Here is a 55,108-nt window from a genome sequence, read left to right as displayed (position 1 = left end):
GTACTGGAGACCAGGGCCTGGAGGCAGTGGCGTTCGGCGGCCTCGTCGGGGAGGGTGAGGAGCTGGAGGCTGAGGCCGTCGAAGGCGCCGAGGAAGTAGTGGGCGACGACCGGTGCGGGGACGGCCAGGCGGTGGCCGGTCCGCTCGGCGACCTCCTCGATCAGGCGGGACGTCACCACCTCCACCTGGTGGTGGTGGCTGTGCAGGACGTCGTGCAGCTTCGGGGTGCGCAGGGCGAACAGGGTGAGTTCGTTGAGGAGTTGGTGGGTGGCGGGCTGCTCGCGGACCGTGTGCCACAGGGCGGTGGCCATGGCGGCCAGGCTCTCGGCGAAGCCGCCGTCCGTCGGTGCGGTCCGTTCGACGTGGTCGACGAGGTTCTGGGTGAGCTGCTCCATGACGGCCCGGTACAGGTCTTCCTTCGTGCCGAAGGTGTAGTGCACCGTGGCCTGTGCGACGCCGAGCTCGGCGGCGATCGCACGGGTACTGCCGGCGGCGACGCCCTCGCGGGTCATGAGGGCGATGGCCGCCTTGACGAGTTGGGGGCGGCGCTCGGCCGCGGTCACGTGAGCCATGACCGCACTCTATCGACATGGTCGTTCGAACGAGTCACCCGCTCGCCCCGAGGGACCTCCGTCCGCCCCCACGGATTCTTACGTTGCTTTGTCATTGCTCTGCCGTCGCTGTGAAACGGGCCCGGCAATGTCGTTCTCGCACCGGAGAGCAAGATCGAGAATGAGGAGCGGACGATGACGTACAAGCCCACGAAGACCGTGAAGCAGGCAGGACTGGCACTCGCGGTCACCACCCTGCTGGCCACCGGCGCGACCATGCTGCCGGTGAACACCCCGGCGATGGCCCCCGTCGCCGCGTCCGCCCCGGCCTGGTGCCCCGCCGTCCCCGGCCACCGGGTCGACTGCGGCTCCCTCGACCGTCCGCTGGTCGCCGACAAGACCGCCCTCGGCAAGGTCAAGGTGAGCTACGCGGTCGTACGGCACAGCGGCAGCGGCCCCGCCAAGGGCACCGTGGCCGTGAACACCGGCGGCCCCGGCGAGGTCGTCATCGACCGGGCCCCCCTCTTCCAGCACGCACTGGGCGACCTCGTGAAGGACCACGACCTCCTCCTCGTCGACCCGCGCGGCACCGGCCGCTCCGAGCGCATCCCCTGCGGGGTCACCGACGCCGAGTACCGCTTCGGCACCCGCGCCCAGCAGCGCGCCGCCGTCGAAAGATGCGCCAAAAACCTCGGGCCCAAGGCCGCCGCCTACACCAGCGCGGCCACCGCCGACGACATCGACGCCGTCCGCGCCCGGCTCGGGGTGCGCCAGCTCTCCCTCTACGGGCTCTCGTACGGCACGTACCTGATGCCCGTGTACGCCTCCCGGCACCCGGAGCACGTCCGCTCGATCGTCCAGTCCGGCGCCTACCCCCTGAACTTCGACCCCCTCGCCCGGCCCCAGGCTCAGGCCGTCTCCAAGTCCCTGCACCGCGTCTGCGACCGCAGCCTCCGCAAGGCCTGTGACGGCAAGCAGGCCGTGAACGACCTGAAGACCGTCGCCGCCCGGCTGCGGGCCCGGCCGATGACCGTGCCGGTGACCACCGAGCACGGCACGTACTCCGTACGGTTCACCGAGGGCAAGCTCGCCAATCTGCTGTACGAGGCGGCCAGCCGCGAGGTCGGGTCCGCACCCGGCGAGCCCTCGCTGCTCGGCCAACTGCCCGCCGCGCTCAACAAGTTCACGCGCGGCGACACCACCCCCCTGCGGACTCTGATCCAGGAGGACGGGGCGTCCGGCAGCCTGGAGGACCAGGCCCCGTACATCGGCGTGGTGTGCAACGACTACCGCCAGGCCTGGTCGGCGAAGGCCCCGGTGGCCGAGCGGTGGCGGCAGTACCGGGCGGCCCTCGCGGGCGCGGGGCGCGGCGAGCACGGCGCGTTCAGCGCGCAGGGGTTCAACGAGGGGCCCACGGACGGCGGTGACGTCTGCATCGGCTGGCCGCGCGAGAACACCGCACCGCACCCGCAGCCCACGCACCCCAAGCTGCCCGACGTCCCGGTCCTGGTCCTCTCCGGCGACCTCGACGCCAACACCCCGGACGCCAACGGCATCAAGGCGGCGAAGCAGTTCCGCGACAGCCGCTTCCTGTCGGTGCGCAACACCGGGCACGTCCCGGAGTGGGAGCAGACCGGCTGCGTGACCGGCGTCTCGACCCGCTTCCTGCGCACCGGCGGCACGGGCGACACGTCCTGCACGCGCGGCCTGGAGCCGATCACCGTCGCGCCCGTGGGCAAGTGACCCCGATGGACGGCCAGTACGGGCAGCCCGGTGCCGTGACCAGGCACGACACCGGCGAAGATGATCACATGAGAGACGCAATCGAGCGCCCCCGCACGGTGCTCGTCGCCGAGGACGACCCCGGAGTGCGCAGCACCCTGGACCAACTGCTGCGCTTCGAGGGCTACAAGGTCCTGCTGGCCGCCGACGGCCTGGAGGCCCTCGGCCTCCTGGAGCGGGAGCGCCCCGACGTGGCGGTGCTGGACGTGGTGATGCCGAACCTGGACGGGCTCGGCCTGTGCCGGATGCTGCGCAGGCGCGGGGACCGGCTGCCCGTACTGGTCCTGACGGCACGTCACGAGGTCGGCGACCGGGTGGCCGGGCTGGACGCGGGCGCCGACGACTACCTGGCGAAGCCCTTCGCCACGGAGGAACTCTTCGCACGGATACGGGCGTTGCTCCGCCGCACCGAGCCCGCCGATGTGGGCGGCACGCTCGGCGTCGGGGACCTGACCCTGGACCCCGAGACCCGGCTCGCCTTCCGGGGAGAGCGCCAACTCGACCTCACCAAAACCGAGTTCGACGTGCTGGAGCTGCTGCTGTGCCACCCGGGCACGGTGCTCACCCGCTCGCAGATGTACGAGAGCATCTGGGGGTACGACTTCGACACCACCTCGCGCTCCCTGGACGTCTACATCGGCTATCTCCGCCAGAAGACCGAGCAGGGCGGCGAACCCCGGCTGATCCACACCGTCCGCAGCGTCGGCTACACCGTGCGGGCCGCCTGATGGCCCGACGGCCGCACCTCATGCTCCGTACGAAGATCACCGCCGTCGTCGTCGCGGCCGCCGCCCTCGCCATGACCCTGGCGGCCGTCATGTCGTACCGGGGTGTCAGCGATCTCGTGGGCGAGGAGATGGAGCGCGGCCTGGAGGACCGTACGCACACCGTCCACACGCTGGTCTCGGCGGGGCTGGCCCCGCCGCCCCGGCGGGGCATCGCCGACCAGGTGGTGTCCGAGCGGGGCACCGTGCGCCGCCTCACCCCCTCGGGCCCGGAGATCCCCGTCTCGGCCGCCGCCCTGGAGGTGGCCCGGACGGGGAAGGGCGGGCACCTGGAGGACCTGGTGGTCGACGGCACCGAGTACGGGGTCCTGACCCGGCCGCTGCCGCGCGGGGGCGCGGTGATGGTGGCCCAGTCCTACGAGGGCGCGGCCCGGGTGGACGACGCGTTCCTGTGGCGCGTCACCGGCACGACGGCCGCCGCCCTGGCCGTGTCCGCGCTGCTGAGCTGGTTCGTCGTGGGCCGGGTGCTGCGCCCGGTGCGCCGGCTAGCGCGGACCACCGCGCACATCACCGCCACCCGGGACCTGACCACCGAACTCCCGCCCGCCGGACCCGACGAGGTGGGCCAGCTCACCCGGAGCTTCGCCTCCATGCTGAACGCGCTGCGCCGCTCCCGCGACCAGCAGCAGCGCCTGGTCCAGGACGCCAGCCACGAGCTGCGCACCCCGCTCACCTCGGTGCGCGGCAGCGCCGAACTCCTGCAACGGGGGCGCGGCAGACTGGCCGCCGAGGACGAGGAGCAGATCCTGAGCACGCTGGTCACCGAGACGGCCGCCCTGGACGACCTGGTGCGCGAGCTGGTCGAGCTGGCCACCGACCGGTACACCGACGAGCCCCCCGCCACCGTCGACCTGGCGGTCCTCGCCGAGGACACCGCGCTGCGCCACCGCACCCGTACCGGCCGCACGATCACCGTCACCACGGACGATCCCCTTCCGGTACGGGCCAGGCCCCGCGCCCTGCAACGCTGCGTCGACAACCTCCTGAACAACGCGGTGAAGTTCAGCCCGGCGGACACCCCGGTCGTCCTGCATGTCGAGGGGTGCCGACTGTCCGTACGGGACCGGGGTCCGGGCATCGACCCGGCGGACCGCGAGGCCGTGTTCGACCGCTTCTACCGGGGTGCGCGCACCCAGTCCACGCCGGGTTCCGGTCTCGGGCTGGCGATCGTGCACGACAGCGTCACGGCCGACGGCGGCACGGTGTTCGCGGGGGCGGCCGAAGGGGGCGGCGCGGAGGTCGGCCTCACCCTGCCAGCGGCCGGGCCCGCTCCGTACGCACCCGTCGTCGGACGGCGGCTCCGCAAACACGTGCCGCAGGCCCGTAGGATCCGCGAATGAGCGGAACCTTCGGCGGATGGCCGGAACAAGCCTTCGACGTACTGCTGCAGTTGGAGGGAGATCCCCCGCACGACGCGCGCGAGAAGCTCCGCAAGGAGAGGGAGCGGCACGTCCGGCAGCCCATGATCGCGCTGCTGAACGACGTGGCCGACGCCAACCCCGACCTGGAGGACTTCTCCGTGTGGGGCTTCCGCAAGGAGGTCTGGTGGTGGCAGCACCAGGGCGCGGTGATCAGGTTCGCGCCCCGGGTCGAGATCGGGCTCCGCTTCGACCTCGACGGCCTGCACCTCAAGGCGGGCTGGCACTACGCGCTCCCCGGCCAGGTCCAGCGCTACCGGGCGGCGGTCGCCGCCGTCGGCAGCGGCACGGAACTCGCCGAACTGCTCGACGTGCTGCGTCCGCGCGGCTACGAGATCACCGGCGACCTCATGACCCGCATGCCGCGCGGTCTGCCCGCCGACCACCCCCGCGCGACCCTGCTGCGGCACCGCTCCCTGCTGGCCGTCCGCCCCCTGGCCGGGGACGCCGACGCGCTCACGTCGGCTCCCGTGGGCCAGGTGGTCGAGGCGGCCCGGGAGCTGACCCCCTTGCTCACGTGGCTGGCTCGCGCCACGTCCCCGTGACCTGCCCCGGCCTCAGGCCAACCCCGCCGCAATCGCCCGGCGCACCGCCTCGGCGCGGTCGCGGATGTCCGCCTTGGCGAACAGGTTGTTGATGTGGGTCTTCACCGTGGCCTCGCTGATGAAGAGCGACTCCGCGATGCCCCTGTTGGGCAGCCCCTGCCCGATCAGCGCGAGCACTTCGCGTTCGCGCGGCGTGAGGTCGTCCGGCAGGTCCTGCGCCGGCGGCCGGGCCTGGGTCCTGACCGTGGCGAGCAGCCGGTCCTGGACCTCGCGGTCAAGCACGGACTGACCTGCCGCAGCGGCCCGGATCGCCCGGGTGATGTCCTGGCGCCCCGCGTTCTTGGTGAGGTAGCCGCGCGCACCCGCACCGAGCGCGCCCAGGATCGACGCGTCGTCGGCGAAGGTGGTCAGCACGACCACCGCCACCTGCGGGTGCTCCTCGGCGAGGCGTCGCGTGGCCTCGATGCCGTCCATGACCGGCATCCGCAGGTCCATCAGCACCACGTCGACCGGCCCGGCGGCCACGGCCTCCAGCACTTCGCCGCCGTGGGCGGCCGCCGCGACCACGTCGATGTCCTCGGCCAGGCCCAGCACCGCGGCAAGCGGTTCCCGTACGGCCGCCTGGTCGTCGGCGACGACCACCCGCAACGGGCCGCTCTGTTCACTCGTCATGTACGCATCCTCCTCGCCCCCAGGGCCACTCACCCCGGAATCACCGCCTCCACCTGCCAGCCGCCCGCGTACGGCCCCTCGACGACCGGGCCCGCCGTGACCGTTCCTGCCAGCAGCGCCACCCGCTCGCGCATGCCGATCAGCCCCATCCCGCTGCCGCCCGGCCGGGGTGCCTCACGGGCGGCGGGACCGTTCCGTACCACCAGCGTGGTCGACGCGTCGGCGAACGCCAGCTCCACAGCGACCACTCCCCCGGGAGCGTGCCGGGCGGCGTTGGTCAGGGCCTCCTGGGCGATCCGCAGCAGGTTCTGCGCCGTCTTCGCCGGTACGTCGCGCACGGCACCCGTGACGCGCAGGACGTCGTGGTGACCGGAGGACTCGACCATCGCCGTGAGGCTCTCCACCAGCGGCAATGCGTCCTCGCGCAGGGCGTGCACGGTCCACTGCGCCTGCTTCAGGCTCTCCTTGACCAGGCTGTGGGCCTTGCCGTTGGCCTCGCGGATGCGCTCCAGGTCGCCGGTGTCGATCAGGGCGTCGACCAGTTCCAGCTGCATGTTGATCCCGGCGAGCGAATGCGCCAGTACGTCGTGCACGTCCCGGGCGATCCGGCCGCGCTCGGTGAGGACGGCGGTCCTGGCCTCGGCGCGTGCGGCGCGTTCCGCCGCCTCGGCGGCCGCCAGCGCCGACCGTACGCTCTGCTTCTGGCTGCGGTTGACGATACCGACCAGCACCGGGGCGGCGGTGACGAGCCCGAACATCCAGGTCTGCCCGTCGTACCCGGGCCGCAGCCACAGCACGGCCGCGCACAGCAGGCCGCAGGCCCCCGCGAGGGCGAGGGCCTGCCTGGTGGGGAGCCGGTAGCCGATGTGGCCGGCGACGAAGAAGGCGAAGAGGTAGCTCGTACCCCGGTCGCTGACCGCGATCAGCGCGGCGGCCGCGACGACGGCGAGCGAGAGCCAGCCGAGTGCGAGGCGCGGCGGCACTTTGTGCTCGGGCAGCCGCCGGGCCAGCAGCGAGGCCGCGTTGACCACGAAGAGGGCGGTGACGGCGAGCCCCTGCCCGGTGACGCCCATCGGCCGGATGGTGAGGGCGCCCACGACGATCACCGCGAGGGTCGCCACCCACTGCACGCGCGGGTCCTGCCCCGGGACGGGCCGCTCGGCGCTCTCCCGGCTCTCCCGGCTCTCCCGGCTCTCCCGGCTCTTCTGGCTCTCCTGCTCGGACACGAGCCCAACGTACGACATGATCAGGCCGCACGGTCCAGGACGGGCACCGGCCGGACCGCCGCCCGCGCCCGACGGCCGCGCAGGTAGATGGTGCCGACCCGGGTGACGACCTCGGTGAGCGCCATCAGGACGAACGCCGTGACCCAGGCCTGCCCGCTGGTGATCTGATGCGCGGCGCTGAACCGGGCGACGCTGTCGGCGCCCCCGCCGTGCTCGACCCAGACCTGGAAGCCCATCCGGGCCCCCATGCCGACGATCCACAGCACGGCGGACACCGCGCCCGCCTTGATCAGCAGGTGGCCGTCGAGGGCCCGGATGCGGGTGTAGATGCCGCCCGCGACGCCGAGCACGGCGCCCGCGCCCATCAGGGCGGCGATCAGGACGAGGTCGTTGCCCGCCGTGGGGATCTCGTCGAGGTACGAGTACGCCACGTACGACACGATCGCGAGCGGCAGCAGGAAGGTCTTGGCGTCGAGCCGACCTTCCCGCAGCTGCCGGAAGACGATGAGGACGAGGGCGATGTCGGTGATCCACTCCGTTGTTGTCATGCCCTCAAGACTGCTGAGAAACGGCCTCCGGCACCTGGACCCACGGGTGGAACCGGGGGTGGAGATCCGGGAGGAGCCGGGGGTGGACGGCCCGCTTTCCGGGGGTGGACGGCCCTCTCTCCGGGGGTGGACGGCCCTCCGTCACAGCCAGCGCTGCACCACCCCCGCCCAGCTCATCCCCGCGCCGACCGCCGCGTGCAGGACGGTCGTGCGCGGGGCGAGGCGTCCGTCGGCGCGGGCCGTGTGCAGGGCCATCGGGATCGACGCCGCGCCCGTGTTGCCGTAGGTGTCGGCGGTGATGACGAGCTGCTCCGGGGAGATGCCGAGTTCGGTGCCCAGGGTACGGAGCATGCGGGGGTTGGCCTGGTGGGGGACGACCAGGTCGATCCGGTCCAGGGGGAGGCCGCAGGTGCGGGTCAGGTCCTGGACGATGCGCGGGAAGACGTCGTGGAAGTAGGCGGCGACCGCTTTCCCGTTCATGTGGAGGTAGTGGCCGCCCTCGGCGAGACTGCGCGCGTCGGCGGGCCGCGCGCTGCCGCCCGCGCGGATGCCGACGATGTCCGCGAGCGCGCCGTCGCTCCCCTGCACGCTGCACAACAGGCCCTCGCCCTCCCCGGCGGGCCCCACGACGACCGCCCCGGCGCCGTCGGCGAAGAGCACACCGGTCGACCGGTCCCGGGGGTTCTGGAACTTCGAGAACGTCTCGGCCCCGATGACCAGCGCACGCCCCTGCGGATACGAGGCCGTCAGGACGTCGCGGGCCAGCTTCAGGGCGTTGAGGAACCCCGCGCAGGCGCCACCGATGTCGGTCGCCCAGGCCCGGTGCGCACCGAGGCGGTGCTGCACCCGGCAGGCGGTGGCGACGGCGAGCTGGTCGGGGGTGCTGGTCGCCAGGAGGACGACGTCGATGTCCCCGGCGGCGAGCCCCGCGTCGGCCAGGGCGTCGGCGGCGGCCGCCAGCGCGAGGTCGGAGGTGGCCTCGGCCGGGTCCGCGTAGTGGCGGTGGGTGATGCCGGTCATGCGCTCGATCCAGGCGGGCTCCACTCCGTACTGTTCGGCGATGTCGGCGTTGCTGACCCGGCGCTCGGGCACGTGCACACCGAGCCCGAGGATTCCCCACGCGGTGTGCGGGGCGGTCATGTGCGGGGCGCTCATGTGCGGGCCTGCTCGGCCGATGCCTCGTGCACCACGCGGGCGCATCGGGCGACGGTGGTCTCCGGCTCGGCCAGCAGGGCGTCGTCGACGGGCGCACCGAGTTCCTCCTCGGCCCGTACCGCGATCTCGACGACTTGCAGCGAGTCCAGGTCGAGGTCCTCGACGAGCCGGCTGTCGGGGGTGATCTCCTCCACCGGCAGCTGGGCGACGGCGGCGACGATGGCCGTCACGCGGTGCAGGGTGTCAGCGGGAAGGGTCATGAGATCTCCTGTACTGAGAGGGAAGGGGCGACGGTGCTCCGGTCGCCCGAGGTGAGGACTTCCAGGTCGGTGTAGAAGCGCCCCGAGGGGCGGGGCAGGCCCAGCAGGATGCGCCGGGCGGCCTCGGCGGTGAGCGCGCCGCCGAGTGCGACGCCCGAGGCGAGCTGGGGCCAGCTGCTGAGGGTGGTGCCGATCTGCCCGACGGCGGCGGTGAGTTCGGGGCTGAGGCGTTCGCGGTCGACCATCGTGAGGATGACGTCGACGGCCTGCTGCGGGGTGAGGTCGGTCAGGTCGCGGGAGGTGGTGTCGCCCAACAGGCCGTGCAGGAGCGGTCGTTGGGGTTCGAGGTCGAACCGTTCGACGTCCAGCAGGCCCCGGTCGTTCGCGTCCATGACGACGGGGATGCCGAGCACGCGGGCGTGTTCGCGGGCGGCGACCTTCACGTACGGGGTGTCGCACTCCTCGACGAGGAGGTCCAGGGGGCCGGTGCCGCCGCTGAAGAACTCCTCCATGGTCTCGTCGGTGAGTCCGCCGGGGTGGATCTCGATGTCGAGCCAGGGGTCGAGCTCCAGCATCTGCCGGGCCGCCAGCACGCACTTGTTCAGGCCCAGGTGGTGCACGCCCGCCCGCAGCCGGTTGAGGTTCGAGACGCTGAGGGTGTCGAAGTCGGCCAGCCGAAACGATCCGCCGATCCCCTCCATGGCGAAGGTCAGCGCGGCACTGCTGCCCACGGACAGCCCGATGACGCCCACCCGGCACCCCAGCAGCCGCCGTTGCTGTGCGCGGTCGATCCGCCCCCGGTTGCGGTCGGTGCGCACGAGCCGGAACTCCTCGCGGGGCAGCAGATGCACCAGCCTCCCCGACCACGGGTACCAGACCCAGGTGCCGTACTCCTGCCTGCCCGCCCCGCCCAACTGCTCGGCCACGGCCCGCTCCACCGCCTCGGGCGAGGAGCGCAGTCGGGGTTCGCGGCTGGTGACCAGTTCCGCAAGCTGGTCCTCGATCGTGTCCCGCACCTCGCGGACCGCACCCGAGTCGAGCAGCTCCCGCAGTCGCGCCCGGTCCTCGGCACGCCCGAGCTCGAAGTGCACGGGCCGCCAGCAGGGCTCGGCGCCGTCGTCGGCGCGCGCGCTCGCAGCGGCCAGCCGCTCCCCGCACGCACGGATTTCGCGTACGTCCGAGGCCCGATCGGCTACGTCCGGGGCCTGACCGCATACGTCCGAGGCCCGACCGAACTCGCCGCCGAGCCCCGCCTCCCGCGCCGGGACGGTGGCGGCCGGGAAGAGGTCCTCCAACTGCTCGACGAGCCCGGCGTGTTCGCCCGCCGGGAGCGCGGACCGGTACAGCATGATCACGACGTCCTCGGTGTACCGCTCGACGTAGCGCCTCGTCCCGGGAATCGCGTGGAAGCCGAACCGCTCGTGGAACCGGTCCTGCCCGTCCGCCGTGCCCGAGGTCCCGATCATGGCCTTGGCTCCCAGGCAGCGGGCGGCAGCCATGGCGAAGGCGTTCAGGTACACCCCCAGGCCCAGCTTGCGGGCCTGGTGTTCGACCACCAGCCGACTGTGCTCGAACGTTTCAGCAGTGCCGAATCCGCACTCCCGGAGCAACTCCTCGTACACCTGTGACCCCAGGTAGGCGCGGGTCTGGAACAGCTCGCCCGTCTCGGGCGTAGACAGCCGCACGTAGCCGAGCGGCGGGCCGTCCGGCTCCCGCCTGCCGACGAAGTGCCAGGCGCCGAAGTCCAGGTCCTGGTCGTCGGCGTACCCGCCGTCCGTCGTACGGAAGTCGGGCCTGCGGCCGTGGTCGAAGAGGATCCGGGCCCGCAGCTCCCTGATCCGCCGGACGGCCTCCGCCTGCTCCTGCCCCCCGGCGTCGAGCCGGAAGGCCGAGACGTGCCATGGTGCGCCGTCGGGCGCGGAAAAAACGTTCATGTCACGCACTCCTCGCGAGCTTCAAGGCGCGCGCTCCCCGCGCGTCGACGATCACAACGAGCGCTCCACCGAACGGTTGCGCCTCATCTGATATCGGACAGACGTATGACGCAAAACCTGAACTGGCGACAGGGGAGGCCGGGTTCGAGGCGAACACCTCACACGATCGAATGACCCCTCGCACGTCAATGGGCCACATGGGTGACATCGCGGCCCGGTCGCACGGCTGCGCTCTGTCATGGTTCTCCCCGTCCGCCAGGACAACTCCGCCCCGCCCGCCGTCACTCCGCGGCCGGGCCCATCCGCAAAGGACCACCCCATGCCAGACGTCATCCAGGACAAGTGCGACCGCCTGTTCGCCCTGTACGACACCGACGGCAACGGCCACCTCGACCACGAGGACGTCACGCTCATGGTCGACCGGATCCTGGCCGGCAGTAACGTTCCGGCCGACTCCCCGAAGGCGGCCGCCCTGGCGGCGGAGTACGACGCCTGGTGGCAGTCCCTCCTCGCGCACGCCGACGTGAACGGCGACGGCGTCATCACCCGCGAGGAGTTCCGGGCCACCATGGGCGGGCGCGCCCTCGACGACCCGGCCCTCCAGGGCACGGTCCGCAAGGCCGTGGACGCGGTCTTCAGCGCCCTGGACTCCGACGACGACCACGAGATCCCGGCCTCCGTGCTGGTCGCGATGTTCACCCGGGGCGGCCTGAGCCAGGACGACGCGACGGAGGCCGCGAGCGTCTTCGACCTCGACGGCGACGGCACCATCACCCGCGAGGAATACGCCACGCGCTGGCTGGACTTCTTCACCACCGACGACCCGGACTCCCCCGCCAACCGCATCCTCGGCAACCTCGCCTGACGGCGGAAGCCACCCCGGGCACGGGGGTCGACGGCGGGCCGGGGTGCCGCAGGAATTCATTGCCCGCCGTCGGACCCCCGTGAGACCATCGAGGTCCAACGGTCCGGCTCCTTCCGTGCGTCTCGCCACGCATGGCGAAGGGGTGCGGACCATTGCCTTGTCCACGGGGAACGGCAGGTGCCGCACGATGAACACAGCAGGGTCGCGGGAGGCGTACGTCGAGGATGCGAGCAACATCCTGGTCGCGCCCCCGACGCTTCACGGCCACCCATCGGTCCGGGACTTCTTCGGTTCCGTCGTGGCGCCGGAGGATCTCGCGCCGGGGGCCCTGGGCACCCCGGACCTCGCGGGGAAGACCGTCTACCTGTGCGGTGACGTCTCCGGGCTGGAGGCTTCCCAACTCGGCGCGGCGGAAAGGGTGTTCGTCGTACGGGAGTTGTCTCGCAAGGACGGGGAGGACGGCGAGGCCCCCGGGAGCCCCTGGCCCGTCGTGGACCTCGGCCGGGTTCCCGCCCGTGTGCACGGCGCCGGTGTCTACTACCCCCGCTTCTTCGCGCCCGGCGACGACCACTTCGGGCGGATCGGCGCGGAACACGCGTTCCAGCCGCTGACGGAGTCCACCAAGCCCGGAACGGCCCACCGCAGCGGCATCTATCTGACCCCCGTCACCCGCGAGGGCGACGCGCTGCACTTCCGCCTGCTCCGGTGCTCCACCAACCTCGCGGGACCGACGGAGACCTTCCGCCCGACCGACACGAGCATCGTCGAGGCCCTCAACCGCGAGGCCGCCGTCGTCTTCCGCAACCACGCCCCGCTCAATCACGTCCTGGCGCAGATCTACCACAACACCGTTGCCGCGGAAGGCCGCAAGCAGTCCAAGGCGAAGATCTCGGCCCACGCCGACAAGACCAAGGACATGCCCGCCAACGGCATCATGGCCTTCTGCACCTTCTACCAGGGGCTCGAAAAGCTGCACCCCATGGCCGACGACCCCTTCGACCACGGGGTGAAGAAGGCGAGCGGGCTGACCCGGCTCGTCTTCCGCCTGAAGGACCCGGCCGGGGAACGCGACGAGGCCACGCTCCCCCAGCAGTTCACCGTGACCCTGCACCCCGGGTCCGTCTTCTTCATGCCGCTGTCCACCAACCGCCTCTACACGCACGAGATCCGGCCCTCGGGACTGGACGCCGGTCTGCTGCCCACCCGTCTGGGCTACGTGGTGCGCTGCTCGGACACCGAGGCCGTGCACAAGGACGGCGAGACGTTCCTGAAAACTGCCGACGATCTGGTGAAGCTGGGACCGCCCACCACCGAGGGAATGGACGAACTGCGCCGCCTGTACGCCGAAGAGAACAGGACCACGTCTTTCATCGACTACGGCGACAGATTCCTCTTCAGCATGAACACGGGAGACTACCTTGCCCCCCGAATCTAGGATCGCGGATCAATTCCGCTCCTACGCTCTGCCGCTCCCGGGGAACCTCTTCCCGGAACTCTCCGTGTCGGCCCTGCTGGAAGACGCGGGAAAGGGGCGGCGCGGCGGCGTACTCACCCGGGTCGACGCAGGCAGTGGCGTTCCTCTCGTACGCACGACCACTCAATACGACAACCCCGCACAGGAATTCCGGCCGGTGCACGAACAACTGGCCCAGCAAATCCAGGAGCACGCCCACATCCCGATCGGCTTCAACAACGCCCTCATCGAGAACTACACAAACACCTACCGCACCATGGGCAGCCATTCCGACCAGGCTCTCGACCTGGCCGATGATTCCTTCGTCGCCGTCTTCTCCTGCTACGAGAATCCCGAATCCGGCCCGCCGCGCACGCTGATCGTCGAATCGAAGGAACCCGGCGACGACGAAAGAGCTGAAATCCCTCTCACCCACCACGGATTCGTCACATTCTCCGTCGCATCGAATCGACGGTTCAAGCACAGAATCGTCCTGGATACGTCGGGCCGTGCGGCGGAGAACCAATGGCTGGGCCTCACCTTCCGTACGTCCAAAACCCTGGTCCAGTACCGAGACGGACACGCATACCTCCCCCAGGGCGTGCGCCTCACCTCCGCCGACGAAGCGCAGCGACGCGAGTTCTACCGCCTGCGCCGCCGCGAGAACACCGAGTCCGACTTCGTCTACCCCCACCTGACCTACACGGTCAGCGACAGCGACCTGTTGCCGCCCGCCCGCCCCTGACCGGCATCGGTCAACTGCCCGTCCCTGCGCAGCCGGTGGGCTCGGCCCGTGCGGTACCATCTCGCAACCCGACCGGCCGGCGACGCTCACGTCCGCCCGCGCAAGCCCCGCCGATCCACCCTCAATCGGTGCGGGCTCCTCCCTGGAGAACACTTGAAAATCCTCCCCGAGATCTCTCGTACCCTCAGTGAATACCTGCTCATTCCGGGCCTCACCACAGAAGACTGCACACCGGACACAGTGGACCTGGGGACGGCTCTGGTACGTCACCGGATCGGCGAGGAGTCGGGGGTACGGATCGCCACTCCCCTGGTGAGCGCCATCATGCAGGCGGTGTCGTCGCCCGAGCTGGCCGTGGCGCTGGCCCAGGTCGGCGGCCTGGCGTTCATCCACCAGAACCAGCCGGTCGAGGAACAGGCCGCGGACGTACGGGCGGTGAAGCGGCACAAGGCCGGTTTCCGGACCATAGAGGTCACCGTCGGTCCGGACACCCCCCTCGGCGAGGTCGCCCGGCAGCTCTCCGCCACCGAGCAGGGCGTGGCCGTGGTCACCCGGAGCGGGGACACGGAGGGCGCGTTCCTCGGGATCATCAGCCTCGACGACTTCCACCTGGAGCGCCACGGGGCGCACGAGAGCGCCGGCAGCCGGATGCGGGGGCGGGCGGGCCTGGTCACCGCCCCGGTCACGGCCTCCCTCTCCGAGGCGAACGAGCTGATCTGGGAGCACCACCTGGACGTACTCCCGGTCCTGGACGGCGACCGGGTCGCCTCGCTCGTGCTGAAGCGGGACTACCAGGCGCACAAGACGTACCACCGCGCCTCCGTGGACGGCGAGAAGCGGCTGCGGGTGGGGGCGGGCATCAACTCCCGCGACTTCAAGGACCGCGTCCCCGCGCTGGTGGAGGCCGGGGCGGACGTCCTGTGCCTGGACTCCTCCGACGGCTACTCCGTCTACCAGGCGAAGACCCTCGAATTCGTCCGGGAGACGTACGGAGACGCCGTGTCCGTCGGTGCGGGCAATGTCGTCGACGGGCGCGCCTTCCGCTATCTGGCGGATGCGGGCGCCGCGTTCGTAAAGGTCGGGATCGGCGGCGGCGCCATCTGCACGACGCGGGCACAGAAGGGCATCGGCCGGGGCCAGGCCTCCGCACTGCTCGACGTGGTCGAGGCGCGCGACGCGTACGCCCGGGAGACCGGTGTGCACGTCCCCCTGTGCTGCGACGGAGGTCTTCTCAACGACTCGCACATGGCCATGGCGCTCGCGATGGGCGCGGACTTCATCATGCTGGGCCGCTACTTCGCCCGGCTGGACGAGAGCCCGTCGCCGAAGGTGCAGATCGACGGCCAGTGGTACAAGGAGTACTGGGGCGAGGGCTCGCAGCGCGCTCAGAACGCGGCCCGTTACGGCCAGGGCGGCCGGATGGTCTTCGAGGAGGGCGTCGACGGTTTCGTACCGTACGCGGGCAGTCTGTACGACAACGTGGAGCGCACCCGCGCCAAACTCACCTCCACGATGATCAGTTGCGGCTCGACGAACCTGCGGGACTTCCACCGCGACGCGGTGCTGGTGCCGGTGTCGGCGGAGTCCTTCAAGCAGACCGGGGCCGAGGTGCAACTGCGGCGGCCCACCGCTGATCATTAGGTCTCCGGTCAGGGATCGCCGGGCTTCCGGCCGCCGTGGCGATCGTGGTGCAGGCTGCCGCCAACAGCTGCTGGTGGCAGCCACGTTGGACCGGGAGAAGGCCGCGGTCCGCTTTCTCCGCAGCTTTCTCCGGGTCACGCGCTACGCCGCGGCTTTCTCCGGGTCACGCGCTACGCCGCGGCTTTCTGCCGGTCACGCGCTACGTCGTCCCGTGGGAGTCGGTGCGCTTCGCCCGCTCCCGGCCGGCCATGACCGGCGGTCTGCCTGGGGGTGTACGGCTCACGGGCGGTCCGCCTGGGGGTGCCCGGCAGCGGTCCGGGCCTGGTCGGCCGGTTCGTCGAGGCCGCGCACGGCAGCCGCCGGGCGGTCGTCCGCCCCCTCGGAGGGCCGGGTCGTCGCGGTGCGGGCTCCGTCTTCGGAAGGCGGGGCCTTGCGCATACGGTCCATCTCGCGCCATTCGGGCCGCAGTCCGGCCAGGTTGGTGGTGAGGAAGTACGCGACCGCGCAGGCGATCAGGACGGGCATCAGTCCCACTCCGGTCACCGCCGCCCCGACGAGCAGTCCGCCCAGCGGGATACCGGCCCAGGCCAACGAGTCGCCGAGCGCGTTGACCCGGCCCAGCATCCCGCGCGGCACCCGCTCGACGAGGACGGCTCCCAGCACCGGATTGACGAACCCCGAGCCGAACCCGCCGACCGCGAACACTGCCAGCACCGCCCACAGCGGGACGTCGAAGGCAAGAATCAGGAACCTCGGCGCCCCGACCAGCAGGAATCCGCCGATCACCACCAGCCGCCGCCGCAGCCGGTGTGCGAACATCGCGGCGATCAGGCTCCCGGCGATCGCACCGGCCCCCATCACGCTGCCCGCCAGCCCGATCGCGCTCGGCCCGTGGCCGGACTCCCTGGCCCAGACGGGCAGGAGCACCGAACTGAAGCCCGCGTCCAGCAGGTTGGTGATCGCGAGCATGACGATCACGGTGAGGAGCAGCGGCTCGCGGCGCAGGAAGGCGAAGCCCTCGCCGAACCGCCGCCAGTAGCCGGGCTCGGCCTCCCCGGGGGGCAGGGTCGGGCTCTCGGCCGGGCGCCCGGCGCCCCGGGGCAGCGCGAGCCCGATGATCACCGAGCCGAGGGCGAAGCAGACCGCGTTCACGGCGAGCCCGTTCAACGGGCCGAGCAGCGCCACCAGGGCCCCGCCGACGGCCACGCCCACGGTGCTGGCGAGCCGCTCGATCACGCCGGACAGTCCGGTGGCCCGCTCCAGCGGTACACGGCTGAGCTCGGCTGCCTCCGGGACCATCACCTCCTTCGCGAGATCGCCGGGGCCGCGAGCGGCGCCGACCACGGCGACCAGTACCAGCAGGAGGGGGAAGGACAGCAGGTCCAGTGCGTGCAGCAGCGGAACCGCGGCGACGGCCACCGCGCTGGCCAGGTCGGTGGTCCAGGAGATGGCCCGGGGCCCGACCCGGTCGATCACGGGCCCGCTGAGCGCCTTGACCGCGACGTACGGTGCCATTTCGCAGAAGGCGACCAGGCCGGTCAGGGTCGGGCTGCCGGTGGTGACAAGAACGAACCAGGGCAGGGCCACGGCGGAGATCCGGGTGCCGGTGAGCGACACGACCATGGCCGCGAGGACGCCGGCCAGGGGCCGTAAGGAACGCTTGGCGGGGATGGTGCCGCCGCTCTTCGAGGTGTCGTCGCCGTTCATCGCTGCGGACCGCCTTCACGCGAATCGGAGGCGGGTACATCAAGTTCGGGCAGGATCTGCGTGATCAGCCCGACCCGTTCGGCTCCCTCGGGGGCACTGGCGGCCGTCTCCGGCGAGTCCCGGCGGTAGCGTGCGACAACGGCGGCCAACTCCCCGTACAGGGACGTGGCTTCCTCGGGAGTGAGACGCAGTGACCAGTCACTCATGTCCCAGGCGTCGCGCCAGGCTCGGGGCATCGTCTGGACCTCGTTCAGGCTCTGCTGCGTGCGCAGACCGTAGACGGCGGCGACTGACTGCCAGTAGGCGAGGGCGGCCTCGGGCTCCTGCTCGTCCAGTTCAGGATCGTTGAACCAGGTCGTACGGTGCACCGAACGCCACCACCGCTCGCGGGCGTTGCCGCGTTCGGTGTCCTCCTCGACGAATCCGGCCGCGCCGAGCTGGCGGAGGTGGTAGCTGGCGGTGCCGGAGTTCACCCCCAGCCGCTCGGCGAGGCGGGTGGCCGTCGAGGGGCCGTGCTTGCGCAGCAGCCCGACCAACTGGACGCGTACGGGGTGCGCGAGGGCGCGCAGCCCCTTGGCGTCCAGGACGACCGAATCGTCCTCGCCAACACCGGTCGACGGTATGCCCTGCTCTCCATCTGCCATGCGCGACAAGGTAGTTGACAAAGACTCCTTCGCGAAGACTTCTTCGCGAACAAGTCTTGGCGAAGAAGTATGCTGCGCCACAAGCGACTTGGGCCCTGGTGCGGGCTGAGCACTCGTGGACGTACGACGACGGGAGAAGCATGTCGATATCCGGAACGGACTCCTACGCGGGCGCGACCGGTCTGCCCGAACTTGTGGTGGCGGCACTCGAAATCGCCCAGCGGCTGGGCTTTCCGTCCTCGTGCCGCATCGAACAGGGCCGTCTCCTGCACGCGTTGGCCGCAGGCGCCACGGAGAGCATCGGCGAAACCGGAACCGGCTGCGGCGTCGGCCTCGCCTGGATGATCGCGGCACGCCGGCCCGGCGTACGGGTCGTCAGCGTCGAACGGGACGAGCAGCGCGCCGAGGAGGCGGCCAAACTCTTCTCGGACGTCCCCGACGTGGAAATCCTCTGCGGCGACTGGACCCGCATCTACGAACGCGGCCCGTTCGACCTGCTCGTGACCGACGGCGGCGGCAACGGCAAGAAGACACCCCCGGCCGACCCGGAACGCCTGCTGCGCCCGACGGGCACGGTCGTCGTCGACGACTTCACACCCCTGACGCAGTGGCCCCCGCTGATCGACGGCGTACGGGACACCGCACGGCTGGCCTGGCTGGAGCACCCGGCACTGCTCAGCACGGAGGTACGGCTGGCTCCGGACCTGTCGACGATCATCGGCACAAGGCGTCCGGCGTCACGATGACTGTCCGGCCCGGTGCGGTGGGCCCGCGCGTCGGCCGGGGTCGATGAGCGCGGCGGCGTCCCGCCGGGGGCATTTACGCCCCAGCCCCGCCCCTTCACCTAAACCCTGCGGGGCTGTTGGTGGGTTGCTGTTCCCGATGGGGCTACGCCCCTTGCCCCTTGCCCCCCTCGACAGGCTGAATTGATGCCGCCCGAAGGGCAGGCATCCAGGGGCGCGGGGAACTGCGCGACCAGCCACCCACCCACCCGCACGGAACCGGTCCCATTGCCCCGCGGGTTTAGGTGAAGGGGCGGGGCTGGGGCGAGAACACCCCGACACCGGGTGCGACACGAACAAGGCCCGCCCCCAGCACGGGGCTCACCGGGCAACGGCCCGGTGAGCGGCCACGCGGCGCCGGCCGCAAATCGAACACAGCGGTGAAGGGGCGGGGATGAGGCGAAATCCGCCCGGCACCGGGTGCCGACGGCCCACCCCCCGCACCGCCCGGTCCGCCCGCACCAGGGAGACGGCCCCGAAGGCCACCACCCCCTTCGCCCGCCCCGAACGGGCACCCCGTCACCCCTTCTTCAGCTCCTCCGCGAGCATCACCAGGATCCCGCTGGGCCCCCGCAGATAAGTGAGCTTGTAGACGTCCTCGTACGTCGCCACCCCGCGCAGCGGACGGTAGCCGTGCTTCGCAGCGGTCTCCAGAGCCCGGTCGAGGTCGTCGACGGAGAAGGCGACCCGGTGCATCCCGATCTCGTTGGGAAGCGTGGGCTCCGTCTCGATGGCCTCGGGGTGGATGTACTCGAAGAGTTCCAGGCGGCCCTGCCCGTCCGGCGTCTGGAGCATCGCGATCTTGGCGTGGTTGCCGTCCAGGCCGACGGCGGTGTCGGTCCACTCGCCGCTGACCGTGTCCCGGCCCAGGACGGTGAGGCCGAGGTCGGTGAAGAAGGAGATCGTTGCTTCGAGGTCGCGGACGGCGATGCCGACGTTCTCAAGTTTGATGGCCATGCGTCGGATGCTACCGAGCGGGGTCCGGCCGGTCGGGCACTTCCGGGGAAGCGTGCGACGGCGGTCAGCGCCAGCGCGGGGGGATCCGGGCGAGCTGCGCGAAGAGGTCCCAGCCCTGCGGCGTCCGCCCCGGGTCGTGCCACACCGCACCCCGCCCCATCCAGGCGCCCCGCACCTCCCGAACCCCCAGCACGTCGTCGCCCGCGCCGGGCTCGTGGCGGCAGCAGGGGCATCGCGAGCCCTCCGCATCACGCTGCTCCTCGAATCCACAGACCCGGCACGCGCTCCCCTCGTTCATCGAGTTCACAGAGTTCACCGCCACTCCTCGGGAATCGCCGCGAGCTGCTCGAAGATGTTCCAGCCGGCGGGCCGCCGCCCGGGCGAGGACCACCGGGCGCCCTGGCCCGCCCAGTAGCCGCGCCAGTGCCGCAGGTGCTCCACGCTCACGTCGGAGATGTCCGTCTCATGGCCGCAGCAGTCGCAGATGTCGTGCGTCGGCCAGCCGCCCTCCCACCTGAGACTGCCGTCGTCGAGGCCGCAGACCCGGCAGAGGGTCTCCTCATCGGGGCCGGGTGGCGGGGGAACGTCGCTCGTGCTGCTCACACGTCGAGCATACGAGGCGTACCCCCAGGTCAGGAGTGTGCCGACCGCCGCACCCCGGTCAGAGCCCGTGCCGCTCCAGGAACTCAGTGATGCGGCCCAGCCACCCCTCCCGGTCCTCCGCGAACGGAAGGTGGCCGGTCGCGAGGTCGACGCGTTCGGCCCCGGGGATTCCCTCCGCCACCTCGCGGTGCAGGTCCGGGCTGACCAGGAGGTCCTCCAGCGTGGAGATCACGAGGGTCGGCACGGTGATACGGGCGAGGTCCTCCCGTACGTCGACACGCGTGGCGAGATCCGCGTGTTCGGCCGAGCCGGGCGGCAGGGTCTCGGCCGTGCCCCGCACCACCGCCTCGACCTCCTCCCCGGGAAGCGCCTCCAGCACCGTGGCCCCCAACGCCAACGACACCAGGAACCGCGCCAGTTCCGCGTGCGCACCGGCGGCGTACAGGTCCCGCCAGTGCTCGGCGTGCAGCCGCAGCCGTGCGGTGGGCCGGGCGAGCGGGGCGGTCAGCACGAGCCCGGTGATCCGCTCGGGGTGGCGGGCGGCGGCCCGGACCGCCACGGCGGTGCCGAGGGAGTAGCCGACGGCGGTGAAGGTGTCGAGCCCCTCCGCGTCGGCGGCGGACACGAGCTGGTCGGCGAGGTCGTCCAGGCGCAGGGGCTCCGCCGAGCGGGGCGTGCCGCCGGTGCCGGGGTAGTCGATGCCGACCACCCGGTGTGCGTCGGCGAGTGCGTCGAGGATCGGCCCGTAGTTGGCCTCGATGCCGCCCCCCGCCCCGTGGGCGAGCAGCAGCCCCGGTCCCGTACGGCCGCGAACGGTGCGGGCGAAGGTGGGTGCGGGCAGCGTGAGTTCAGGCATGGGAATCCCCCCGGGATTTCTGTATCGGTCACTACGGATATGACCGTAGCAGATTTACTTAGCGATCGATACAGAAGTCTCTGCGGCTACGGGACAAGCTCCAGCCCCAGCGCACGCTCCAACCCCCGCGCGCCCCGGTCCGTCAGGTGGACGACCCGGGGGACCGCGCCCCGGCGGATCCAGTCCAGGGTGAACAGGCGTGCGGTCAGGGCCGCTCCGAGGGCGCCGGCCAGGTGGTGCTGGCGCTCGCTCCAGTCCACGCAGTAGCGGACGGCCGGGCGGCGGGGCGGGAGTTGGGCGGTGTCGACGCCCAACTCGCCCAGGATCGCGCCCCCTTGGGGGGTGAGGGCGTAGCGGAGGTCGCGGCCGTACGAAGCGGGGCGGTCGAGCACCGCGTCGGACGGGCGGTGGATGCCGTCGTGGCCGGTCAGGGCGCCGCGCTCGATGAGGGTGTGCATCAGGGCGACGCCGAGGCGGCCGGCCAGGTGGTCGTAGCAAGTGCGCGAGCGGTACAGGGCGTTGGTGCGGTTGGACTGCTTCAGCGAGGTGACGGGCAGCGGCGGGGCGATCACCGCCAGCGCCTCCAGGGCGGTGCCGACGTCCGGGCCCGCGAGGCGGTAGTAGCGGTGGCGGCCCTGCCGGGTGGCCGTCACGAAGCCACCCTCGACCAGCTTGGCGAGGTGGACGCTCGCGGTCGCCGCGCTGACCCCCGCCTCCGCGGCGAGCGCCCCGGCGGGCACGGGGCGGCCGTCGGCCAGGCACTTGAGCATCAGCGCCCGCGAGGGGTCCGCGATCAGCGCGGCGGCGCGCGCGATGTCGGTCTGGTGCTTGAGGGGTGTGCCGTGGTGGTCGGTCCGGTCCTGCTCACGGGGTGCGCTTCGGCGGTCGTCAGGCATGGGGCCAGCGTAGGACGGCGACACTTTGACGGGCGACGAAGTGTCCGGCGCCAAGAATCTTCGCCATGACCTCCGTACTCCCCACCGCTTCGGCTCCGGCGCGCGCTTCGGCCGGGGACCGGCCCGCCCTGGCTCCCCTGGTGGCGCTCGCCCTCGGCTACTTCCTCGTCATGCTCGACGTCACCGCCGTCAACGTCGCCCTCCCCGACCTGCGCGGCTCGCTGGGTGCCGGGCACTCCGCCCTCCAGTGGATCGTGGACGGGTACAGCACCGTCTTCGCGGGCCTGCTGCTGGTCGGCGGCAACCTCGCCGACCGCGTCGGGTCCCGCCGCGTCTTCCTGGCCGGCCTCGGCGTCTTCACCGCGGCGTCGCTGGTGTGCGCAGGCGCGGGCGGTACGGGAGTGCTGGTCGCGGGGCGGCTCGCGCAGGGGGCCGGTGCCGCGCTGCTGGTGCCCGCCTCACTGGCGCTGCTCCAGTCCTCGTACCCGGGCCGGGCGGCACGGGCGCGGGCCGTGGCGGTCTGGGGTGCGGTGGCGTCGGTGGCCTTCGGTGCGGGACCGGTCGTCGGCGGGCTACTGGTCACGGGCCTGGGGTGGCGCTCGGTGTTCTGGCTGAACCTGCCCGTCGCCGCCCTCGCCGTCGTACTGACTCTGCGCTACGTTTCCCGGGGCGCCCGGCCCGCCGCCGTGCGCGGGGCGGACCCGCTCGGTCAGGTGCTCGGTGTCGTCGGCCTGGTCGCGCTCGCCTGCGGGCTCAACGAGGCGGGCACCCGGGGCTGGACCTCGCCCCTGGTCCTGGGCGGATTCGCCATAGGGCTGACGGCACTCGTCGCTTTCGTCGCCGTGGAGCGGGCCGTCGAGGCCGACAAAGCGCGGAGCCCTCTGTTCCCGCCGTCCCTTCTGCGGGCGCGCGCCTTCTCCGCGACAGCGGCCGTCGGGCTGCTGATGAGCCTCGGGTACTACGGGATGCTCTTCCTGAGCACCCTGTACTTCCAGCAGGAGCGCGGCTTCAGCGCCCTCACCACCGGGCTGGCCCTGCTGCCGTCGGTGTGCATGGGGCTCGTCGCGGCGCCGCTGTTCAGCCGCGTCGCGGCGCGCACGGGTCCGTACGTCCCGATGGTGTACGGGCTCGTCCTGGGCGGGACCGGCTTCCTCGGCTGGCTGCTCGCCGGGCCGGCCACCCCGTACCCCTTCCTGCTCTTCGCGCTGGTCGCGACCGGTCTCGGTCAGACGACGACGGCGCTGGCGGCGACCGCCGCGATCATCGACGCGGCTCCGGCGGGCGGAACGGGTGTCGCCACCGCCGCCTTCAACGTCTCCCGGCAGATCGGCAGTGCGGTGGGGGTGGCCCTGTTCGGCACCTTCGCGGCCGGGGGCGGGTTCGTGACCGGGCTGCACGCCTCGGCGGTGGTCGCCGCCGTCGCCTTCGGCGCGGGTGCGGTGCTGGCGGTGTCGGCGCGACGGGCGGCGCGGGAGAGGGGTGCCGAGGAAGACTGACCCGCTCCCGTACGTTCACCCCCTGACTCGATCACTCAGAGAGGCCCCACCCATGACGCAGCAGCCCACTCCCCCGCGACTCCCCTCCGACGTGCTCCACTACACCGCCTTCTCCTCCGACCCGGCGGGCGGCAACCGGGCCGGAGTCGTGCTCGACGCCTCCGCGCTCGACGACGGCGACATGGTGGCCGTGGCCGCCGAACTCGGCTACTCGGAGTCCGCCTTCGTCACCCCCGCACCGGACGCGGCCGACCCGCGCACCTTCCGGCTGCGCTTCTTCAGCCCCAAGGCCGAGGTCGACTTCTGCGGCCACGCCACCGTCGCCACGGCCGTGGCGCTCGGCGAGCAACTCGGCGCGGGCGACTACCACTTCGTGACGAACGCGGGACCAGTGCCGATCACGGTCACCGCGGCCGAGGGCGGGCTCAGGGCGACGCTCACCAGCGTGCCGCCCCAGGTGTACGACGTCGCGGCGGACGACGTGACCGAGGCCCTTGCCGCGCTCGGCTGGCAGCACGGCGAGCTGGACACCGCGCTGCCGCCGAGGATCGCCTACGCGGGCGTCCGCCACCTCGTCCTCGCGGCCGCCACCCGCGAGCGGCTGGCCGACCTGGACTACGACTTCGACCGGCTGCTGGCCCTGATGCGCAGGCTGGACCTGACGACGGTGCAGCTGGTGTGGCGCGAGGCGGAGACCGTCTTCCACGTCCGCGACCCGTTCCCCGTCGGGGGCGTGGTGGAGGACGCGGCGACGGGCGCGGCAGCGGCGGCCTTCGGTGCGTACGCCCGTGAGCTGGGCCTCGTACCGGCACGGGCGACGCTCACGCTGCACCAGGGCCACGACATGGGCAGCCCGTCCCTGCTGGAGGTCGAGCTGCGCGAGGACGAGCCGGGGGTGCGCGTGACGGGTGCGGCCGTACGGGTCTGAGGATCCGGGCGAGCGGGCCGGGCGGCGGGTCTCCACCCGGGGGTGGAGGGGGCCCGTCCGCCTGCTCGTACCTCTGGAGGATGGTCGGAGGGCCCGTCCCGGGACTACCGTGGAGACATGTTCACATCACGCAAAGTCCATGAAAAGGATGCCTGGAGCGGGGCCGTCGTCGACAAGTCGCGCGGCATGAGCGACGGGTCGAACATGTACCACTACGTCCAGGTCCGGCTGGAGGACGGCACGACGAAGAAGGTCCGCGTCGACGGAACCCTGTGGGAGTCTCTGACCACCGGCGACCGCCTCGTCAAGGAGGCGGGGACCGCCGCACCGGTCAAGGCCTGACCGCAGGCCACGGGCAGGAGGGGGAACGGGGTGAGGACCCGCCGCAAGGGCAGCGGCCTGCCCGAGCCGCACACGCCCTGGGAAGAGATCGTGCCGGGGCTGTGGATGGGCGGCCACTACTGGCTGGACGGGGCCGGCACGGTCCACCCGGTCGTCGCGGACGGCCGGTTCGACGTAGTCGTCAGCCTCTTCGTCCGCCCCGACCACGGCCCGCCGCCCGGCGTCGACCACCGCGTGGCCGAGATCCCGGACGGCCCCCTCACGGCTGAACAGCTCGTCACCGTAAGGAAGTTGGCACAGGGCGCCGCGCAGGACGTCGCCGAAGGGCGGCGCGTTCTGGTCCGGTGCTACGCCGGTTTCAACCGGTCCGGTCTGGTCGTGGGGCAGACCCTCGTCGACCTGGGCCACAGCCCGGCCGAGGCCGTCGACCTCATCCGCCGGCGACGCTCGCGCCACGCCCTCCACAACGGGCTCTTCGCGCAGTACCTGACCACCGGACTCGACGTCGCCGCTCTCCTCGCCGGGCTGGACGCACCGTCCTGATCCCGCTCAGCGCCCCGGCGCCGCGAGGATCGCCTCCAGGCGGGCGCGACACTCGGCGACGAAGGCGGGGAAGGTCTGGTCGTAGTAAGAGAGTCCGCTGACGCCCACCGCGATGGCCCAGGCGCGGGCCCGCGTCCACGTCGTGTCGTCCAGGGAGAGGGCATCCCAGTAGGCCTCGCGTGCCGCGGGCGGCAGGTCCCAGACGGTGGCGTGCTCGGCGTCGGGCAGGCCGACCGAAAGTGCCCCGAAGTCGATGACCGCGTGCAGCTTGCCGTCCCTGACCAGGAGGTTGGTCGGCTTGAGGTCGCCGTGGAGCCACACGTGCGGGCCGGAGGGCTCGGGGTGGGTGAGGGCGGAACGCCACAGCTCCTCCAGCCCGTCGACGTCCAGGCCCGCGCCCGAGGCGACGGTCCGGCAGTCCTCGAAGCACCGGACGACCCACTCGTCGCACTCCCGCAGGCTGCCGCCCCGGTACCAGCTCAGGTCGCCGGTGCGGGTGGCCCCCATGAGGTCGGTCCGGTGGAGGCTCCGTACGAATTCCGCCAGGTCGACCCCGAAGGCCGCCCAGTCGCGGACGGTGTCCGGACCGGGTTCCTCGCCGTCGATCCAGCGGAAGAGGGACCAAGGGAGGGGGAAGGCGTCGGTGGGGGTCCCGGCGTGGACGGGGGCGGGGACCGGGTACGGAAGGTGCGGGGCCAGGCGCGGGAGCCAGGTCTGCTCCTTCAGCACGGCGTCGCCCGAGGTGCGCGGGAGGCGTACGAGCAGGTCGTCGCCCAGCCGGAACATGGTGTTGTCGGTGCCTGCGCCTGCGGGCGACAGCGGCAGATCCGCCGAATCCGGGCATTGCTCCTTGAGCAGCGAGCGGACCAGCGTCTCGTCAACGGGGATTTCGTCTTCGTGAAGGGGCATCGTGGGGGTCAGCGTACGGAGACAGTGATCGTGACGGCCAACGCTTTTTGGGGCTACAGCTCGTAGTCCTGGGCCAGCTGCTCCCAGGGGATGCTGCGCAGCGCCGCATCCGCGTCCTCGCCCGAGGGGAGGTCCGCAGTGGCCTGGAACCAGCCGACGACCAGGGCGGACCGGTAGCCCACCGGGTGGTGGTCGGCCTCGACCGCGTCCGAGCGGAAGAGGCCGACGCAGGTCACGGCCGGCAGCACCTCGACCGGGCCGAACGCCCCGGCTGGCTCGTCCGGGAGGACGCGCACCGGCTCGACCACATGCGCCGGGGTGCCGGGAAGCTCGCGTGCGGCCCGCTCGCGGAGGTGATGGACCTTCCGGTCGTTGACGGGCTTGCACGGGTAGCCCTCCAGCATGCCGTCGTAGGTCGAGGACAGCCGCAGTTCGACGAGTCGGACCGATCGACCGGATGCGAGAACGATGCTGCTCAGTGACATGCGCACACCATAGGACAGGGGCGGATCACCGCACGTGCGGTGCGACGGCGGTGGCGATTGCCCGGGTGTAGCGGGTGATTCCCGGGGAGGGGGCCGGGCAGGGGCGGGGGGTTGTGCTGGTGGGGGCGAGGCAGAAGTGGAGGGGGTCGTCGGTGCGGTGGAGGGTGGTGAGGCCGTTGCGGCAGGCGCCCGGGGTGGTGGATTCGGCTTCGGTGCACGGGAGTTGGCGCTGCCAGGTGGAGCGGGCGCCGGGGGCGGTGACCGCGCGGCCCGCGTCGGCGAGCGCGTCGCCGGTGGCTGCCGCCTGGGCGCGGTAGAGATCGTTGACGCGGGTCAGGCGGTCGGAGCCGAGTGGGTCGGGGCCCTGGAGGACCCAGACGATCCGGGGGCGGGGGATGCCCGCGCGGCGGGCGGCGGTGGCGATCTGGGAGGTGAGGGTCGCGGCGTCCTCGGCATAGCGGGTGTAGTAACGGGCGCTGGACTGCTGGATGTCGTCCATGCAGGGGGTGTATCCCCAGGAGTTTCCCCAGAACTGGAGTACGACCACCCGGGGGCGGTGCCGGGCGACCAGGGCGGCCGCCTTGTCCTGGTCGGGAACGAGCAGCGAGCGCACCGGGCGGCCGGTGAGGTAGTCGCAGAGGGTCGTGCCGGAGTGCGGGGCGTTGTGAACGGTGGCGCGGCCGCCCGCCTCGATGGCCGCGGCGAGGGAGAGCTGGTTCTCCATGGCGAGGGAGTCGCCGAGGTAGAGGACGGTGGGGCGGTCGCCCGCAGGCAGCGGCGGGTCGGGGACGGTCTGGGGTGCGGGGGCGCCGGTCGGGCTCGCGGGGGCGGTGGACCGGGCCGCCGCCCTCGGGGCCGGGGGCGGCGGCTCCTCCTCCGGCGGCTCCGCGAAGAAGGCGCAGCCCGTGGCGCACCAGAGCAGGAGGAGGACCAGCGTCACGGCGTACGGGCGTCGGCTGCGCACCCCCTCACCCGCCCGTGCCGTCGCCGCGGTGCGGCGGCTCGGCGAGTTCGCCGCGCAACCGCTGGGCGCGCAGGACGAGTTCGAGTTCGAAGCGGCGGTCCGGGTCGTCGACCTCGTTGCCCCAGAGTTCCCGGATCTGCCGCATGCGGTAGCGGACCGTCTGCGGGTGCACGCCCAGGCGTGCGGCCACTTCCGGTGCGCCGCCCCGGACTTCCAGCCAGGCGAGCAGCGTCTCGGCCAGGCGGCGGCCCTGGGTGGGGCCGCAGTGCGCGAGGGGGGCCAGGCAGCGGGCGGAGAGATCGCCGATGAGCGCCTCGGGCGGGAGGAGGACGAGGGCCTGAGTGTGTTCCGTACAGGAGAGGAGGCCGTCGGAGGGGAGCAGGCCGCGTTCCATGAGGCCGACGGCGGCGGTGGCCCAGCGGAGGGACTTGGCGGCTTCGCCGAGGGAGACGGCGGGGCCGAGGGCACCGGTCCATCCTGCCGTTGCCCGTTTCAACTGTTCGGTGCGGCCGACCTGTTGGGGGTCGGGGACGACCATGAGGGGCTGTTCGCTCTCCATGTCGAGGAGGACCTCGGGGCCGACGGCGGGGGCGACGCTCTCCCGGGAGGGGCGGACCAGTACGCCGATGGCGAGGCGGTCGGGCAGGGTCCAGCCGATGCGGGCGGCGTGCGCGGACAGCTCCGCGAGGGACTTCGCGGCATCGGAAGCACCCGTCGAGGACTCGTGGAGCAGTGCTTGCGTCAACTTCCTCTGCAGGCGCAGTCGTTCACCGGCCTGGCGGGCCGCCGCCTCCGCGTACCCGCGCAGCGATTCGTCGACCAGTCCGTCCAGGAAGGCGAAGCCGGACTCGGCGAGTTCGTACATCGCGGGCGGCGGGATGGCGACCTGCTGGCCGATCTCGGCGAGGCGCCGCCAGGCGAGCCGCACGCCGAGGCGGTACACGGCCTGGAGGGAGTTGAGGGACCTGCCCTGGAGGCCCTCGCCGCGGCCGAACTCCTGGAAGACCTCCAGGTCGAGGTGCGGCCGGCGGCCGTCCTGGCGGGCCAGGTGCTGGACGAAGTCCTCCAGCGCGCGGCGGATGCCGACGAGCGCCATGAGGTCGCCGCGTTCGTCCCGGATGAGCGGCATCCGGGGGTGCTCGCGGCAGATCTCGTCCAGGATGTCGCGGGCCAGGGCGGGCACCTCGGCGAGTGCGAGGTCGGCGAACCGCCGGATCTGGAGCGCGGGCACGTCCGCCCAGGCGGAACCGGACGCAGGGGTGCGCGACGTCGGGACGTCGGCCGTCGTGCCGGGTGTCTTCATCGTCGCGGTGTCCCCGTCTCGTAGCTGACCAGAGGCACGTTGGGCTGCTCCGGGGTGGCGTCGAGCAGAGCGACGATGCCGAACGCGGCACCCACCGCGAGTGCGGCGGCGACGAGGGAGGTCAGGAGCGCATGGATCAGTCTGTGCATGGTGGGAAGCCTCTCCGACGCTGGTCCCCACCGGCGGCCTGACAGCAAGTCCACAGTCTCGACCCGACCTTGACGGGCCGTCAAGGCCGCATGCACACGGGAATTGACAGTCCGTCAGGGTCACGCTTACGGTTCCCGGCCCATACGCACCGTGCACGTGCCCCCCCCTCCGCCACGGCACCCCCTGGAGCGCCCCGCATGCGTCGCACCGCTTCCCCCCTGTCGCTGATCCTGCTCGGCACCGGCGTGTTCCTGCTGGTCCTGGCCCCGCTGCTGGTCACGTACGTCAGTCCTCGCGCCAAGAGCAACCCGATCGACATCAGCACGACCACCGTGTTCACCGGCACGGGGAGTTACTTCGACACCAAGGCCCTGGAGACCGCCCGCGACAAACCGCTGACGATCACCCGGACGGTGCGCGGCGACGTCGCCGACAGCGTCAGCAGCGGGCGGGCGGTCTGGGACGTGTCGACCTCCGTCGACTCCGACGAGACGCTGCCCGCCGCCGACACCACCGACTCCCTCCAGTGGACGCTGGAGCGCTGGGTCACCGACCGCAGGACGAACGAGCCGGTGCACTGCTGCAAGGAGCAGCCCGTCTTCGACGGCGAGGCCTACCTGAAGTTCCCCTTCGACGTCGAGAAGCGCACCTACCGCTGGTGGGACGGCACACTCGGCTCCACCGTCTCGCTCCGCTTCGCGGGGACGAAGAAGATCCAGGGGTACGAGGGCTACCGCTTCACCGGCACCGTCGCCCCGGTGCGGACCGGCACCCGGATGGTCCCGGGACGCCTGGTGGGGCTGCCCGAGCGGGGGCAGGTCCAGGCCGAGGAGTGGTACGCCAACCACGGCGTGGAGCTGGTCGTCGACCAGCGCACCGGACGCATCGTGAACGCGGCGATCGGCCCGCGCAAGACGCTGCGGGCCCCCGGCGGGAAGACGGACGCACTGGTGCTGCTGGACAGCCCGCGGATGGAGTTCACCCCGGCCACCCAGCGCGCCCAGGTGGCGCAGGCCGGCACGGACAGCGACAAGCTGCGCCTGGTGGGCGAGACGCTGCCGGTGGGCGGCGGAGCGGCGGGGGTCGCGCTGGCGGGCTCGGGGCTGTTCCTGGTCGTACGGGGACGCAGGAGTGACCCGGACGCTGTCTGAGCCGCCCCCGGTGGCCGAAGTCAGCAGCATCAGTACGCCAAATGGCTTACAGCGTGCGGGATGTGATGAGGCGTCAGCGGATATAGGTGCCGAATTTGTCACGCGGGTGAGTAGCCGCCTCGAACGACGTGGCGAAAACTGCCTAACCACCCCACCGCACACGCAACACCGCATGTCTCCACCCCTCAGTCACCCATCGGTTCCGCACCCTCGATACGAGTTGGAGCCCGGATGCCCCAGCACGGACCCCCCACATCACCCCTCGCGGCACCCCTCGCACCTCTCGCTTCCCTGCGGCCCCCACAGCCGCAGGCACCTCCCGTACACCCCCGCAGAATCGTCTTCCTGTCCCGGCGAGACCTGGGCAACCCCGCCGCCGGCGGCTCCGAGCTGCTGGTCGACCGACTGGCCGACGGGCTCTCCGCCCTCGGTCACGAGGTCACCCTGCTGTGCGGCGGCCCCACCGCCCGGCGCAACTACCGCGTCGTGTCGGCGGGCGGCGACCTCGGCCACTTCCTGCGTGCCCGCCGCACCTTCGAGCGGCACATCGGCGGCTGCGACCTGCTCGTCGAGGTCTGCAACGGCCTGCCCTACCTCACCCCCCTCTGGCACCGGGGCCCCACCCTGTGCCTGGTCAACCACGTGCACACCGAGCTGTGGGGCATGCGCTTCCCCGGCCCGGCCGCCGGGCTCGGCAGACGCCTGGAGCACTGGGCGCTGTCCGCCGCCCAGCGCGACAACCTCCTCGTCGCCGTCTCGGCCTCCACGGCGAACGCCCTCGGCGCGCTCGGCGTGGACCGCGCCCGCATCCGCGTCGTGCACAACGGCGTCGAGACCCCGCAGGCCCTCACCGCCCGCTCCCCCGAACCCCTCTTCCTCGCGGTCGGCCGCCTGGTGGAGTACAAGCGCATCGACCTGCTGCTGCGGCTGTGGGAGCGGGTGCGCCCGGTCACCGGCGGCAGGCTGGTGATCGTCGGCGAAGGACCCGAGCGGCGCAGACTGGAGGCGATGGCGGGTCCCGGAGTCGACTTCAAGGGGTACGTCTCCGAGGCCGAGAAGCACGAACTCCTCTGCGCCTCCTGGCTGCTGCTGCATCCCTCGGCGGTCGAGGGGTGGGGGCTCGTGGTCACCGAGGCTGCCACCCGCGGCACCCCCTCCGTCGGCTTCGACGTGCCCGGGCTGCGGGACTCCGTCGAGGACGGGGTGACCGGAGTGCTGGCGCGCGGCGAGAGTTCCTTCGCCGCCGCCTGGTGCGCGCTCGCGCTCAGCGCCGAGAGGCGTACGGCGATGGGGCGGGCCGCCATGCTCCGGGCGGAGAGCTACCGCTGGTCGAGCACGGTGAACGCATTCCGGGCGGTGGCCGCCGAGGCGGTGGGTGCACCCGTACCCCTGCCGGCGAAGCAGCCGCTGACTGCCGAGGCGGTCGCCCTGCGATGAAGGACGCCGGCCACCTCCCACCCCTGCGGGACCCCTCCTTCCGGCGGTCCGCCGCACTCCTGCGCGCCTTCCTGAACGAGCAGCAGGACCCCGAGCACTGCTACACGCTGCTCGCGCGGGACGCCGCCGACCAGGTGCAGCGGTACGTGCCCCTGAAGGGGCGGGTCGTGGTGGACGTCGGCGGCGGCCCCGGCTACTTCGCCCGGGAGTTCCGGCGGCGGGGCGCGGAGACGTACCTCTTCGAACCGGACTCCCACGAGCTGACGCTCCACGGGCGCCGGGCCCCGGAGGGTGCGGTGGTGGCCGACGGCTATCTGCTGCCGCTCGCCGAGGGCGTCGCCGACGTGTGCTTCTCCTCCAACGTGCTGGAGCACGTCGCCGACCCGCAGACCTTCCTCAGCGAGATGGTCCGGGTGACGCGGCCCGGCGGGCTGATCTACGTGTCGTTCACCAACTGGTTCTCGCCGTGGGGCGGCCACGAGTGGGCGCCCTGGCACTACCTGGGCGCCGACCGGGGCCGCCGCCGCTTCGAGCGGCGCACCGGCCGCCCCGCCAAGCACACCGTCGGCGAGAACCTCTTCCCGATCCACGTCGGGACCACGCTGCGCCGGGTCAGGGCGCGCGAGGACATCCAGGTGGTGTCCGCGCGCGCCCGCTACTGGCCGGTGCTGCCCACGCTCGCGCCGCGCATCCCCGTGCTGCGCGAAGTCGTCACCTGGAACCTCCTCCTCATCCTCCGGCGGTGTCCATGACCAGCACGCTCCAGGCTCCGCCCGGCCCGCCGTCGCACACCGCGCCGGTGCCGGACGGGCGCGGCCCCGACGACGCGCCCCGCTCCCGCAAGTGGCTGCTGGGCTTCTGGGCGGCCGTGCTCGTGGCGTTCCTGGCGGTGTCGCCGGGGCGGATGACCTTCGAGACGAAGCTCGGGGTGGCCGCCGACCCGTTCCGGTTCCTGGGGGACCTGGGCGAGCTGTGGCACTCGCGGGCCGGTTTCGGCGGGATCTTCGACCAGTACGTGGGCTACGCCTTCCCGATGCTGCCGTACTACGCGCTGGCCGACCTGGTGCAGTTGCCGGTGTGGCTGGCGGAGCGGCTGTGGCTGTCGCTGGTGGTGTCGGTCGCGTTCTGGGGTGCGCTCAGGCTCGCGGAGCGGTTCGGCGTCGGCTCCTCGCGGAGCAGGCTGCTGGGGGCGGCGGTGTACGCGCTGTGGCCGACGTACACGATCGTCATCGGCTCGACGTCGGCGGCGGCGCTGCCCGGGGCACTGCTGCCGTGGGTACTGCTCCCGCTCGCCAACTCCACGCTGAGCGCAAGGAGTTCGGCGCTGCGCTCGGCACTGCTGATTCCGTTCATGGGCGGGGTCAATGCGGCCTCCACCCTCGCCGCGCTGCTGCCGGTGGGGCTGTATCTGCTGAGCCGCCCGGCCGGGCCGCGCCGTCGGGCGCAGATCCTGTGGTGGGTGCCGGGGGTACTGCTGGCCACCCTGTGGTGGGTGGTGCCCTTGTTGCTGCTGGGCATTCACGGCGAGAACTTCATGCCGTACGTCGAGCAGGCGAGCACCACCACCGACACCATGTCCGCGACCGAGCTGCTGCGCGGTGCGGGCAACTGGACGGCGTACCTGAACTTCGGCGAGCCGTGGCTGCCCGCCGGGTGGACGGTCGCCGCATCGGTGCTCACCATCCTCGGCTCGGCGTGCGCGGCGGCGATCGGGCTCGCGGGGATCGCCCGGCGGGACGTGCCCGAGCGGCGGTGGATGCTGCTCGTGGTGCTGTCGGTCGTCCTCATCACCCTTGCCGGGTACGGGGGTTCGCTCGGTGCGCTGTTCCCGGGGACGGTGCAGGACTGGCTGAACGGGTGGCTGGTGCCGTTCCGCAACATCTACAAGTTCCAGTCCGGGCTCGCGCTCGTCCTGGTGCTGGGTCTGGTGCACGCCGTGGCGGTGGCCTCGGAGCGGCGCGGGACCCGGCGGGTGCCGGGCCGCTCGTACCTGCCGGTGCTGGCGGCGCTGCTGGTGCTGCCGGGGCTGTTGCTCCCGTACGTCAACGGCTCGATCCTCCAGCCGGGCGCCTTCCGGAAGCTCCCCGACCACTGGTCGCAGACGGCCGACTGGCTCAAGGAGCACTCCCCGAACACGCGCGCCCTGGTCACCCCGGCGACCGCGCACGGCATCTACACCTGGGGCTCCACCATCGACCAGCCGCTGGACGTGCTCGCCGAATCCCCTTGGGCGCAAAGGGACTTCGTGCCGTTCGGCACGCCCGGCAACCGGCGGGTGCTCGACGCGGTGGAGCAGTCGCTGATGTCCGGGGGCGAAGTCCCGGGCCTGGCGGCCTACTTGAACCGGGCCGGGCTGCACTACGTCGTCGTACGCAACGACCTCGACCCCGACCAGATCGGCTACGTGCCGCCGCAGACCGTCAAGCGCACCCTGGAGTCGTCCGGGTACCGGCGGGTGACCGGCTTCGGCCCGGTCCTCACCGGCGGACGCATCCCCGACGACACTCCGGTGCAGGTCGAGGGCCTGTACCCGAGGCAGCAGGCGGTCGAGGTGTACGAGCCTGGGGCCGACGGGCCCGAAGCGGTCCGCGATCCGGGGCGGGCGGCGCTCAAGCCGGTGGCCGACACGATGACGGTGTCCGGCGGCCCCGAGTCGCTGCTGCGGCTCTCCGCCGACCCCTTGCTGCGCACGAGGCCCGCCGTGCTGACCGGCGACAACGCGCCCGGGCTCGGCGAGCCGCCGGTGCGGGCGGCGGGTGACGGGCTGCGACGGGCGGACACGCGGTTCGGGCTGGTCAACACCAACACCTCGTACACGTACAGCGAGAAGGAGCGCAACCAGCCGGGCAGCATGCAGGACCCCGGCCGGGAGCCGCGCCAGATCCTGCCCGACGCCAACCCGCGCCGGCAGACGACCGCGGTGCTGCGCGGCGCGAAGTCGGTGACCGCGTCCAGCAGCGGCAACTGGCTCTTCCACCTCCCCCAGTACGACCCGGTGAACGCCTTCGACGGCAACCCGGAGACCGCCTGGGCGGAGGGCAGCGCGGCCCGCCCCGAGGGCCAGTGGCTGCGCGTCGACTTCACCGCGCCCGTCACCATGCCCTCGACACTCCGCCTGACCCCGCTGCCCTCCGACGGCATGCGGGCCGCGCCCACCGTGATCCGGGTGGAGACCGACCGGGGCGGCGTGACCAGCCCGCTCCAGCCGAACGGGCAGCCGCAGACCGTGGACGCCCCGCCCGGCGAGGCGAAGTGGCTGAAGATCACCATCGAGGAGGCCCAGCAGGGCCGCCCCGGCCTGATGGGCGCGGGATTCAGCGCGGTCGACGTCCCCGGCGTGACGGTGACCCGGCTGCTCTCGCTCCCCCGCGACACGGCGGACGACGGCACCGACCCGAACGTGATCTCCCTGCACCGGGGCAGCGACCCCGGCGGGCTCTCCCCGGTGTCGGCGGAGGTCGGTCTGCACCGCCAGTTCGCCATCCGGCAGGACGGTGCGTACACGCTGAAGGCGACGGCTCTGCCCGTCCCGGGCGATGCCCTGGACGAACTGCTCTACCGTCAAGCACCAGACCAGCGGCGGCAGTTGCTCGTCAGCGCCGACTCGACCGCGAAGCTCGGCACCTCGCTCAGCCCCCGCAACCTGGTGGACGGCGACCTCAGCACTTCGTGGATCTCCGGCAACAAGTCCGTCCTGCACCTGCGTTGGCCGGAGAAGCGCCCGGTCGGGCAGATCGTGTTCGCGGCGGCGGGCGGCCTCTCCACCCGCCCCGAGCAGGTCGAGATCAGCTCCCCGGACGGTGCGGCGACGGCCTCCGTCGACCCCAACGGCCTGGCGAGCTTCCAGCCGATCACCACCGACCGCCTCGACATCACCCTCACCAAGGCGGCCCCGCTCACCATCCACAACCCGGTGGCGCAGGGCGAGTTGCAGCTCCCGATCGGCCTGAGCGAGGTGTACGTCCCCGCCCTGGACGACTACCGGGTCCCGCAGCCCGACCCGTCCCGGGCCTTCTCCCTCCCCTGCGGCCAGGGCCCGATCCTCTCCATCGACGGCACCCTGCATGCGACGAGCGCCCGGGGCACCCTGCGCGACCTGACCGAACGCCGCCCGATCGAGGTGTCGCTGTGCGCGGGCGACCAGCGCGACGGGGTGGCCCAACTCGCGGCGGGAACGCACCGGTTGGAGGCGGGCGACACGGGCCCCCTGGCCATCACCGACCTGACCCTGACCCGGGGCATGGTGACCGAACCGTCCACGGCGCAGCGGGAGTTGGACTTCAAGGACTGGTCCGGCGACTCGCGCACGGTGTCCGTGGGAGCGGGTTCCGCCTCGTACCTCCAGATGTACGAGAACGCCAATGACGGCTGGCGGGCCACCCTCAACGGCAAGGAGCTGTCCCCGGTCCGGCTGGACGGCTGGCAGCAGGGCTGGCTGGTGCCGGAGGGTGCGGGCGGAACGGTGGAGCTGGAGTTCACCCCGGCGCGCTGGTACGTGGGCGGTCTGATCGCGGGCGGCGTGGCGCTGCTGGCGCTGGCGGGGCTGGTGCTGTGGTTCCGCCGGGACCCGCGAGAGCCGGACGGGCCCGTGGCGGAACCTGCCGCGCCCGGCGCCGTCCTCGGCCTGGCGGCCCTGACCCTGATCATGATCCTGGTGGCGGGCCCGCTGGCCCTGGCCGTGCCCGTCCTGGCCGTACTGGCCCGCTGGCGCCCGGCGCTGCTCCCGGTGGTCGCCCTGGCGGCGATGGCGGGCGCGGGGTTGGCGGCGGCCTGGGGTGCGGGAACACCGGTGGCGGCCCAGACGGGCGCGTTCGGTCCGCTGGCGCAGGCGCTGGCGGTGGTGGGCGTGGTGGCGGCGGTGGTGACGCTGGGGTCGGTGGGGTCCATGGGCCCACTGGGCTCGGAGCGGAGTCTGCGGTGGCCGTGGCGCAGGAGGGAGGAGTGAGGGCCGGAATGTCGCGTGGGCCGTCGGGGGTACGGGGCCGGGTGCCGTCGAGGGTACGGGGCCGGGTGCGCGCCGCACGCCGCTTCGGCCCGCCCCCGGCCAGGGTGAAGCCCCCATTCGACACTCCGAGGAGCCCGTGATGCGTCGCCCGAGCCCGAGCACCACCACCCCCTTCACCGTCGTCGACGAGATCACCCGGCACTGCCTCGACCCCGCCGAGCCCGAGACCGTGCACATCGAGGTGCACCTGCCCGAGGCGCCGGATCCGGAGCGGCTGCGGGACGCCTTCGTCGAGGCGCTCCGGCGGCATCCGCGCATCCTGATGCGGGAGGCCCCCGGGCCGTGGTACCGCCGTCGCTACGCGTGGGAGCTGACCCCGCATCCGGACACCTCCGGCGTGGTCGTCCACCACCGGGACGCCTCACCGCGCGTGCTGGAGGCGGCCCGGGCGCGGGCGCTCACCCATGCGCCGCCGCTCTCGCTGTCGCCACCGGTACGGCTGGAGATCATCGGGCGGGTGCTGCTGCTGGTGCTCAACCACACCGCTCTCGACGGGCCCGCCTGCCTGCGTGTCCTCGCCACCGCAGCCGAGATCTACGGCGGGCGCGACAACTCGCCCGCCGCGACCGCCACGCCGGAGCGGCCGGAACACCGCCACCCCGTGCCGGGCACGGGCTTCGCCCCGGTGGCCCGGGTCGCGGCAGGGACGCCGGGCACGGCCTCGGGCAACGGGATGCTGGCCGTGGAGCTGCCGGTGCCGCGCAGGCCGGCCGGCGTTCCGTACACCGTCAACGACCAGCTGATGGTCGCCACCGCCCGCACCATCGCCGAGTGGAACACCGAGCGGGGTGCGGCTCCCCGCCCGATGCGCATCACCATGCCGGTGGACGACCGCTCCCGGGGGATGGACATGCCCATCGGCAACGGGACCCGGCTGGTGGAAGTCCCTTTCCTTCCGGAGGAGTTGGCGGATGCGGACACGGCGGAGCTGCTGCTGCGGACTGCCGACCGTACGCGTGCGCTCAAGGCGCTCGCGCGGCCGCAGCTCGGGCACGGGGCGCGGCTGCTGACCGCGCCGGTCGTTCCCGTGGCCGTACGGGCCGCCGTCACCCGGCAGTTGAGACGGGCGGTCGGCGCCTGGACGTCCACTACGCTGCTCAGCAACATCGGGCGGGTGCCCTATCCCCTGGACTTCGGCGACGGGGTCGGGCGCGCGAGCGCGGTGTGGTTCTCGGCGCCCGCGCGGATGCCCCGGGGCCTGACCGTGACCACGGCGGCCACCGGTGGCCGGCTCCACCTCTGTCTGCGCTGGTCGGGCGCGCTGCTCGGGCCGGACGACGGCGAGCACCTGCGCGAGCTGTTCGAGAAACACCTCCAGTCGACCTCCGCGCTCGCATCCACTCCATGACCCCTGACCCCTGACCCCTGGCCCCTGACCCCTGACCCCTGACCCCGAGGAGGGATCGCCGCCATGACGGCTCCCACCGCCGACCCCCCGCTCCCCCGCGACGAACTCCGTGACGGACTCAGGGACTTCTACGAGAATCCCGCCGTCCCCGTCGCCTCCGGCGACCCCCGCAGCCGCCGCCAGGCCCGGATGCTGGCCGCCGCCCTGGCGGGCACGCCCGGGGCCACCGTCCTCGACGTGGGCTGCGGCGACGGAACCGCCGCCGTAACCGCGGCCCCCCTGCTCGCCGGACACCGGATCGTCGGCGTCGACTGGTCGCAGGACGCACTGCGCAGGGCGGCGGACCGGTTCACCGCAAGCAAACAGGAGTTGCACGCCGTGCGCGGTCAACTCACCGACGGTGGGCTCCCGTTCGCGACCGCCTCCGCCGACGCCGTCCTCTTCAGCGAGGTCATCGAGCACCTCGTCGACCCCGACAGCGCCCTCGACGAGATCCGCCGCGTCCTCAAACCCGGCGGCCACCTCATGCTCTCCACACCGAACCTCGCCGCCTGGTACAACCGGGCCCTCCTCCTGGCCGGAGTGCAGCCGGTCTTCTCCGAGGTCAGCCTGCGCGGCATCCACGGCAGGCCGGGCCGCGAGGTGGTCGGCCACCTGCGGCTCTACACCGCGCGCGCCCTGCGCGGCCTGCTCACCGCGTCCGGCTTCGAGGTCGTCCGCACGGCGGGCGCCCCCTTCCACGGCGTGCCGCGCCCGCTGCGCGCCCTGGACCGGCTGGCCTGCGCCGCCCCCTCCGCCGCGTCGATCCTTCTCGTACACGCGCGACGGACCACCACCCCTTCCCTGCAAGGGAGTTGAGGGCCGTGATGTGGTGGGGCGTGGTGGCGGCACTCTTCGCGAACGTCCTCTACAGCGGCGGCTTCGTGCTCCAGAAACGTGCGCTGGGCGACCTGCCGGGGCTGGACGTGCACCGGCCGCTGCGGGCCGTGCGGCTGCTGCTGGGAAGCCTGCCGTGGCTGGGCGGTTCGCTGGCGCTGGCGGGCGGGTTCGCGGCGCAACTGATCGTCTACCGGACGCTGCCGATGACGGTCGCGCAGGCACTGTTCATCTCGGGTCTGGTCCTGCTCCTGCTGCTGTCCTCGCGCACGCTCGGGGAGCGGATCTCGGTCCGGGAGCGGTACGCGATGGGCGCCGTGGTGCTGGCGCTGCTGATGGTGGTGCTGTCGCTGGACTCCGGCGGCGAGGACGTCGGCGCGTACTCCCCGCCCGCACTGATCCTGCTGCTCAGCGGGCTGTCCATCGGTGCGGGGATCTGGGTGTACGTCGCCGCAGACCGACGCGACACCGCCCGCCGCGACGCCGGCCGAAGCAATAACGCCCACCGCGACGCCGGCCCCCAGGCCTCCGTCCGCACCACGCCGACCAGCGGCGTGCCGTACGGGGTGGCCGTCGGGTTCGTGTACGGGGTCAGCTCGCTGGCGATCAAGGGGGTCTCGGCCCTGTTCGACGCGGGTGACCTGCCCGGCACCGTCACCGCCGTGCTCACCTCCCCGTACCCCTATCTCCTGCTCGTGACCGGCGGCACCGGGCTCGTCCTCTCGCAGACCGCGCTCCAGCGCTGCCGGGCCTCGCTCGTGGTGCCGGTCTGCACCACCACGTCCTGCCTGTACACCGCCACCCTGGGCAGCGTCGCGTTCGGCGAGTCGCTGCCGGGCGATCCGCTGCGGCTGGTGCTGCGGGTGGTGGGGGCGGCGTTGGCGGTCGCCGTCCTGCTGAGCCTTTCCACGCACGAACAGCCCTCACCCGAAAAGGACCTCACCCGTGAACCCCACTGACCCGCTGCTGAAGATCCTCGCCTGCCCGATCGACAAGGGCCCGCTGTCCCTCCTCCCCGACGGCGACGCCCTCTACAACCCCCGGCTGCACCGCCGTTACCCGATCGTGGACGGCGTCCCGCAGCTCCTGCCCTCCTCGGGCGAGCAGTTGGACGAGAGCGAGCACCGCCGCCTCACGTCGACGTGACGCGCTCCACCGCCTCCACGACCCGGCCGGGCAGGTCCGCCCACGGACGCGGGGCGAGCACCGGCACCCCGACCTCGCGGGCCTGCTCGGCGAGCCACCTGCCGTACAGGACACTGCCCCGGGCGCGGTCGTGCTGGGGTCCGGCCTCCGGCTCCCGGTGGAGGTAGTTGGAGGTGACCTGCGCCTCGTCGTCCTCGTGCAGGAAGACGGAGCGGACCTGGGGGCCCTGCGGTGCGGGCAGGACGTAGTCCCCTTCCAGAATCACCGGGGTGTCGGTGCCGACGTGGTTGGCGACCACGGCCGCGACCGCCGGGGCGAGTGCCTCGGCGATGGCGATCTGCCGTACGACCACCGATTCGGGGGCCTCGTGCTCGGCCTCCGGGTGGGTGCGCCAGTAGTGGATCTCCGGGAGGTGCTCGGGGCGGGTCACCGCGAGCAGGGCCTCCACGAGGTCGTCGACCTCGACGACGGGGACGCCGTACCGCCGCGCGAGGGCCCGGCTCACCCCGGTCTTGCCCATGCCGGACGCACCGCCGACGACGAGCACGCGCCAGTCGGGCACGGGCAGGTCCTGTGTCTCTTTCGAACCGTTCACGCGGGCAGGCTAGCGGGGGCGGGACGGCGGGCGGGGGCAGGGGCGCAGGGCCCCCGCCGCGTTGGTCGTGCCGGACGGAGCCACGGAGCCGCTGTGACCGCCAGGTGCACGCCCGCGCCACCGTCACCGCCGGGACCGCAGGTAGAGCCACGTCGCTGCCACCACGCCGATGCCCGCGCAGAACGCCCAGAAGGTCACCGTGCCGTCGGGTCCCGCCATCAATGCCGTCGCTGTCATCCTCCGCGTCTACCCCGAGAGGAGCCGCCCTCCCGGCGGGTCCGGCGGCACGCTCCGGGTCCGGCCGGTCCCGCCGTCCCGCCCGAGCCGACTTCCGTACCCTGGCCGCATGCATATGCGCCCCACCCTGAACTGGGTTCCCGACGGTGACCTGCCTCCCGGCACCTCCGACTGGACGCCGGTCGCCGATCTGCTGGAGCGTGGCGGCGTCCTGGTCCTCAGCGGGGCGGGAATCTCCACGGAATCGGGGATTCCGGACTACCGGGGCGAGGGCGGCAGCCTCAGCCGGCACACCCCGATGACCTACCAGGAGTTCACGGCCGACCCGCAGGCCAGGCGCCGCTACTGGGCGCGCAGCCACCTGGGCTGGCGGGTCTTCGGCCGGGCCCGCCCCAACGCCGGGCACCGGGCGGTCGCCGCCTTCGCCCGGCACGGCCTGCTCTCCGGCCTGATCACGCAGAACGTCGACGGGCTGCACCAGGCGGCGGGCAGCGAGGGCGTCGTGGAGCTCCACGGCAGCCTGGACCGCGTCCTGTGCCTGACCTGCGGAACCGTCGAACCCCGCGGCGCGCTCGCCGTCCGCCTCACCGAGGCCAACCCGGGCTTCGCGCCGGTGGCCGCCGGGATCAACCCGGACGGCGACGCCGACCTCACCGACGCCCAGGTCGGGGATTTCCACGTGGTGCCGTGCACGGTCTGCGGCGGTGTCCTCAAGCCGGACGTGGTCTTCTTCGGCGAGTCCGTCCCGCCGCAGCGGGTCGAGCAGTGCCGGGAAATGGTGCGGGAGGCGGACTCGCTGCTGGTGCTGGGCTCGTCGTTGACGGTGATGTCGGGGCTTCGTTTCGTACGGCAGGCCGCCCGGGCGGACACCCCGGTGGTGATCGTCAACCGGGATGCGACGCGCGGCGACCGCGAGGCGCGGGTCCGGGTGGCGCTGCCGCTCGGGCAGGTGCTCACGGAGGTGGCGGGGCGGCTCGGGGTGCAGGTGGACGACGTACCCGAAGGGCTCGGGGTGCACGTGGACGACGTACGAGAAGAAGGAGAAGACCTCTGATGCCCGCACCGACTTCCACCCGCCCCCTGTACGGATGCATGGGCCTCGGCGGCACCTGGGACCCCGAGCCGTACACGGCGGCCGACGTCGCCGAGGCCGAAGCGGCCGTGGACGCCGCGCTGTCCATCGGCATCACGGTCTTCGACCACGCCGACATCTACCGGCACGGCAAGTCCGAGGCGGTCTTCGGCGAACTGCTGGCCGCCGACGCCGAGTTGCGCGCCCGCATCACCCTCCAGACCAAGTGCGGCATCCGCCTGCCCGACGCCGGCCACGGCGCCCGGTACGACCTGCGCGGGCCGAGCATCGTGCAGCGGGTCGAGGAGAGCCTGACCCGGCTGCGTACGGACGTGATCGACGTACTCCTCCTGCACCGGCCCGACCCGCTGACCGGCCCGGAGGAGATCGCGGAGGCCCTCGGCTCGCTGCACGCGCAGGGTCTCGTACGGCGCTTCGGCGTGTCCAACATGAGCGCCGCCCAGATCACCCTCCTCCAGTCCCACCTGGACGTACCCCTCACGACCAACCAGCTGGAGATGAGCCTGGCCAGCCGCGACTGGGTCGAGTCCGGGGTCCTGCTGAACACGAGGGCGGCGGCCGACAACGGCTTCCCGCACGGGACGGTCGAGCACTGCCAGGCCCGGGGCATCCAGCTCCAGGCCTGGGGCGCGCTCGCCCAGGGCCGCTACACCGGCCGCACCCCTTCCCCGGCCGCGCAGCTCGTCGCCGACCTCGCCGCCCGCAAGGACACGACGCCGGAGACGATCCTGCTGTGGTGGCTCCAGCGCCACCCCGCCCGGATCGCCCCCGTGATCGGCTCCAGCCGCCCCGAACGCATCCTGCGCTGCGCGGACGCGGTCGGGCGCACCCCCGAGCTGACGCACGAGGAGTGGTACGAGCTGTGGATCGCGGCCCGGGGCGAGCCCCTGCCGTAACCCCGCAACCGTGACCCCGCTCAGAACGCGTGCGCCATCAGCTCCCCGAACAGGGCGTCCTCGTCCACATCCAGCCCCCGCGAGCGGAACCAGCCGCAGATGTTGGCGCAGTCGCGCTGGAGGAAGGACATCCCGTTGAGGTTGCCGACCAGGTCGACGACCTGCGGCAGGTCGATGATCACCAGCCGGTCGCCCGCCGCGAGGATGTTGTACGCGGAGAGGTCGCCGTGCACGAAGCCGTTCTGCACCATCGTCGCGAGGGCGTCGGTGAGCTGCTCGAAGTACGAGGCGAGGAGCTCGGGCGAAGGGCGGACCTGGGCGAGCCGGGGCGCGGTCTGCACACCGTCCTCGCCGTCGGGGACCGTGATCCACTCCATCAGGATCTCGGTGCCGTCGATCTGCACGGGGTACGGAACGGGCAGCCCGAGCCCCCACAGCCGCACCAGCGCACCCCACTCGGAAACCGCCCACTCACCGGCGGCGACCTGTCGCCCGAAGGTGCTCTTCCGCTTGAGGGCGCGCTCGTCGCGGGAGCGCCGCATGGAGCGGCCCTCGGTGTAGGCGGCGGCGCGGTGGAAGCTGCGGTGCTCGGAGGAGCGGTAGCGCTTGGCGGCCATGACCACACCGGTGTTCGTCCCGTCCAGCGGGTCGGCACGCTCGACGAGATGGACGTCGGCCTCCTTGCCCGTCTTGAGGACACCCAGCTCGGTGTCGATCGCGCCCTGCGAAGTCACCACCCAGTCGGGGCGCGGCTCGGGGCCCCTGCTCAGGGGTTCGACGCTGAGCCAGGTCGACCAGCGCTGGCCGTCCTGAAGCTCGTCGTCGTAGGACCGGAAGTCGAAGACGAACCGCTCGTCGACATCGCTCAGGTCGTCCGCGGGCGGGACGTACCGGTAGGAGTCGGGGCGGAAGTCGTCAGGGAGTGCGGGGGTCTGGGGGTACTGCGGGAAGAAGTCGTCGCGAGACATCGCTGAAGGTGCTCCAGGAGAAGAGGGAAGTCCGGATTGCGGGCAGCCCGAAGACAGTCGTCGTCACGGTCACGCCTCCTCTCGTGCAGCACCGGGCAGCTCCCGGCGTCCCGCCCATGGTGGGCCGCACCCCCACCGACGGCAACCGAATTAATCCGCCCCCGCCACCGGCCCCGGTCCTGCCGATGATGTGATGCCTGCATGCACCGCGAGCACTGCACGACCCGCAACCACATCGACCTGTGGAACAACTCCGTGCTGCCCGCCCGGCCGGTACGGATCAGCTTGTGGACGGTGCTGCGCGGCTCCCTCCTGCCGCTCGTGGTCTGGCTGGGCGCGGCCGGCGCGGGTTACGCCTTCATCGGCCCGGCCGTCCCCACGGTCCTGGGCGGCCTCTTCGCCCTCTTCCTCCTCGCCGGCTTCGCCCTGCGTCTTGGGAAACGGCACTCGATCCGTTGCAGCCTCTACGGCACGCTGGGCGGCGTCCTGGACAAGTCCCTGGACGGTTTCTGAACTCCCCCTGCCGGAGGGCCTGTTAAGATCACACCCTCAGCCTTTCGGGTCCGGATGCTTCCGGCCGGGAGGCTTTTTTTGTGCCCCGGAACAACTGGGCGCGCGTTCGCGGTGCCGCCGCGCCCTTGGCCCGTCTGTCCCCCGGAGGAATCCCTTGTCCGATCTTTGCGTGCGACCCGCGCACGAAACCGACCGTCCCGTGCTGGAGCGTCTTTGGCTGATGTTCCGCCACGACCTGTCCGAGTTCGGCGGTCAACTCCCTTTCCTTGATGGGTCGTTCCGGAGCGAGCGGCTCCAGGCGGCCCTCAGCGACGGCGACTGGGCGCCGTACCTCCTGCTGAGCGGCGAACACCCCGTCGGGCTCGCTTTCGTCCGTGGTCTCACCGGCCCCACACGCGTCCTGAACAGCTTCTTCGTGGTGCGAGGGGCCCGTAGGTCCGGCATCGGCTCACGGGCCGTCCGGGAGGTCGTCGCCCGGCATCCCGGACCGTGGGAGATCGCCTTCCAGGACGCCAACGTGGCCGCCGTCCACTTCTGGCGCCGGGTCGCCACCGAGATCGCGGGCGACACCTGGACGGAAGTACGCCGCCCGGTCCCGGGCCGTCCCGACCTGCCGCCGGACGTGTGGATCTCGTTCACCGCTCGCGGGGTCAGAACGCGTATCTGACGTGCAGCCAGGGGGCGTGGGTGGCGAGGAGCTGGTGGAGGCGGGTCAGGGCGGTGCGTTTGATGTCCTGGGAGTAGCGGACGTTGAGGGCGCCGTTCTGGGAGCGTTTCGTTTCCTGGGCGGCCGGTTGCCAGAGGAGGTCCTCGGCTCGGGGGTGCCAGCCGAGGTTGACCTCGTGGAGCTGTTCGTTGTGGGTCAGCATGATGATCTCGGCCGCCGCCTGCTGCTTCACGCGGGCGGGGAGGACGTCGTCGAGGTGGGTCAGGAGGTCGGCCCAGTCGCGTTGCCAGCCCGGGCGCAGGACGACGGGTGAGAGGTTGAAGTGGACCTCGTAGCCCGCGTCGAGGAAGTCGGGGGCGGCGGCGATCCGGTCGGCGATCGGGCTCGTACGGATGTCGAGCAGCCGGGCGTCGTCCGGTGGCATCAGGGAGAAGCGGATCCGGGTGCGGCCCCGGGGGTCGAGGGCGAGCAGGTCAGGGTTGACGAACTTGGTGGCGAAGGACGCCTTGGCCGTGCGGAGGGTGCGGAACGCGGCGATCAGGTCGGCGGTGTTGTCGCAGACCAGCGCGTCGACGGAACAGTCGCCGTTCTCGCCGATGTCGTAGACCCAGGCGTGCGGGTCGCACTGGTTGGGCTCCGGCTTGGGGCCCTGGGCGCGGACATGACGGCGGACGTGGGCGACGATCGCCTCGATGTTGGTGAAGAGGGTGATCGGGTTGGCGTACCCCTTGCGGCGCGGTACGTAGCAGTAGGCGCAGGCCATCGCGCAGCCGTTGGAGGGGCCGGGGGCGATCCAGTCGGCTGACCTGCCGTTGGGGCGGGTCTCCAGGGTGCGCTTCACACCCAGGACGAGCGTATCGGTCTTGACGCGGACCCAGCGGGCGACGTTGCCGTCGTTGCCGTGGAGGGCGGGGATGCGCCAGTGGCTCGGCACTTCGGTCACGCGGACGCCCGGCAGCCTCGCCATGATCTGCCGGCCGCGCGGGGAGTCCAGGGCGGCCGGTTCGGCGTACACCTCGCGCACGTCGAGCAGCCGGCGGGCCTGCGGGCTGTCCGCGAAGGCCGAAGGGGCCGGGGTGGGCGGGGCTGCGTCGGACCAGCCGAAGAGGGCCTGTTGGTCAGGCACGGAGGACTGGTCCACGTACGTCTCCTCAGCGGTGCGGGTTGCCCTGGTCGGGGTCGTCGTCAATGGTCTGCCATGTTTCCCCGCGCTGGCTGCCGCCACTCGGCGGCTGTCCGGCCCCGGCACCCCGTCCGGGCACCTCCGACGGCTTCTTGCGCCCCGCACGACGGCTGCCGAGGAGGAAGGCCCCCAGCAGGAAGAGCACCACGACGACACCGACCACGATCAGCAGCAACGAGGGTCCGCCCTCGGCCGCCAGGATTTCAGAAGTGTTCATGTCTTCCTGCGTACCCCCGATTCGATCAGCCATCAACCGAAGGACGTACCGGGCTGACCGAACTCGCTCACACACGACGGCTCCGGGAACGTCAGCCCTGGTCAGGGCCCACGTTCCCGGAGCCGTACGAGGGTTCAGCCCACCGGCACCCGGTTGCGCCGAACGAGTTGGGCCACCCCGAACAGCAGGGCGTACCCCTCCGGCAGCCCGGCCAGGATCCGCCCGGTCAGGTCCGGCCCCGCCACCCGGGCGACCTGCCGCAGCACCGATCCCGCGTCCCACCGGGCCGGGCCCGGCCCGGTCCCCCGGCGGGCTGCCAGGTCCTGGACGAACCCGAATCCGGACAGCGGCCGCAGTCCCGGCGCACGGGACACGAAGGCCTCGGCCGCCTCGCGGGGCAGCAGACCGGCCAGCTCGACCCGTTCGTCCCCGGTGACCTGCGCGCCCAGGCCCTCCAGCACCGTACGAACGACTTCCCCGGCGTACTCGGCCGACCGGTACAGACCGTCGGCCTGTACCCGGGACACGAACTCGCGGAAGTCGGCGCTGTGCTCCCGGGGCGCCGCGTCGTACGCGTGCGGGCGCCCCGGGGTCGTGGTGGCGGTCACGCGTTGATCTGGCGGGGCTGCTCGCCCGTGCCGCTGATCGAGATCTTGCGCGGCTTGGCCTTCTCGGAGACCGGAATGCGCAGCGTCAGCACACCGGCGTCGTAGCGGGCGTCGATCCGCTCCGTGTCGAGGGTGTCCCCGAGGATCAACTGCCGGGTGTGGACGCCCGACGCGCGCTCGGAGGCGATCATCTCCGCCTCTTCGGGGGCGACGGAACGCCGCTCGGCCCGCACGGTCAGCACGTTGCGCTCGATGTCCAGGTCGATCGACTCCGGGACCACGCCCGGCAGGTCGAAGTGGACCACGAACTCATCGCCGGCGCGGTACGCGTCCATCGGCATGACCGCCGGGTGCGCCGCCGTCCCCCACATCTGCTGGGTGAGCCGGTCCAGTTCACGGAAAGCGTCGGTACGCATGAGCATCACGGTTACTCCTTCTCTCTGTACGGCTGCGATGCCCTGACGCCTTCTTATATAGCCCACCACCCAGAATGTTGACAAGCCTCGACTCAACTAAAGTGCGGGACGCATTCCGGGGGCGCACGGTCGAGCTATCGCTGCCGCACCGGTGCCATCGCCCAGCGGATCAGTCCCGTCACCGCCGCCCCCGAAGTACGGGTCAGCGGTGCGAGGGGGCCCGCGCTCAGGCCCAGTTCGGTGCGGGCCCAGCCCGGCATCAGCGCGGCCGCGTTCGCGGTCAGGGCACGGTAGGGGATCCGGGCGGGCCACGGGAGAGGGGGTTCCGCGACGATGAACCGGGCCGCGTCCCGGGCGGCCGCCGTCGCCCGCAGTTCCGGGCGGTAGGCGGCGAGGACCGCGCGCAGCTGGGCCACGTCCGAGGGAGGTCGTGCCACCCCGAGCGCCTCGGCGACGCGGGCCGTGTCCCGTACGTACGCATCGCAGTCGGCCGGCGAGAGCGGGCGGGCGCCGAACGCCTGGTGCGCGGCGAGAAAGCTGTCGACCTCCGCCGCGTGCACCCAGGCCAGGAGGTGCGGGTCGCCCGCGCGGTAGGGGCGTCCGTCCTCGGCGGTGCCCTTCACCCGGGCGTGCACCGCGCGCACCTGGGCGACCGCCGCCGAGGCGTCGGCGGCGGTGCCGTACGTGGTGACGGCGAGGAAGGTGCTCGTACGGGCGAGCCTGCCCCACGGGTCGCCCCGGTAGCCGGAGTGCGCGGCGACCGCCGCCATGGCCAGGGGGTGCAGGGACTGCAGGAGCAGGGCGCGCAGCCCGCCGACGAACATGGACGCGTCCCCGTGCACGATGCGGATCGGCCGCTCGGGGCCGAACCAGCGCGGGCCCGGCGTGCCGTGGATGCGCTCCCGGTTGACCGGTCCGTCCGGTCCGGCCACCTGGGCGAACAGCTGACTCCCCAGGCGGCTTCGCAGGGCTTCGCTGGTGCGTCGGATCACGTCCGTGCCTCCCGTGTGCACTCGCCGGTCTCCCCAGTGTGCGGCCGTCGGGCCGTGGTTTCGGATCCGGGCTCATAGGTCGGGGCGTGGCGGGCACCAGGGGCGTGAGGGAGAAGAGATCCCCACTGCGGCTGGGCGCCCACAGCGTCCGGTTCTACCAAGCCGAAGAGGAAGGATGCTCTGTGTCTGTGTCGAAGGTGGAAGAGTCCGTCGAGGTCGAGGTCCCGGTGCGCACCGCGTACGACCAGTGGACCCAGTTCGAGACGTTCCCGCGCTTCATGGACGGTGTCGAGCGTATCGAGCAGCGCACGGACCGGCTCACCCACTGGGTGACGAAGATCGGTGGTGTCAGCAAGGAGTTCGACGCCGAGATCACCGAGCAGATTCCCGACGAACGGGTCGCCTGGAAGGCCGTGGGCGGCGAGGTCAGGCAGGCGGGCGTGGTGACGTTCCACCGCCTGGGCGAGTCCAGGACCAAGGTGATGCTCCAGCTCGACTACGAGCCCGAGGGAATCACCGAGAACGTCGGGGACAAGCTCGGGGTCGTGAAGGGCAAGGTCACCGGTGATCTGAAGCGGTTCAAGACGTTCATCGAGGACCGCGGCCACGAGACAGGCGCCTGGCGCGGCCAGGTCTGACGCTGCCCCGGAACAGCGGCCGGATCCGACCCGGCTCCGGAAGAAGGGCGGCCCCGTGCGGGGCCGCCCTTTCCGCGCGCTCAGGACCTGCTCAGACCGTGCTCAGGCCTTCTCGATCACCTTGCGTACGTTCTCCACGCTGCCGCAGTCGTCCTTCAGGTACTCCTCGCGCGCCCTGAGGAAGGCCGCGCCGAGTTCCGCGCGGCGGTCGTCGGCGACGTTCTCGCGGGCGCCGTTGAGGATGGTGCGTTCCTCCTCGTCCAGGTGGTGGGTGACCGCCTCGACGAGTTCCTCCAGCTTCTCGTCCCATTCGTCGGAGCCGACCTCCTTGACCTCCAGCAGCGCCAGCAGCGCCTCGTTGCCCTCCGTGTGCTCCTCCGAGCCGTGCTCGACCTCTTCGTCGTCGATGTGCTTGTAGCGCTTGAGGGCGGGGTACACCGCGTCCTCCTCCGCCTCGCCGTGCGCGATCAGCAGCGCGGAGAACTCCCGCAGCGCCCCGGCCCTGTCGTCCTCCACGCTGCGCATCCGGCGGAAGAGCTCCTCCATCCGGCGGTGGTCGTCCAGAATCAGTTCCACCACGTCCTGCGACTGCTGTGCCATGGTTCGTCTCCACGTACGGTCGGCGGCATCGTCCCCACCCGGGTACCCCGCCCCGCGCCCGCACCCGCCTTCCACTGAGCCGAACGTGATGTCGAGGCATCCCTACAGGGCGACGAGCTCCGCCATCGCCTCCCGCTCGACACGGGCGAGGTCGTCGAGGAGTGTTCCCGCTCGTACGAGGTCCTGCGCGTCGCCCGCCCCGCCCACCCCGCCCGCGTCGCCCGCCCCGCCCGCCGCCTCGACGAGGCCGGCCACCTCCGTCCACAGGGTGGCGGCCTCGGCGTACAAACGGTGTCCGGTACGGAGGCGACTGCTGTCGAGCAGCCCGGTGCACTCGGCGAGAAAGTCCCGGTAGAGGTTGCGGAAGAGTGCGCCGCCGGTGCCCGCCCGCTCCATGAGGGCGGCGGCCCGGGGCAGGTCCGTGCCGGGGTCTTCGGTGCGCTCCAGCCACTTCGGGACCTGCCGGGCAGCCTTCTCGATGCCCCGGTGGCCGAGGTTCGCGATGGGCGGGTTCAGGAAGGCGTGGGCGCAGGTCGTGATCGCGGGGACGATCCGGTCGTACGGGGAGACCGGCGCGGCGGGCGCGGTGAGGGTGAAGGAGCGGTTCCGGGCGGTCATGGGGCCGCGCTGGGCCCGGGCGCGGGCCAGGGAGTCGAGGCCGGTCGTGACGGCTCCGCCCTGCGGGGCGGTGTCGATCAGGTGGGCGCGCTCGTCGTCGTACCCGTACAGCGCGACGACGTGCCCGCCGAAGTGGACCTTGGTGGTGAAGTACTCCAGGTGGAAGCTGTCGAGCTGGAGGCCGACCGGGCGGCCCGCGTCGAGGGGGACGGCGACGTTCTGCCAGGCCTTGCGGGCGGAGGTGGTCTCGGCCGCCTGGAGGTCGAGGCCGAGGGTCGCCGCCAGGTTCCGGGTCAGCTCGAAGGGCTTGACCCGGCCGCCGAGGAAGGGGAAGCCCATGCTCTTGCTGTCCCAGTAGACGAAGGACAGCCCGGAGCCGAGCCCGAACAGCATGGGCTCGGAGAGGTCGATCCCCTCATGCCGCAGCAGGACGCCCAGCGCGGTCGTCTCGCAGTGCCGGGTGTCGCGGACGTCGATGTCCTTCACCATTCTCATGGCGGACATTCTCGCCGCTGCCGCCCTTTCGGATCCGGTGCGGGTCGCCGGGGGTACGTCCGGGCTTCCCGGGTACTGCGAGGGGAACACCCCCCTTCGCACCGACCCGACGAGGAGCCCCCGTGGCAGTCCCGGACGAGCAGCCCACCGCCCGGTCGCGGAGCGTGACCATGTCGTCCGCCGCCGCGGAACTGCTGGCCGGGCTCCAGGTCGACGAACAGCGGCCCGAGCAGCCCGTGCTGCTGGACGAGGACGGCCGGCCCCTGCGGACCTGGCGGGAGAACTACCCGTACGACAAGAAGCTGGGACGCGCGGCCTACGAGCGGAACAAGCGCATCCTCCAGATCGAGCTGCTGAAACTCCAGAAGTGGGTGCGCGAGACCGGGCAGCGGGTCGTGGTGGTGTGCGAGGGGCGGGACGCGGCGGGCAAGGGCGGCACCATCAAGCGCTTCACCGAGCGCCTGAATCCTCGCGGGGCGCGCGTCGTGGCGCTGGACAAGCCCACCGACCGCGAGCGCGGGCAGTGGTACTTCCAGCGGTACATCACGCAGCTGCCCGCCGCCGGGGAGATCGTCTTCTTCGACCGGTCCTGGTACAACCGGGCCGGGGTCGAACGGGTCATGGGCTTCTGCACACCCGACGAGTACCAGCACTTCTACGCGCAGGCGCCGGTCTTCGAGCGGATGCTGGTCGACGACGGGTTCGTGCTGGTGAAGTTCTGGTTCTCGGTGTCGCAGGGCGAACAGCGCACCCGGTTCGCGATCCGGCAGGTCGATCCCGTACGGCAGTGGAAGCTCTCCCCCACGGATCTGGAGTCGCTGGACCTGTGGGACGCGTACACGGCGGCAAAGGTCGACATGTTCCGCACCACCGACACCGAGCACGCGCCGTGGACGGTGGTGAAGAACAACGACAAGCGGCGGGGCCGGATCGAGGCGATACGGCACCTGCTGCTGCGCTGCGACTACACCGCCAAGGACGAGGAGGCGATCGGCCCGGCCGACCCCCGGATCATCGGAGCCGCCGACACGCTGCTGGAGTCCGGCGAGGAACCGACGACGCTGTCACCGACGCCGCTGCTGTCGCAGGCGGACGGGCCGGGACGCCACCCGGTCTGACGGGTCAGGCGGCTGCCCGGAGCTTGGCGACGGCCAGGGCTTCCTTGACCTCGCGGGCGACGCGGGCGGCGTCCGCCGGGTTGTTCACCACGTCGGTGCAGGTCATGTCCACGACGAGGACCTCGCTGGCCGAGTAGTGCTTGTGCACCCAGTCGTCGTAGCCGGACCACAGGGTGCGGTAGTACTCGACGAGGCTCTCGTCCTGCTCGAAGTCGCGGCCGCGCAGGCCGATGCGGTGCAGCACGGTCTCGAAGTCGGCCTTGAGGTAGACCATGAGGTCGGGGGCCTTGCGGTAGGGCAGGCCGTCGATCTCGCGCATCATCTCGTCCAGCAGGCCCTCGTAGACCTGCATTTCGAGGGCGGTGATCCGGCCCAGGTCGTGGTTGACCTTGGCGAAGTACCAGTCCTCGTAGATGGAGCGGTCCAGGACGCTGTCGCCCGTCTTGTACGCCTCCTTGATCGCGGCGAACCGGGTCTGGAGGAAGTAGAGCTGGAGGAGGAAGGGGTAGCGCTTGGCCTGGATCTCCTCGGGGCTCGCCGTGTAGAAGAGCGGGAGGATGGGGTTGTCGTCGACGCTCTCGTAGAAGACGTCGCTGCCCAGTTCCTTGGCGATCAGCTCGGCGACGCTCGTCTTGCCGATCCCGATCATGCCACCGACGCAGATCACTGCCATTCCTCGCTTCTCCCCGGGGGTCTGTGCGTACGCGGTCGGGTGGGCTGGGCACCCCACACCGCGGGGACGCGGGCCGGCCGGCCGCTCTCTTCCCCAGGGTCCTGCTGTGGTCGTTCACCGTGCCGGGGTCGCTCGGGGGCTGACTCGGCGGGGGTCGCTGCCCCGCGACCGCCATGAAGCATAGACGACGCTTTGGCCACGGGTCCCGCTCGGGACGGCCTCCCCTTGGGGCGAGGCCACCCCCTTCGGCCTCGCCCCCCTGACGGGCGCGGGTCAGTTGTGCTGGATCAGGGTTTCCACCAGGCCCTGCCTCGTCCCGGAGAAGTCCAGCGGGACGATGCCCAGGCCGCGCCACCCCTCCGCCTCCGGGCGGTTCAGCAGGGCGTGCACCTTGGGGTTGAGGCGGTCGGCGTTCCAGCGGGGTGGGAGGCCCGCAGCCGTACTGACGAAGTTGAGGTACTGCTTGCCGGGCTGGGCGGCGGCCTTCCTGAACTGGGCCTCGATCTTCGGGTACTTGGCGAAGGGCTCCGCCTGGTAGTCGTCCTGGATGTCGAAGACGGACGTGTCGCCCCAGCGGATGCCGCCCGGCAGGCCGCCGTTGTTCGCCAGCAGGACGACTCGGCCGCGCGCCTCGCCCAGCGTGGGCAGCGCGTCGGCGATCAGGAAGAGGGAGCGCCAGCCCCGGCGGTCGAGGTAGTCCGTGAAGAGGGCTCCGAACTCCCCGTCGGAGACCTCCGAATACTCCTGCTTCACCCGCATCAGGACGGTCTCCGAGGGGTGCGCGGCGAGGAAGTCGCGGCAGGCGGTGAGCACGTCGTCGAAGTTGAGGTGCTGGTAGAAGGCGCCGTGGTGGATCGAGTAGGAGCCTTCGAAGGCCCGACAGCGTATGTCCAGGAAACGGATTCCGGAGGTCAGCTGCTGGGCGATCGTGGTGTTCTGGCACTCCACCCACAGGCCGCCGTACCGCGCGCCCGAGTCGTGCGTGCCGGGAACGGTCAGGGTGCGCAGCGGCCGGGCGGAGTCGAGTCCGGCCATCCAGTCCTGCGTGCCGAGGGGCTGTACCTCACCGGCCCACGCCGTCCCCGTACCCGCCTGGGCGAGAAATCCGGCGGCGGAGAGAGCTGCCGCGCCCTTGAGGAACCCGCGTCGGTTCATGTGCAACTCGTCTCCCTGATGCCGCGTCCGTCACAGAGGTGCATCGAAGCACGTCGGGGGTCGCGTCAACCAGGGTATGGTGGGCGGAAGTTGGGGAGAAGTACCGGCTTCCGATGTGGGCGCCGGTCCTGCGGGACTTCACCACACGAGCAGGCTGCGGGCCGTGAGACCCGCGCCGACCGTCAGCATCGCGAGCGAGGTCGCCAGCGATCCGTACGGTGCGAAGCGACGCAGTGACGGCAGGCGGCGGGCGGACGCGGAAGCGAGCCGGTTCCCGCCGCCCGCCAGCAGCATTCCGGCCGCAGTGAGGGTGAGGGCCATGCCCAGGCCGTAGCCGATGACCAGCAGGACGCCGAAGTACGTACGTCCGAGGGCGATCGCACCCAGCAGCACGACCAGCGCCGAAGGACTCGGGACCAGTCCTCCGGCGAGACCGATGCCCAGGAGCGAGGAACGGCTCATCGAGTGCGAGTGCGAGTGGGTGTGGGTGTGGGTGTGGGTGTGGTCGTGATCATGCCCATGGTGGTGGCCGTGGCTGTGACCGTGCGTGTGCGTCGGTCTGCCCCGCAGGGCCCGGATCGCCGCGAGCACCAACTGGCCGCCGATCACCGTGATCAGTACGCCGCCCACCGCCCCCAGCCAGCCCAGCACCCGCTCCCCCGCCAGCCCGGCGGAGGCCGTCAGCAGCAGGCCCAGGACGAGCACTCCCGCCGTGTGCGTCACCGTGACGGTGGTGCCCACCGCGAGGGCCGCGCGTACACCGTCCTTGCGGTGGGCCAGGCAGGCTGCGACCGCAAGTTTCGCGTGGCCCGGCAGCAGTGCGTGGCCCGCGCCGAGCAGCAGGGAGACGAGCACCGCGAACAGCCCCACCGGCAGGGTGAGGTCGCGGGACCCGGTCCAGGCGGTGAGCCTGCTCTCCAGTGCGCCGAGGAAGGCGGGCGATGTGGTCGCCGGGGCGGCGGGGGCGGCCTGTTGGGCGGCGGCGGGGCTCGTTCCGGGGGTCGTGCGCAGTGCGGCGGCGGTCACGTTCAGCGGATTGTCCAGCCGGTCCTGCGGGTAGCTGCGCAGTGCTCCCGAGACGCTCTGCGCGGGCACGTCGGACGCGGTGAGCCGCACTTCGCCGTCGGCCTCCGCCGTGACCTCCTTCCAGCCGAGCCGCTGCGGGTCGGCCCCGGTGCGGAAGGTGACGGGGGTGCCGGTGCGGGAGAGGTCGGCCGGTGCGCTCAGTTCGCAGGTCAGCCGGGCGACGGGCAGGCCCGCCTCGCCGGGCGAGTAGGCGAGCGACTGCCGCGTGAGATGCCACGCGACGGGGTTGCCG

General features: G+C 72.1%; 58 protein-coding genes (2 of these 58 running past the window's edge). 27 read left to right on the top strand and 31 right to left on the bottom strand.

What is annotated here, in order from left to right; all coding sequences use genetic code 11:
• A protein-coding gene (locus tag IE269_RS22920) for a TetR/AcrR family transcriptional regulator (RefSeq protein WP_189824957.1) crosses the window boundary here: on the bottom strand, nt 1-572 show its 5' portion. 52 nt of this gene lie to the left of the window's left edge; the window shows 572 of its 624 coding nt (coding positions 1-572); its start codon is at nt 570-572; the stop codon falls past the left edge of the window.
• A 174-nt stretch (nt 573-746) separates the two neighbouring features.
• Here IE269_RS22920 and IE269_RS22915 point away from each other — a divergent pair, with 174 nt between their 5' ends.
• From IE269_RS22915 to IE269_RS22900, 4 genes are all read left to right on the top strand, one after another.
• Entirely contained in the window at nt 747-2,294 is a 1,548-nt protein-coding gene (locus tag IE269_RS22915; protein ID WP_229898082.1) for an alpha/beta fold hydrolase, read from the top strand.
• A 68-nt stretch (nt 2,295-2,362) separates the two neighbouring features.
• Nucleotides 2,363-3,061 (top strand): response regulator transcription factor, encoded by a 699-nt coding sequence (locus tag IE269_RS22910; RefSeq protein ID WP_189824956.1) that lies wholly within the window; start codon nt 2,363-2,365, stop codon nt 3,059-3,061.
• Nucleotides 3,061-4,458, top strand: a complete 1,398-nt coding sequence (locus IE269_RS22905; RefSeq protein WP_189824955.1) for a HAMP domain-containing sensor histidine kinase — start codon at nt 3,061-3,063, stop codon at nt 4,456-4,458. Before IE269_RS22910 ends, IE269_RS22905 begins: the two co-directional genes overlap by 1 nt.
• Nucleotides 4,455-5,081: a DUF2461 family protein gene (locus tag IE269_RS22900; RefSeq protein ID WP_189824954.1), complete on the top strand. Its 627-nt coding sequence runs from the start codon at nt 4,455-4,457 to the stop codon at nt 5,079-5,081. Before IE269_RS22905 ends, IE269_RS22900 begins: the two co-directional genes overlap by 4 nt.
• Nucleotides 5,082-5,093: 12 nt before the next feature.
• On the opposite strand, the gene IE269_RS22895 is transcribed toward IE269_RS22900, so the two are convergent.
• The 6 genes from IE269_RS22895 to IE269_RS22870 all read right to left on the bottom strand — a co-directional run bounded on the left by IE269_RS22895 (nt 5,094) and on the right by IE269_RS22870 (nt 10,876).
• Nucleotides 5,094-5,753 carry a response regulator transcription factor gene (locus IE269_RS22895; protein ID WP_189824953.1) on the bottom strand — a complete coding sequence of 220 codons (660 nt, stop codon included), beginning with the start codon at nt 5,751-5,753 and terminating at the stop codon, nt 5,094-5,096.
• A 29-nt stretch (nt 5,754-5,782) separates the two neighbouring features.
• Nucleotides 5,783-6,979: a sensor histidine kinase gene (locus IE269_RS22890; protein ID WP_438817604.1), complete on the bottom strand. Its 1,197-nt coding sequence runs from the start codon at nt 6,977-6,979 to the stop codon at nt 5,783-5,785.
• A 20-nt stretch (nt 6,980-6,999) separates the two neighbouring features.
• A complete protein-coding gene (locus IE269_RS22885) occupies nt 7,000-7,527 on the bottom strand; it encodes a hypothetical protein (protein ID WP_189824951.1) in 528 nt (175 codons plus the stop codon).
• 141 nt (nt 7,528-7,668) lie between these two features.
• Nucleotides 7,669-8,682, bottom strand: a complete 1,014-nt coding sequence (locus IE269_RS22880) for a 3-oxoacyl-ACP synthase III family protein (RefSeq protein WP_189824950.1) — start codon at nt 8,680-8,682, stop codon at nt 7,669-7,671.
• On the bottom strand, nt 8,679-8,942 hold the full coding sequence (locus tag IE269_RS22875) for an acyl carrier protein (RefSeq protein ID WP_189824949.1): 264 nt from the start codon (nt 8,940-8,942) through the stop codon (nt 8,679-8,681). Before IE269_RS22875 ends, IE269_RS22880 begins: the two co-directional genes overlap by 4 nt.
• On the bottom strand, nt 8,939-10,876 hold the full coding sequence (locus tag IE269_RS22870; protein WP_189824948.1) for a ThiF family adenylyltransferase: 1,938 nt from the start codon (nt 10,874-10,876) through the stop codon (nt 8,939-8,941). The genes IE269_RS22875 and IE269_RS22870 overlap by 4 nt, the downstream gene beginning before the upstream one ends.
• A 319-nt stretch (nt 10,877-11,195) precedes the next feature.
• On the opposite strand from IE269_RS22870, the gene IE269_RS22865 reads away from it, so the two are divergent.
• The 4 genes from IE269_RS22865 to IE269_RS22850 all read left to right on the top strand — a co-directional run bounded on the left by IE269_RS22865 (nt 11,196) and on the right by IE269_RS22850 (nt 15,580).
• Nucleotides 11,196-11,741 carry an EF-hand domain-containing protein gene (locus IE269_RS22865; protein ID WP_189824947.1) on the top strand — a complete coding sequence of 182 codons (546 nt, stop codon included), beginning with the start codon at nt 11,196-11,198 and terminating at the stop codon, nt 11,739-11,741.
• Nucleotides 11,742-11,928: 187 nt separating this feature from the next.
• A complete protein-coding gene (locus IE269_RS22860; RefSeq protein ID WP_189824946.1) occupies nt 11,929-13,176 on the top strand; it encodes a hypothetical protein in 1,248 nt (415 codons plus the stop codon).
• Nucleotides 13,160-13,939 carry an alpha-ketoglutarate-dependent dioxygenase AlkB gene (locus tag IE269_RS22855; protein ID WP_189824945.1) on the top strand — a complete coding sequence of 260 codons (780 nt, stop codon included), beginning with the start codon at nt 13,160-13,162 and terminating at the stop codon, nt 13,937-13,939. Before IE269_RS22860 ends, IE269_RS22855 begins: the two co-directional genes overlap by 17 nt.
• A 153-nt stretch (nt 13,940-14,092) precedes the next feature.
• A complete protein-coding gene (locus IE269_RS22850) occupies nt 14,093-15,580 on the top strand; it encodes an IMP dehydrogenase (RefSeq protein WP_189824944.1) in 1,488 nt (495 codons plus the stop codon).
• A 279-nt stretch (nt 15,581-15,859) separates the two neighbouring features.
• On the opposite strand, the gene IE269_RS22845 is transcribed toward IE269_RS22850, so the two are convergent.
• Together IE269_RS22845 and IE269_RS22840 are read right to left on the bottom strand one after the other, a co-directional pair.
• On the bottom strand, nt 15,860-17,287 hold the full coding sequence (locus IE269_RS22845) for an MFS transporter (RefSeq protein ID WP_189824943.1): 1,428 nt from the start codon (nt 17,285-17,287) through the stop codon (nt 15,860-15,862).
• Nucleotides 17,284-17,931, bottom strand: coding sequence for an ArsR/SmtB family transcription factor (locus IE269_RS22840; RefSeq protein ID WP_189824942.1), 648 nt, complete (start codon nt 17,929-17,931; stop codon nt 17,284-17,286). The genes IE269_RS22845 and IE269_RS22840 overlap by 4 nt, the downstream gene beginning before the upstream one ends.
• A gap of 140 nt (nt 17,932-18,071) precedes the next feature.
• Here IE269_RS22840 and IE269_RS22835 point away from each other — a divergent pair, with 140 nt between their 5' ends.
• Nucleotides 18,072-18,677: an O-methyltransferase gene (locus IE269_RS22835; protein WP_189824941.1), complete on the top strand. Its 606-nt coding sequence runs from the start codon at nt 18,072-18,074 to the stop codon at nt 18,675-18,677.
• A 555-nt stretch (nt 18,678-19,232) separates the two neighbouring features.
• Here IE269_RS22835 and IE269_RS22830 read toward each other — a convergent pair.
• From IE269_RS22830 to IE269_RS22810, 5 genes are all read right to left on the bottom strand, one after another.
• Nucleotides 19,233-19,670, bottom strand: coding sequence for a VOC family protein (locus IE269_RS22830; RefSeq protein WP_189824940.1), 438 nt, complete (start codon nt 19,668-19,670; stop codon nt 19,233-19,235).
• 64 nt (nt 19,671-19,734) lie between these two features.
• Nucleotides 19,735-19,986, bottom strand: a complete 252-nt coding sequence (locus IE269_RS22825; RefSeq protein WP_229898081.1) for a hypothetical protein — start codon at nt 19,984-19,986, stop codon at nt 19,735-19,737.
• Entirely contained in the window at nt 19,983-20,273 is a 291-nt protein-coding gene (locus IE269_RS22820; protein ID WP_189824939.1) for a hypothetical protein, read from the bottom strand. Before IE269_RS22820 ends, IE269_RS22825 begins: the two co-directional genes overlap by 4 nt.
• 58 nt (nt 20,274-20,331) lie before the next feature.
• Nucleotides 20,332-21,129: an alpha/beta fold hydrolase gene (locus IE269_RS22815; protein WP_189824938.1), complete on the bottom strand. Its 798-nt coding sequence runs from the start codon at nt 21,127-21,129 to the stop codon at nt 20,332-20,334.
• An 86-nt stretch (nt 21,130-21,215) separates the two neighbouring features.
• Nucleotides 21,216-22,025, bottom strand: coding sequence for an ArsR/SmtB family transcription factor (locus IE269_RS22810; protein WP_189824937.1), 810 nt, complete (start codon nt 22,023-22,025; stop codon nt 21,216-21,218).
• A 65-nt stretch (nt 22,026-22,090) separates the two neighbouring features.
• Here IE269_RS22810 and IE269_RS22805 point away from each other — a divergent pair, with 65 nt between their 5' ends.
• The 4 genes from IE269_RS22805 to IE269_RS22790 all read left to right on the top strand — a co-directional run bounded on the left by IE269_RS22805 (nt 22,091) and on the right by IE269_RS22790 (nt 25,334).
• Entirely contained in the window at nt 22,091-23,521 is a 1,431-nt protein-coding gene (locus tag IE269_RS22805) for an MFS transporter (RefSeq protein ID WP_189824936.1), read from the top strand.
• 52 nt (nt 23,522-23,573) lie between these two features.
• Nucleotides 23,574-24,449: a PhzF family phenazine biosynthesis protein gene (locus IE269_RS22800; RefSeq protein WP_189824935.1), complete on the top strand. Its 876-nt coding sequence runs from the start codon at nt 23,574-23,576 to the stop codon at nt 24,447-24,449.
• A gap of 117 nt (nt 24,450-24,566) precedes the next feature.
• Complete coding sequence (locus IE269_RS22795) at nt 24,567-24,791, top strand: DUF7489 domain-containing protein (protein WP_189824934.1); 225 nt, start codon at nt 24,567-24,569, stop codon at nt 24,789-24,791.
• A gap of 30 nt (nt 24,792-24,821) precedes the next feature.
• The gene (locus IE269_RS22790) at nt 24,822-25,334 is read left to right on the top strand and encodes a protein-tyrosine phosphatase family protein (protein WP_189824933.1); all 513 of its coding nucleotides are present in this window, start codon (nt 24,822-24,824) and stop codon (nt 25,332-25,334) included.
• A 6-nt stretch (nt 25,335-25,340) separates the two neighbouring features.
• Here the strand turns inward: IE269_RS22790 and IE269_RS22785 are convergent, their stop codons facing one another.
• The 5 genes from IE269_RS22785 to IE269_RS22765 are packed head-to-tail and all read right to left on the bottom strand — an operon-like array spanning nt 25,341 to nt 29,144.
• On the bottom strand, nt 25,341-26,243 hold the full coding sequence (locus tag IE269_RS22785; protein ID WP_189824932.1) for an aminoglycoside phosphotransferase family protein: 903 nt from the start codon (nt 26,241-26,243) through the stop codon (nt 25,341-25,343).
• A 53-nt stretch (nt 26,244-26,296) separates the two neighbouring features.
• On the bottom strand, nt 26,297-26,728 hold the full coding sequence (locus IE269_RS22780) for a hypothetical protein (RefSeq protein ID WP_189824931.1): 432 nt from the start codon (nt 26,726-26,728) through the stop codon (nt 26,297-26,299).
• 25 nt (nt 26,729-26,753) lie between these two features.
• Nucleotides 26,754-27,692 carry an SGNH/GDSL hydrolase family protein gene (locus IE269_RS22775; protein ID WP_189824930.1) on the bottom strand — a complete coding sequence of 313 codons (939 nt, stop codon included), beginning with the start codon at nt 27,690-27,692 and terminating at the stop codon, nt 26,754-26,756.
• A gap of 4 nt (nt 27,693-27,696) precedes the next feature.
• Nucleotides 27,697-28,995 (bottom strand): PucR-like N-terminal domain-containing protein, encoded by a 1,299-nt coding sequence (locus tag IE269_RS22770; RefSeq protein WP_189824929.1) that lies wholly within the window; start codon nt 28,993-28,995, stop codon nt 27,697-27,699.
• A complete protein-coding gene (locus IE269_RS22765) occupies nt 28,992-29,144 on the bottom strand; it encodes a hypothetical protein (RefSeq protein ID WP_189824928.1) in 153 nt (50 codons plus the stop codon). The genes IE269_RS22770 and IE269_RS22765 overlap by 4 nt, the downstream gene beginning before the upstream one ends.
• A 198-nt stretch (nt 29,145-29,342) precedes the next feature.
• On the opposite strand from IE269_RS22765, the gene pgfA reads away from it, so the two are divergent.
• From pgfA to IE269_RS22725, 8 genes are all read left to right on the top strand, one after another.
• Nucleotides 29,343-30,296, top strand: coding sequence for a cell envelope lipid trafficking protein PgfA (gene pgfA / locus IE269_RS22760; protein WP_189824927.1), 954 nt, complete (start codon nt 29,343-29,345; stop codon nt 30,294-30,296).
• A 231-nt stretch (nt 30,297-30,527) separates the two neighbouring features.
• Entirely contained in the window at nt 30,528-31,733 is a 1,206-nt protein-coding gene (locus IE269_RS22755) for a glycosyltransferase family 4 protein (protein WP_189824926.1), read from the top strand.
• Between the two features lie 23 nt (nt 31,734-31,756).
• Complete coding sequence (locus IE269_RS22750; RefSeq protein WP_189825070.1) at nt 31,757-32,485, top strand: class I SAM-dependent methyltransferase; 729 nt, start codon at nt 31,757-31,759, stop codon at nt 32,483-32,485.
• Entirely contained in the window at nt 32,482-36,678 is a 4,197-nt protein-coding gene (locus IE269_RS22745; RefSeq protein WP_189825071.1) for an alpha-(1->3)-arabinofuranosyltransferase domain-containing protein, read from the top strand. Before IE269_RS22750 ends, IE269_RS22745 begins: the two co-directional genes overlap by 4 nt.
• Before the next feature lie 139 nt (nt 36,679-36,817).
• Nucleotides 36,818-38,086, top strand: coding sequence for a condensation domain-containing protein (locus IE269_RS22740; RefSeq protein ID WP_189824925.1), 1,269 nt, complete (start codon nt 36,818-36,820; stop codon nt 38,084-38,086).
• Nucleotides 38,087-38,149: 63 nt separating this feature from the next.
• Nucleotides 38,150-38,944 (top strand): class I SAM-dependent methyltransferase, encoded by a 795-nt coding sequence (locus tag IE269_RS22735; RefSeq protein ID WP_189824924.1) that lies wholly within the window; start codon nt 38,150-38,152, stop codon nt 38,942-38,944.
• A gap of 8 nt (nt 38,945-38,952) precedes the next feature.
• On the top strand, nt 38,953-39,921 hold the full coding sequence (locus tag IE269_RS22730; RefSeq protein ID WP_189825069.1) for a hypothetical protein: 969 nt from the start codon (nt 38,953-38,955) through the stop codon (nt 39,919-39,921).
• Nucleotides 39,908-40,108, top strand: coding sequence for a Trm112 family protein (locus tag IE269_RS22725; RefSeq protein WP_189824923.1), 201 nt, complete (start codon nt 39,908-39,910; stop codon nt 40,106-40,108). The genes IE269_RS22730 and IE269_RS22725 overlap by 14 nt, the downstream gene beginning before the upstream one ends.
• On the opposite strand, the gene IE269_RS22720 is transcribed toward IE269_RS22725, so the two are convergent.
• Nucleotides 40,095-40,703, bottom strand: coding sequence for a hypothetical protein (locus IE269_RS22720; RefSeq protein WP_229898080.1), 609 nt, complete (start codon nt 40,701-40,703; stop codon nt 40,095-40,097). The two genes, IE269_RS22725 and IE269_RS22720, sit on opposite strands and share 14 nt — an antisense overlap.
• A 346-nt stretch (nt 40,704-41,049) precedes the next feature.
• Between IE269_RS22720 and IE269_RS22715 the strand changes: the two genes are divergently transcribed.
• Complete coding sequence (locus IE269_RS22715; RefSeq protein ID WP_189824922.1) at nt 41,050-41,994, top strand: NAD-dependent protein deacetylase; 945 nt, start codon at nt 41,050-41,052, stop codon at nt 41,992-41,994.
• Nucleotides 41,994-42,929, top strand: coding sequence for an aldo/keto reductase (locus tag IE269_RS22710; RefSeq protein WP_229898079.1), 936 nt, complete (start codon nt 41,994-41,996; stop codon nt 42,927-42,929). Before IE269_RS22715 ends, IE269_RS22710 begins: the two co-directional genes overlap by 1 nt.
• 20 nt (nt 42,930-42,949) lie before the next feature.
• On the opposite strand, the gene IE269_RS22705 is transcribed toward IE269_RS22710, so the two are convergent.
• Nucleotides 42,950-43,897, bottom strand: a complete 948-nt coding sequence (locus IE269_RS22705) for a serine protein kinase RIO (protein WP_189824921.1) — start codon at nt 43,895-43,897, stop codon at nt 42,950-42,952.
• 201 nt (nt 43,898-44,098) lie between these two features.
• Between IE269_RS22705 and IE269_RS22700 the strand changes: the two genes are divergently transcribed.
• Both IE269_RS22700 and IE269_RS22695 read left to right on the top strand, forming a co-directional pair.
• Nucleotides 44,099-44,410 carry a hypothetical protein gene (locus IE269_RS22700; protein ID WP_189824920.1) on the top strand — a complete coding sequence of 104 codons (312 nt, stop codon included), beginning with the start codon at nt 44,099-44,101 and terminating at the stop codon, nt 44,408-44,410.
• Between the two features lie 154 nt (nt 44,411-44,564).
• Nucleotides 44,565-45,077 carry a GNAT family N-acetyltransferase gene (locus IE269_RS22695; protein WP_189824919.1) on the top strand — a complete coding sequence of 171 codons (513 nt, stop codon included), beginning with the start codon at nt 44,565-44,567 and terminating at the stop codon, nt 45,075-45,077.
• Here the strand turns inward: IE269_RS22695 and IE269_RS22690 are convergent.
• The 5 genes from IE269_RS22690 to IE269_RS22670 form a co-directional block, all read right to left on the bottom strand.
• Entirely contained in the window at nt 45,061-46,218 is a 1,158-nt protein-coding gene (locus IE269_RS22690; protein ID WP_189824918.1) for a spore photoproduct lyase family protein, read from the bottom strand. The two genes, IE269_RS22695 and IE269_RS22690, sit on opposite strands and share 17 nt — an antisense overlap.
• A gap of 10 nt (nt 46,219-46,228) precedes the next feature.
• Nucleotides 46,229-46,477, bottom strand: coding sequence for a DUF6479 family protein (locus IE269_RS22685; protein WP_189824917.1), 249 nt, complete (start codon nt 46,475-46,477; stop codon nt 46,229-46,231).
• Nucleotides 46,478-46,611: 134 nt separating this feature from the next.
• The gene (locus IE269_RS22680; protein ID WP_189824916.1) at nt 46,612-47,085 is read right to left on the bottom strand and encodes a DUF2267 domain-containing protein; all 474 of its coding nucleotides are present in this window, start codon (nt 47,083-47,085) and stop codon (nt 46,612-46,614) included.
• A complete protein-coding gene (locus tag IE269_RS22675; RefSeq protein WP_189824915.1) occupies nt 47,082-47,507 on the bottom strand; it encodes an Hsp20/alpha crystallin family protein in 426 nt (141 codons plus the stop codon). Before IE269_RS22675 ends, IE269_RS22680 begins: the two co-directional genes overlap by 4 nt.
• 128 nt (nt 47,508-47,635) lie before the next feature.
• Entirely contained in the window at nt 47,636-48,490 is an 855-nt protein-coding gene (locus IE269_RS22670) for an oxygenase MpaB family protein (RefSeq protein ID WP_229898106.1), read from the bottom strand.
• Between the two features lie 191 nt (nt 48,491-48,681).
• Between IE269_RS22670 and IE269_RS22665 the strand changes: the two genes are divergently transcribed.
• Entirely contained in the window at nt 48,682-49,131 is a 450-nt protein-coding gene (locus IE269_RS22665) for an SRPBCC family protein (RefSeq protein WP_189824914.1), read from the top strand.
• A gap of 102 nt (nt 49,132-49,233) precedes the next feature.
• Here the strand turns inward: IE269_RS22665 and IE269_RS22660 are convergent, their stop codons facing one another.
• Together IE269_RS22660 and IE269_RS22655 are read right to left on the bottom strand one after the other, a co-directional pair.
• Complete coding sequence (locus IE269_RS22660; protein WP_189824913.1) at nt 49,234-49,731, bottom strand: hemerythrin domain-containing protein; 498 nt, start codon at nt 49,729-49,731, stop codon at nt 49,234-49,236.
• Nucleotides 49,732-49,833: 102 nt separating this feature from the next.
• Entirely contained in the window at nt 49,834-50,844 is a 1,011-nt protein-coding gene (locus tag IE269_RS22655) for a BtrH N-terminal domain-containing protein (protein ID WP_189824912.1), read from the bottom strand.
• Between the two features lie 170 nt (nt 50,845-51,014).
• On the opposite strand from IE269_RS22655, the gene ppk2 reads away from it, so the two are divergent.
• Nucleotides 51,015-51,962 carry a polyphosphate kinase 2 gene (gene ppk2 / locus IE269_RS22650; protein ID WP_189825065.1) on the top strand — a complete coding sequence of 316 codons (948 nt, stop codon included), beginning with the start codon at nt 51,015-51,017 and terminating at the stop codon, nt 51,960-51,962.
• A 4-nt stretch (nt 51,963-51,966) separates the two neighbouring features.
• Here ppk2 and IE269_RS22645 read toward each other — a convergent pair whose 3' ends face one another.
• From IE269_RS22645 to IE269_RS22635, 3 genes are all read right to left on the bottom strand, one after another.
• A complete protein-coding gene (locus tag IE269_RS22645; protein ID WP_189824911.1) occupies nt 51,967-52,635 on the bottom strand; it encodes a deoxynucleoside kinase in 669 nt (222 codons plus the stop codon).
• Between the two features lie 273 nt (nt 52,636-52,908).
• The gene (locus IE269_RS22640; protein ID WP_189824910.1) at nt 52,909-53,790 is read right to left on the bottom strand and encodes a phosphatidylinositol-specific phospholipase C domain-containing protein; all 882 of its coding nucleotides are present in this window, start codon (nt 53,788-53,790) and stop codon (nt 52,909-52,911) included.
• A 138-nt stretch (nt 53,791-53,928) separates the two neighbouring features.
• Nucleotides 53,929-55,108, bottom strand: the 3' portion of a protein-coding gene (locus IE269_RS22635; RefSeq protein ID WP_189824909.1) for a sulfite exporter TauE/SafE family protein. Its footprint extends 329 nt past the window's final position; 1,180 of the gene's 1,509 nt are visible here — the last part of the coding sequence; its start codon lies beyond the right edge, outside the window — the gene reads right to left on this strand; the stop codon is at nt 53,929-53,931.

It is taken from the genome of Streptomyces spiroverticillatus (assembly GCA_014650415.1).
GTDB classification, from domain to species: Bacteria; Actinomycetota; Actinomycetes; order Streptomycetales; family Streptomycetaceae; genus Streptomyces; species Streptomyces spiroverticillatus.
The sequence above is the reverse complement of the archived record's forward strand: the minus strand, read 5'-3'. Positions and strand labels throughout refer to the sequence as shown.

Bases quoted from the DNA above. Each gene is read 5' to 3' on its own strand.
- IE269_RS22915 (WP_229898082.1), top strand. From the start codon at position 747: ATGACGTACAAGCCCACGAAGACCGTGAAGCAGGCAGGACTGGCACTC.
- IE269_RS22910 (WP_189824956.1), top strand. From the start codon at position 2,363: ATGAGAGACGCAATCGAGCGCCCCCGCACGGTGCTCGTCGCCGAGGAC.
- IE269_RS22905 (WP_189824955.1), top strand. From the start codon at position 3,061: ATGGCCCGACGGCCGCACCTCATGCTCCGTACGAAGATCACCGCCGTC.
- IE269_RS22900 (WP_189824954.1), top strand. From the start codon at position 4,455: ATGAGCGGAACCTTCGGCGGATGGCCGGAACAAGCCTTCGACGTACTG.
- IE269_RS22895 (WP_189824953.1), bottom strand. From the start codon at position 5,753: ATGACGAGTGAACAGAGCGGCCCGTTGCGGGTGGTCGTCGCCGACGAC.
- IE269_RS22885 (WP_189824951.1), bottom strand. From the start codon at position 7,527: ATGACAACAACGGAGTGGATCACCGACATCGCCCTCGTCCTCATCGTC.
- IE269_RS22880 (WP_189824950.1), bottom strand. From the start codon at position 8,682: ATGAGCGCCCCGCACATGACCGCCCCGCACACCGCGTGGGGAATCCTC.
- IE269_RS22875 (WP_189824949.1), bottom strand. From the start codon at position 8,942: ATGACCCTTCCCGCTGACACCCTGCACCGCGTGACGGCCATCGTCGCC.
- IE269_RS22870 (WP_189824948.1), bottom strand. From the start codon at position 10,876: ATGAACGTTTTTTCCGCGCCCGACGGCGCACCATGGCACGTCTCGGCC.
- IE269_RS22865 (WP_189824947.1), top strand. From the start codon at position 11,196: ATGCCAGACGTCATCCAGGACAAGTGCGACCGCCTGTTCGCCCTGTAC.
- IE269_RS22860 (WP_189824946.1), top strand. From the start codon at position 11,929: ATGAACACAGCAGGGTCGCGGGAGGCGTACGTCGAGGATGCGAGCAAC.
- IE269_RS22845 (WP_189824943.1), bottom strand. From the start codon at position 17,287: ATGAACGGCGACGACACCTCGAAGAGCGGCGGCACCATCCCCGCCAAG.
- IE269_RS22840 (WP_189824942.1), bottom strand. From the start codon at position 17,931: ATGGCAGATGGAGAGCAGGGCATACCGTCGACCGGTGTTGGCGAGGAC.
- IE269_RS22835 (WP_189824941.1), top strand. From the start codon at position 18,072: ATGTCGATATCCGGAACGGACTCCTACGCGGGCGCGACCGGTCTGCCC.
- IE269_RS22830 (WP_189824940.1), bottom strand. From the start codon at position 19,670: ATGGCCATCAAACTTGAGAACGTCGGCATCGCCGTCCGCGACCTCGAA.
- IE269_RS22815 (WP_189824938.1), bottom strand. From the start codon at position 21,129: ATGCCTGAACTCACGCTGCCCGCACCCACCTTCGCCCGCACCGTTCGC.
- IE269_RS22810 (WP_189824937.1), bottom strand. From the start codon at position 22,025: ATGCCTGACGACCGCCGAAGCGCACCCCGTGAGCAGGACCGGACCGAC.
- IE269_RS22805 (WP_189824936.1), top strand. From the start codon at position 22,091: ATGACCTCCGTACTCCCCACCGCTTCGGCTCCGGCGCGCGCTTCGGCC.
- IE269_RS22800 (WP_189824935.1), top strand. From the start codon at position 23,574: ATGACGCAGCAGCCCACTCCCCCGCGACTCCCCTCCGACGTGCTCCAC.
- IE269_RS22795 (WP_189824934.1), top strand. From the start codon at position 24,567: ATGTTCACATCACGCAAAGTCCATGAAAAGGATGCCTGGAGCGGGGCC.
- IE269_RS22785 (WP_189824932.1), bottom strand. From the start codon at position 26,243: ATGCCCCTTCACGAAGACGAAATCCCCGTTGACGAGACGCTGGTCCGC.
- IE269_RS22780 (WP_189824931.1), bottom strand. From the start codon at position 26,728: ATGTCACTGAGCAGCATCGTTCTCGCATCCGGTCGATCGGTCCGACTC.
- IE269_RS22770 (WP_189824929.1), bottom strand. From the start codon at position 28,995: ATGAAGACACCCGGCACGACGGCCGACGTCCCGACGTCGCGCACCCCT.
- IE269_RS22765 (WP_189824928.1), bottom strand. From the start codon at position 29,144: ATGCACAGACTGATCCATGCGCTCCTGACCTCCCTCGTCGCCGCCGCA.
- pgfA (WP_189824927.1), top strand. From the start codon at position 29,343: ATGCGTCGCACCGCTTCCCCCCTGTCGCTGATCCTGCTCGGCACCGGC.
- IE269_RS22755 (WP_189824926.1), top strand. From the start codon at position 30,528: ATGCCCCAGCACGGACCCCCCACATCACCCCTCGCGGCACCCCTCGCA.
- IE269_RS22745 (WP_189825071.1), top strand. From the start codon at position 32,482: ATGACCAGCACGCTCCAGGCTCCGCCCGGCCCGCCGTCGCACACCGCG.
- IE269_RS22740 (WP_189824925.1), top strand. From the start codon at position 36,818: ATGCGTCGCCCGAGCCCGAGCACCACCACCCCCTTCACCGTCGTCGAC.
- IE269_RS22735 (WP_189824924.1), top strand. From the start codon at position 38,150: ATGACGGCTCCCACCGCCGACCCCCCGCTCCCCCGCGACGAACTCCGT.
- IE269_RS22730 (WP_189825069.1), top strand. From the start codon at position 38,953: ATGTGGTGGGGCGTGGTGGCGGCACTCTTCGCGAACGTCCTCTACAGC.
- IE269_RS22715 (WP_189824922.1), top strand. From the start codon at position 41,050: ATGCATATGCGCCCCACCCTGAACTGGGTTCCCGACGGTGACCTGCCT.
- IE269_RS22710 (WP_229898079.1), top strand. From the start codon at position 41,994: ATGCCCGCACCGACTTCCACCCGCCCCCTGTACGGATGCATGGGCCTC.
- IE269_RS22705 (WP_189824921.1), bottom strand. From the start codon at position 43,897: ATGTCTCGCGACGACTTCTTCCCGCAGTACCCCCAGACCCCCGCACTC.
- IE269_RS22700 (WP_189824920.1), top strand. From the start codon at position 44,099: ATGCACCGCGAGCACTGCACGACCCGCAACCACATCGACCTGTGGAAC.
- IE269_RS22685 (WP_189824917.1), bottom strand. From the start codon at position 46,477: ATGAACACTTCTGAAATCCTGGCGGCCGAGGGCGGACCCTCGTTGCTG.
- IE269_RS22675 (WP_189824915.1), bottom strand. From the start codon at position 47,507: ATGCTCATGCGTACCGACGCTTTCCGTGAACTGGACCGGCTCACCCAG.
- IE269_RS22660 (WP_189824913.1), bottom strand. From the start codon at position 49,731: ATGGCACAGCAGTCGCAGGACGTGGTGGAACTGATTCTGGACGACCAC.
- IE269_RS22655 (WP_189824912.1), bottom strand. From the start codon at position 50,844: ATGAGAATGGTGAAGGACATCGACGTCCGCGACACCCGGCACTGCGAG.
- ppk2 (WP_189825065.1), top strand. From the start codon at position 51,015: ATGTCGTCCGCCGCCGCGGAACTGCTGGCCGGGCTCCAGGTCGACGAA.
- IE269_RS22645 (WP_189824911.1), bottom strand. From the start codon at position 52,635: ATGGCAGTGATCTGCGTCGGTGGCATGATCGGGATCGGCAAGACGAGC.
- IE269_RS22640 (WP_189824910.1), bottom strand. From the start codon at position 53,790: ATGAACCGACGCGGGTTCCTCAAGGGCGCGGCAGCTCTCTCCGCCGCC.